Source organism: Streptomyces sp. NPDC050636, assembly GCF_040654775.1.
Classification (GTDB): Bacteria; Actinomycetota; Actinomycetes; order Streptomycetales; family Streptomycetaceae; genus Streptomyces.
Window position 1 is genome coordinate 1 of the sequence record NZ_JBFAIP010000024.1, and the last position, 55954, is coordinate 55954.

At 70.4% G+C, this 55954-nt stretch carries 48 protein-coding genes, 1 other RNA gene and 3 pseudogenes (1 of these 52 cut by a window edge); 27 read left to right on the forward strand and 25 right to left on the reverse strand.

The genetic code is table 11. The features are described 5' to 3' along the window. Positions 1–110: 110 nt before the first annotated feature. Together AB0I10_RS19420 and rnpB are read right to left on the reverse strand one after the other, a co-directional pair. Positions 111–764, reverse strand: coding sequence for a short chain dehydrogenase (locus tag AB0I10_RS19420; RefSeq protein ID WP_363153814.1), 654 nt, complete (start codon positions 762–764; stop codon positions 111–113). 12 nt (positions 765–776) lie between these two features. Next, positions 777–1187: RNase P RNA component class A (gene rnpB / locus AB0I10_RS19425), an RNA gene on the reverse strand. 109 nt (positions 1188–1296) lie between these two features. On the opposite strand from rnpB, the gene AB0I10_RS19430 reads away from it, so the two are divergent. Then, positions 1297–2109, forward strand: coding sequence for a MerR family transcriptional regulator (locus AB0I10_RS19430; RefSeq protein ID WP_363153726.1), 813 nt, complete (start codon positions 1297–1299; stop codon positions 2107–2109). After that, positions 2106–2840 carry a hypothetical protein gene (locus tag AB0I10_RS19435; RefSeq protein WP_363153727.1) on the forward strand — a complete coding sequence of 245 codons (735 nt, stop codon included), beginning with the start codon at positions 2106–2108 and terminating at the stop codon, positions 2838–2840. The genes AB0I10_RS19430 and AB0I10_RS19435 overlap by 4 nt, the downstream gene beginning before the upstream one ends. Here AB0I10_RS19435 and AB0I10_RS19440 read toward each other — a convergent pair. After that, entirely contained in the window at positions 2827–4314 is a 1488-nt protein-coding gene (locus AB0I10_RS19440) for an RNB domain-containing ribonuclease (protein WP_363153728.1), read from the reverse strand. The two genes, AB0I10_RS19435 and AB0I10_RS19440, sit on opposite strands and share 14 nt — an antisense overlap. Positions 4315–4547: 233 nt before the next feature. Between AB0I10_RS19440 and yaaA the strand changes: the two genes are divergently transcribed. Beyond that, the gene (gene yaaA / locus AB0I10_RS19445; protein WP_363153729.1) at positions 4548–5345 is read left to right on the forward strand and encodes a peroxide stress protein YaaA; all 798 of its coding nucleotides are present in this window, start codon (positions 4548–4550) and stop codon (positions 5343–5345) included. A gap of 145 nt (positions 5346–5490) precedes the next feature. Next, positions 5491–6150 (forward strand): bifunctional 4-hydroxy-2-oxoglutarate aldolase/2-dehydro-3-deoxy-phosphogluconate aldolase, encoded by a 660-nt coding sequence (eda, locus tag AB0I10_RS19450; RefSeq protein WP_363153730.1) that lies wholly within the window; start codon positions 5491–5493, stop codon positions 6148–6150. 77 nt (positions 6151–6227) lie between these two features. On the opposite strand, the gene AB0I10_RS19455 is transcribed toward eda, so the two are convergent. From AB0I10_RS19455 to AB0I10_RS19465, 3 genes are read right to left on the reverse strand one after another with little or no spacing between them, the layout of a single operon-like run. Further along, entirely contained in the window at positions 6228–7427 is a 1200-nt protein-coding gene (locus tag AB0I10_RS19455) for a bifunctional RNase H/acid phosphatase (protein ID WP_363153731.1), read from the reverse strand. A gap of 3 nt (positions 7428–7430) precedes the next feature. Continuing rightward, positions 7431–8174, reverse strand: coding sequence for a C4-type zinc ribbon domain-containing protein (locus AB0I10_RS19460; RefSeq protein WP_363153815.1), 744 nt, complete (start codon positions 8172–8174; stop codon positions 7431–7433). After that, complete coding sequence (locus tag AB0I10_RS19465) at positions 8171–9055, reverse strand: Nif3-like dinuclear metal center hexameric protein (RefSeq protein ID WP_363153732.1); 885 nt, start codon at positions 9053–9055, stop codon at positions 8171–8173. Before AB0I10_RS19465 ends, AB0I10_RS19460 begins: the two co-directional genes overlap by 4 nt. Positions 9056–9305: 250 nt before the next feature. Here AB0I10_RS19465 and AB0I10_RS19470 point away from each other — a divergent pair, with 250 nt between their 5' ends. Both AB0I10_RS19470 and AB0I10_RS19475 read left to right on the forward strand, forming a co-directional pair. Further along, positions 9306–10727: a hypothetical protein gene (locus tag AB0I10_RS19470; RefSeq protein WP_363153734.1), complete on the forward strand. Its 1422-nt coding sequence runs from the start codon at positions 9306–9308 to the stop codon at positions 10725–10727. Between the two features lie 158 nt (positions 10728–10885). Then, positions 10886–11059, forward strand: coding sequence for a hypothetical protein (locus AB0I10_RS19475; protein ID WP_363153735.1), 174 nt, complete (start codon positions 10886–10888; stop codon positions 11057–11059). Positions 11060–11231: 172 nt separating this feature from the next. Here AB0I10_RS19475 and AB0I10_RS19480 read toward each other — a convergent pair whose 3' ends face one another. The 3 genes from AB0I10_RS19480 to AB0I10_RS19490 all read right to left on the reverse strand — a co-directional run bounded on the left by AB0I10_RS19480 (position 11232) and on the right by AB0I10_RS19490 (position 14348). Then, the gene (locus AB0I10_RS19480) at positions 11232–12197 is read right to left on the reverse strand and encodes a 3-oxoacyl-ACP reductase (RefSeq protein WP_363153736.1); all 966 of its coding nucleotides are present in this window, start codon (positions 12195–12197) and stop codon (positions 11232–11234) included. 73 nt (positions 12198–12270) lie between these two features. Next, on the reverse strand, positions 12271–13347 hold the full coding sequence (locus tag AB0I10_RS19485; RefSeq protein ID WP_363153737.1) for a Zn-dependent alcohol dehydrogenase: 1077 nt from the start codon (positions 13345–13347) through the stop codon (positions 12271–12273). A gap of 104 nt (positions 13348–13451) precedes the next feature. Further along, complete coding sequence (locus AB0I10_RS19490; protein WP_363153738.1) at positions 13452–14348, reverse strand: MaoC/PaaZ C-terminal domain-containing protein; 897 nt, start codon at positions 14346–14348, stop codon at positions 13452–13454. A gap of 435 nt (positions 14349–14783) precedes the next feature. Between AB0I10_RS19490 and AB0I10_RS19495 the strand changes: the two genes are divergently transcribed. Beyond that, the gene (locus AB0I10_RS19495; protein ID WP_363153739.1) at positions 14784–16097 is read left to right on the forward strand and encodes a sensor histidine kinase; all 1314 of its coding nucleotides are present in this window, start codon (positions 14784–14786) and stop codon (positions 16095–16097) included. A 136-nt stretch (positions 16098–16233) separates the two neighbouring features. Further along, positions 16234–16872, forward strand: coding sequence for a response regulator transcription factor (locus AB0I10_RS19500; RefSeq protein WP_363153740.1), 639 nt, complete (start codon positions 16234–16236; stop codon positions 16870–16872). Between the two features lie 31 nt (positions 16873–16903). Here AB0I10_RS19500 and AB0I10_RS19505 read toward each other — a convergent pair whose 3' ends face one another. The 3 genes from AB0I10_RS19505 to AB0I10_RS19515 form a co-directional block, all read right to left on the reverse strand. Continuing rightward, complete coding sequence (locus AB0I10_RS19505) at positions 16904–18349, reverse strand: MFS transporter (protein WP_363153741.1); 1446 nt, start codon at positions 18347–18349, stop codon at positions 16904–16906. A gap of 125 nt (positions 18350–18474) precedes the next feature. Then, positions 18475–19692 carry a lipid-transfer protein gene (locus AB0I10_RS19510; RefSeq protein ID WP_363153742.1) on the reverse strand — a complete coding sequence of 406 codons (1218 nt, stop codon included), beginning with the start codon at positions 19690–19692 and terminating at the stop codon, positions 18475–18477. 97 nt (positions 19693–19789) lie between these two features. Further along, entirely contained in the window at positions 19790–21988 is a 2199-nt protein-coding gene (locus AB0I10_RS19515) for an acyl-CoA dehydrogenase family protein (protein WP_363153743.1), read from the reverse strand. A 164-nt stretch (positions 21989–22152) separates the two neighbouring features. On the opposite strand from AB0I10_RS19515, the gene AB0I10_RS19520 reads away from it, so the two are divergent. From AB0I10_RS19520 to AB0I10_RS19550, 7 genes are all read left to right on the forward strand, one after another. Then, positions 22153–22494 carry a DUF6191 domain-containing protein gene (locus AB0I10_RS19520; protein ID WP_363153744.1) on the forward strand — a complete coding sequence of 114 codons (342 nt, stop codon included), beginning with the start codon at positions 22153–22155 and terminating at the stop codon, positions 22492–22494. After that, positions 22491–22997, forward strand: coding sequence for a DUF3995 domain-containing protein (locus AB0I10_RS19525; protein WP_363153745.1), 507 nt, complete (start codon positions 22491–22493; stop codon positions 22995–22997). The genes AB0I10_RS19520 and AB0I10_RS19525 overlap by 4 nt, the downstream gene beginning before the upstream one ends. Positions 22998–23242: 245 nt before the next feature. Then, complete coding sequence (locus tag AB0I10_RS19530) at positions 23243–23881, forward strand: hypothetical protein (RefSeq protein WP_363153747.1); 639 nt, start codon at positions 23243–23245, stop codon at positions 23879–23881. A 197-nt stretch (positions 23882–24078) separates the two neighbouring features. Further along, complete coding sequence (locus AB0I10_RS19535) at positions 24079–24723, forward strand: class I SAM-dependent methyltransferase (RefSeq protein ID WP_363153748.1); 645 nt, start codon at positions 24079–24081, stop codon at positions 24721–24723. An 18-nt stretch (positions 24724–24741) separates the two neighbouring features. Continuing rightward, positions 24742–25692, forward strand: a complete 951-nt coding sequence (locus AB0I10_RS19540; protein WP_363153749.1) for an N-acetylmuramoyl-L-alanine amidase — start codon at positions 24742–24744, stop codon at positions 25690–25692. Positions 25693–25914: 222 nt separating this feature from the next. Then, on the forward strand, positions 25915–26793 hold the full coding sequence (locus AB0I10_RS19545; protein WP_363153750.1) for a DUF5336 domain-containing protein: 879 nt from the start codon (positions 25915–25917) through the stop codon (positions 26791–26793). A 182-nt stretch (positions 26794–26975) separates the two neighbouring features. Next, positions 26976–27986 (forward strand): LLM class F420-dependent oxidoreductase, encoded by a 1011-nt coding sequence (locus AB0I10_RS19550; RefSeq protein WP_363153751.1) that lies wholly within the window; start codon positions 26976–26978, stop codon positions 27984–27986. 67 nt (positions 27987–28053) lie between these two features. Here the strand turns inward: AB0I10_RS19550 and AB0I10_RS19555 are convergent, their stop codons facing one another. The 3 genes and pseudogenes from AB0I10_RS19555 to AB0I10_RS19565 all read right to left on the reverse strand — a co-directional run bounded on the left by AB0I10_RS19555 (position 28054) and on the right by AB0I10_RS19565 (position 31590). Next, positions 28054–29124: a prenyltransferase/squalene oxidase repeat-containing protein gene (locus tag AB0I10_RS19555; protein WP_363153752.1), complete on the reverse strand. Its 1071-nt coding sequence runs from the start codon at positions 29122–29124 to the stop codon at positions 28054–28056. Between the two features lie 218 nt (positions 29125–29342). Then, positions 29343–30059 (reverse strand): annotated as a pseudogene (locus tag AB0I10_RS19560) (class I SAM-dependent methyltransferase); the annotation flags it as partial. A 142-nt stretch (positions 30060–30201) separates the two neighbouring features. Further along, a complete protein-coding gene (locus AB0I10_RS19565; protein ID WP_363153753.1) occupies positions 30202–31590 on the reverse strand; it encodes a glycosyltransferase family 4 protein in 1389 nt (462 codons plus the stop codon). A gap of 250 nt (positions 31591–31840) precedes the next feature. Here AB0I10_RS19565 and AB0I10_RS19570 point away from each other — a divergent pair, with 250 nt between their 5' ends. After that, positions 31841–32497 carry a TetR family transcriptional regulator gene (locus tag AB0I10_RS19570; RefSeq protein WP_363153754.1) on the forward strand — a complete coding sequence of 219 codons (657 nt, stop codon included), beginning with the start codon at positions 31841–31843 and terminating at the stop codon, positions 32495–32497. A 154-nt stretch (positions 32498–32651) separates the two neighbouring features. On the opposite strand, the gene AB0I10_RS19575 is transcribed toward AB0I10_RS19570, so the two are convergent. Together AB0I10_RS19575 and AB0I10_RS19580 are read right to left on the reverse strand one after the other, a co-directional pair. Then, positions 32652–32885, reverse strand: a complete 234-nt coding sequence (locus tag AB0I10_RS19575) for a ferredoxin (protein ID WP_363153755.1) — start codon at positions 32883–32885, stop codon at positions 32652–32654. Then, on the reverse strand, positions 32885–34372 hold the full coding sequence (locus AB0I10_RS19580; RefSeq protein ID WP_363153756.1) for an aldehyde dehydrogenase: 1488 nt from the start codon (positions 34370–34372) through the stop codon (positions 32885–32887). The genes AB0I10_RS19575 and AB0I10_RS19580 overlap by 1 nt, the downstream gene beginning before the upstream one ends. A 342-nt stretch (positions 34373–34714) precedes the next feature. Here AB0I10_RS19580 and AB0I10_RS19585 point away from each other — a divergent pair, with 342 nt between their 5' ends. The 6 genes from AB0I10_RS19585 (at position 34715) to AB0I10_RS19610 (ending at position 42225) form a co-directional block, all read left to right on the forward strand. Continuing rightward, positions 34715–35884 carry an MBL fold metallo-hydrolase gene (locus tag AB0I10_RS19585; RefSeq protein ID WP_363153757.1) on the forward strand — a complete coding sequence of 390 codons (1170 nt, stop codon included), beginning with the start codon at positions 34715–34717 and terminating at the stop codon, positions 35882–35884. A gap of 501 nt (positions 35885–36385) precedes the next feature. Beyond that, positions 36386–37711, forward strand: a complete 1326-nt coding sequence (locus tag AB0I10_RS19590) for a prenyltransferase/squalene oxidase repeat-containing protein (RefSeq protein ID WP_363153758.1) — start codon at positions 36386–36388, stop codon at positions 37709–37711. After that, positions 37711–38430, forward strand: a complete 720-nt coding sequence (locus AB0I10_RS19595) for an SCO2322 family protein (RefSeq protein WP_363153759.1) — start codon at positions 37711–37713, stop codon at positions 38428–38430. The genes AB0I10_RS19590 and AB0I10_RS19595 overlap by 1 nt, the downstream gene beginning before the upstream one ends. After that, complete coding sequence (locus tag AB0I10_RS19600) at positions 38427–39710, forward strand: energy-coupling factor transporter transmembrane component T (protein ID WP_363153760.1); 1284 nt, start codon at positions 38427–38429, stop codon at positions 39708–39710. Before AB0I10_RS19595 ends, AB0I10_RS19600 begins: the two co-directional genes overlap by 4 nt. Beyond that, complete coding sequence (locus AB0I10_RS19605) at positions 39707–41347, forward strand: ATP-binding cassette domain-containing protein (protein WP_363153761.1); 1641 nt, start codon at positions 39707–39709, stop codon at positions 41345–41347. Before AB0I10_RS19600 ends, AB0I10_RS19605 begins: the two co-directional genes overlap by 4 nt. Beyond that, the gene (locus AB0I10_RS19610; RefSeq protein ID WP_363153763.1) at positions 41344–42225 is read left to right on the forward strand and encodes an ECF transporter S component; all 882 of its coding nucleotides are present in this window, start codon (positions 41344–41346) and stop codon (positions 42223–42225) included. Before AB0I10_RS19605 ends, AB0I10_RS19610 begins: the two co-directional genes overlap by 4 nt. A 236-nt stretch (positions 42226–42461) precedes the next feature. Here AB0I10_RS19610 and AB0I10_RS19615 read toward each other — a convergent pair whose 3' ends face one another. Beyond that, positions 42462–43694 carry an alpha/beta hydrolase gene (locus tag AB0I10_RS19615; protein WP_363153764.1) on the reverse strand — a complete coding sequence of 411 codons (1233 nt, stop codon included), beginning with the start codon at positions 43692–43694 and terminating at the stop codon, positions 42462–42464. A gap of 176 nt (positions 43695–43870) precedes the next feature. Continuing rightward, entirely contained in the window at positions 43871–45040 is a 1170-nt protein-coding gene (locus AB0I10_RS19620; RefSeq protein WP_363153765.1) for a steroid 3-ketoacyl-CoA thiolase, read from the reverse strand. Positions 45041–45389: 349 nt separating this feature from the next. On the opposite strand from AB0I10_RS19620, the gene AB0I10_RS19625 reads away from it, so the two are divergent. After that, positions 45390–46622 carry a cytochrome P450 gene (locus AB0I10_RS19625; RefSeq protein WP_363153766.1) on the forward strand — a complete coding sequence of 411 codons (1233 nt, stop codon included), beginning with the start codon at positions 45390–45392 and terminating at the stop codon, positions 46620–46622. A 34-nt stretch (positions 46623–46656) separates the two neighbouring features. On the opposite strand, the gene AB0I10_RS19630 is transcribed toward AB0I10_RS19625, so the two are convergent. Together AB0I10_RS19630 and ctaD are read right to left on the reverse strand one after the other, a co-directional pair. Next, entirely contained in the window at positions 46657–47007 is a 351-nt protein-coding gene (locus AB0I10_RS19630) for a hypothetical protein (protein ID WP_363153767.1), read from the reverse strand. Then, positions 47004–48620: pseudogene (gene ctaD / locus AB0I10_RS19635) on the reverse strand (cytochrome c oxidase subunit I); the annotation flags it as partial. The pseudogene ctaD and the gene AB0I10_RS19630, both read right to left, overlap by 4 nt. A gap of 105 nt (positions 48621–48725) precedes the next feature. Between ctaD and AB0I10_RS19640 the strand changes: the two are divergent. Both AB0I10_RS19640 and AB0I10_RS19645 read left to right on the forward strand, forming a co-directional pair. Further along, a complete protein-coding gene (locus AB0I10_RS19640) occupies positions 48726–49265 on the forward strand; it encodes a sigma-70 family RNA polymerase sigma factor (protein ID WP_363153768.1) in 540 nt (179 codons plus the stop codon). Continuing rightward, positions 49258–50268 (forward strand): CU044_5270 family protein, encoded by a 1011-nt coding sequence (locus AB0I10_RS19645; RefSeq protein WP_363153769.1) that lies wholly within the window; start codon positions 49258–49260, stop codon positions 50266–50268. Before AB0I10_RS19640 ends, AB0I10_RS19645 begins: the two co-directional genes overlap by 8 nt. Here the strand turns inward: AB0I10_RS19645 and AB0I10_RS19650 are convergent. Then, positions 50247–50465, reverse strand: a complete 219-nt coding sequence (locus tag AB0I10_RS19650) for a DUF397 domain-containing protein (RefSeq protein ID WP_363153770.1) — start codon at positions 50463–50465, stop codon at positions 50247–50249. The genes AB0I10_RS19645 and AB0I10_RS19650 overlap by 22 nt on opposite strands. Then, positions 50425–51104 (reverse strand): annotated as a pseudogene (locus AB0I10_RS19655) (helix-turn-helix transcriptional regulator). The gene AB0I10_RS19650 and the pseudogene AB0I10_RS19655 overlap by 41 nt, the downstream one beginning before the upstream one ends. Before the next feature lie 435 nt (positions 51105–51539). On the opposite strand from AB0I10_RS19655, the gene proP reads away from it, so the two are divergent. Then, the gene (gene proP / locus AB0I10_RS19660) at positions 51540–52997 is read left to right on the forward strand and encodes a glycine betaine/L-proline transporter ProP (RefSeq protein ID WP_363153816.1); all 1458 of its coding nucleotides are present in this window, start codon (positions 51540–51542) and stop codon (positions 52995–52997) included. A 66-nt stretch (positions 52998–53063) separates the two neighbouring features. On the opposite strand, the gene AB0I10_RS19665 is transcribed toward proP, so the two are convergent. Next, complete coding sequence (locus AB0I10_RS19665) at positions 53064–55016, reverse strand: PQQ-binding-like beta-propeller repeat protein (protein ID WP_363153817.1); 1953 nt, start codon at positions 55014–55016, stop codon at positions 53064–53066. A 2-nt stretch (positions 55017–55018) separates the two neighbouring features. Beyond that, positions 55019–55396, reverse strand: coding sequence for a hypothetical protein (locus tag AB0I10_RS19670; protein WP_363153771.1), 378 nt, complete (start codon positions 55394–55396; stop codon positions 55019–55021). A gap of 250 nt (positions 55397–55646) precedes the next feature. On the opposite strand from AB0I10_RS19670, the gene AB0I10_RS19675 reads away from it, so the two are divergent. After that, a protein-coding gene (locus AB0I10_RS19675) for a DUF2330 domain-containing protein (protein WP_363153818.1) crosses the window boundary here: on the forward strand, positions 55647–55954 show its beginning. 814 nt of this gene lie beyond the right edge of the window; 308 of the gene's 1122 nt are visible here — the first part of the coding sequence; the start codon lies at positions 55647–55649; the stop codon falls past the right edge of the window.

Here is a 55954-nt window from a genome sequence, read left to right on the forward strand (position 1 = left end):
GTGCGGTGCAGTCCTAGACAGCTCCACCACACCGGAGGTCTTCGCCATGATCAAGCCCGGCAAGTGTCAACAACGCTCGTGATCAATACACCTAGCCCGCAGGGCATCAGTCATGGACGAATGATCTGGCCTTGGGCAGTGCCTTCCACGGCCGTCACATACGCTCGGGCGACCTCGGAGACAGGCGTGCCGCCGGCCCCGTCCGCACCCATGGCTTCCAGGGTCTCCCTGATCCAACCCGGGCTGATGAGATTGATGCGCAGCCTCCGCGGCAACTCTTCGGCCGCGTTGCGGACGAAGCCTTCCAGGCCGGTGTTGATGAGTGCCCCCAACGAGCCGCCGGCCAGTGGCGCGGCGAAGGTTCCTCCGGTCAGCGTGAGGGAACCTCCGTCCCGCAGATGGCGCACGGCTCGCTGAGCCAGCGCGACCTGGCCCAGCAGCTTGCCGCGAATGCCGGCAGCGATTTCGTCATCCGCCGTCGACTCCAAATCGATCAGCGGGCCACTGGCGGCACAGCACACCACCGCGTCGAGGTCCGGCACTTCACCGAAGAGTGCGTCCAGAGAGGACGGGTCTTCCAGATCCACCTTCACCGGTCCGCGGCGTGCCGCCGTGACCACTTGATGTGCGTCTTCCAACGCATGGGCGACGGCGCCGCCGACCGTTCCTGTCGCCCCGATGACGAGAATCTTCATGCCGCGATCCTGACAGGCGGCGACACGGGAGGAAGCGTCCGTGGCCGGAAGCGCGCCCTCACGGGTCAGGGGCGCAGGCGGCGGACGAGTCGGCCTGTACGCCGGGTTCTGTCACCCCCGGTCCTTGCGGGCCGAGGGGAGACGGCCATCCATCTAGGGCTGCCGTTGCCGACAGCCTCGTGCGGTCTACCCGCGGACTCGGGCGGGCAGCCCTCGATCGTCCGCGCAGAGCCACCCCTCTTGCGAGAGGACGGCTCCTCTTGACCTTGCTCCGGGTGGGGTTTACCTAGCCCTCCGAGTCACCTCGGAGGCTGGTGGTCTCTTACACCACCGTTTCACCCTTACCTGGGCCTCGCGGCCCCGGCGGTCTGTTTTCTGTGGCACTGTCCCGCGGGTCACCCCGGGTGGGCGTTACCCACCACCCTGCCCTGTGGAGCCCGGACGTTCCTCGGGGAGACCAGAAGATCTCCACGCGGCCGCCCGGCCGGCTCGTCCGCCGTGCCGACCATGCTACCTGTACGGATGCGGCCCCGGCGCAGGCCGCCCGCCTCCGGGACGTCAGGGTTGACCTTGCCGCGACGTCAACGTTTCTACTGGCCGCATGAGGATCGGAGAGCTGGCCGCACTGGCCGGGGTGAGCACACGGGCCGTACGTCACTACCACCACCTGGGGCTGCTGCCGGAGCCGGAGCGGCGGGCCAACGGCTACCGGGAGTACGGGCTGCGCGACGCGGTGGCGCTCGCGCGGGTGCGGCGGCTGACGGAGCTGGGGCTTGGGCTGGAGGAAGTGAAGGACGTACTGGCCGACGATGCGGGGCGGGAGCTCCGGGACGTGCTCGTGGAGCTGGACGCGGATCTTGCGCGGCAGGAGGAGGCGATCCGGGCCCGGCGTGCCCGGCTGGCCGCGCTGCTGCGGCAGGCCGAGGAGCACGGCGGGCTGCCGGCCGAGGGCCCCGTGTCCCAGGAACTGGCTGCGCTCTTCGGGGAGATGGCCCGGACCGCGGCGGCCCGGACCGGCCCCGAGCCGGCGATGGCCGCCAAGGAGCGGGAGGTGCTGGCGCTGATCGAGACGATGGGCCCGCCGGAAGCGGGGCAGCGGATGTCGGCCCTGCTCGGGCAGGTGGCCTCGGGGCCGGAGGCGATGACGCGGGTCTACGAGGTGTATGAGCTGCTGGACGAGCTGGTGCAGGCCCAGCCCGACGATCCGCGGGTGGCGTACGCCGCGCGGGCGCTCTCGGACTGCCTGCCGGATGCGGTGGCCACCGAGATCGGCGCACAGGCGCGGGAGTTCGCGTCCTGGGAGGCCGGGGAGGACCCGGGCGGGTTCACAGCGGCCTACTTCGCGGCCTTCGCGCCCGCGCAGGCCGAGGCGGTACGCCAGGCGATCCGGCTGATCGTGGAGCGGGCGCGATGAGCCGGGCGGCTCCGGGCCTGGCCGGGCGCCTGCGGCGGCTGGGCAGCCATGAGGGGCGCTGGCTGGTGAGCCTGGTGTGGTGGGTGGCGCGGCGGCGGATCGGGGTCGCGGCGGGCGACCGGCCTTTCGGGTACGCGGCGGCACAGGCGGCGATCGTGTACGGGCTGACGTTCGTGTGCGTGGTGGAGACGGTCGGGCTCGCGGTGCTGCTCACGGAGCATCCGGTGACGCATCTGGTGATGCTGGTCATCGATGTCTACACGGTGCTGATGATGCTGGGGATGCAGGCGGCGGCGGTCACCCGGCCGCATGTGCTGGGGGCGGACACCCTGCTGTTGCGTGACGGCGCCCGGATGGAGGTGCGGATACCCCTGGAACGGATCGCCTCCGTGCGCTACGACCTGCGCTTCACCAAGACGGAGAAGAAGAAGGAGAGCAAGGGAGTGGAGAGCAACGGGGAGGAGAGCAACGGGGAGGAGGGCAACGGGGTGGCGAGCATGGGCGTGGATCTTGTTGAGTTGGCGGTGGCCGGGCAGACCTCCGTAACCGTCGAGTTGAGCGAACCGGTCACGGCCGTACGGCTGTTGGGGCGGCGGTCGGCGGTGCGTACGGTGCGGTTCCATGCCGATGACGCGCGGGGCGCGGTGGCCGCCGTACGGGAGGCGGTGGAGGCGACGGGGGCGGCGGCGCCTCCGGCAGCCGGCGGGCAGGCGGCCTTCACACGGGGATGAAACGCACCGCCGCCCGGCCCGGGTCCGCCTCCGTGAGGCGGACCCGCACGTAGTGGCCGAGCGGCAGCGGCGGGCCCTCGGGAGTGGTGTCGATGTGGCCGATCACCACCGGGTCGTAGAGCTGGACGGTTCCCTTGGTGGGATCGCGCTCGTCGAGGTCGACGACCAGGGCGTGGTCGAAGGTCTCGCCGACCCGGTCACGCAGCAGGGCCGCCTCCACCAGGTCGACGCAGCCCCGCTCGACCTGGTTGGCGCGCCGGGTGCCGGTCTCCATGTCGGCGGGGAGGCCGGGCAGGGCGGTGCGGACCCACTCGGGCGGGGCGGTACCGGCCGAGGCGGCCAGGCACAGCTCGGAGGTGTAGCGGTCGACGAGCCGCCGCAGCGGGGCGGTGGCGTGCGCGTACGGGGCGGCGACGGCGGCGTGCTGCGCCTGGGAGGCCGTCGGCGGGGTGCCGTCGAAGGCGGTGTAGCCGACGCCGCGCAGCAGGGTGGTGCACTCCTGGAGGAAGGCGGCGTGGGTGGCGCGCTGCGGGTCGAGGCTGCGGATGAGCTTGTCGTACGAGGTGTGGTGCGGCCAGTCGACGCCGAGCGCGCGGGCGGTCAGCTTCAGCCGGGCGACCGAGCCGTCCGGGGCGGTCGGCAGCGTACGGAGGATGCCGGTGCCGGAGGCGAGCATCAGGTTGGCCGCGGCCATCCCGGTCAGGAGGGAGATCTGGGCGTTCCAGCCCTCGGCGGGGAGCGGGGCACGGTGGACGAGGGTGTAGCGGCCGTTGTGCTCGACGATCTCCTGCTGGGGGACGTTGAGGGAGATCGCGCCCCTGGCGGCCTCCAGTTCCTGGCGGAGCAGGCCGATCTCGCGGAGCAGGACGAGCGGCTCCTCGGCCGTCTTGTCGTCGATGATCCGTTGGACGCCCGCGTAGTCGAGTCCGGCGCGGGAGCGGACCAGGGCCCGGCGTACGGAGGTGCCGTCCAGGGCTCCGTACTCGTCGAGGTCGAGCTGCCACAGGACGGCCGGGCGGTCCTGGTCGGGCAGCAGGCTGGCGGCGCCCTCGCTCAGCGCGGGCGGATGCAGCGGAACCCGCTCGTCGGGGAAGTAGAGGGTCGTCACGCGGTGGTGTGCCTCGGCGTCCAGGGCGCCGCCCGGTGTCATGAAGGAGGCGATGTCGGCGATGGCGTAGTGGACGCGGAAGCCCCCGCCGTTCCGCCGGGACAGGAACATCGCCTGGTCGAGGTCGCGCGAGCCGGGCGGGTCGATGGTGAAGAGGGGGAGGTCGGTGGCGTCTTCGAGGGTGTGCTCGGTCGCCACCGCGCCGTCGCCGGCGGGGATCCGCGGGGCGCGGGCGGCGCTGTCCGCCTCTGCCTGCACGGAGGGCGGGAAGTGGTCCGGGATCTCCAGCTGTCCGCGCAGCTCACGCAGCGCGGCGCGCAGCGGGGCCTCGGCTGCGTCGGTCACATGCATATGGCGACGGGGCATGAGACCGAGCGTATGGCGGCCGGGCGCTCCCGGCGCGGTGTGCGGGGCCGGGTTGATCAAGAGGAGTGTCCAGGCCGCGGCCGTGAGCGGGCGAATCGTGGAGAGGTGCGCGGGTGAGTGCGAGGCCGAGGGGAGCGGGGTTGCGGCATGAGCGGGTTCTCCGGCGGCTTGTCGCAGGCCATACGCTTTCCCGGGGCCGCACCCCCGCTCGTACCGCCGTGAAGGAGAACACCGTGCTTGTGCTGTTGCCGCCGTCCGAAGGGAAGGCCGCGGGAGGTACCGGGGTGCCGCTGGACGCGGGCGCGCTGTCGCTGCCGGGGCTGGCCGCCCCTCGCGCGGCGGTGCTGGAGGAACTCGTCGAGCTGTGTGCCGCGGACGAGGCCAAGGCGCAGGAAGTGCTGGGGCTCAGCGACGGCCTCAGGGGCGAGATCGCCAAGAACGCGGGGCTGCTCACCGCCGGGACGCGTCCGGCCGGGGAGATCTACACCGGGGTGCTCTACGACGCCCTCGGGCTCGCGTCCCTGGACGCGGCGGCGCGGCGGCTGGCCGAGCGGTCGCTGCTGGTGTTCTCGGGGCTGTGGGGCGCCGTACGGATCGGGGACCGGATTCCGTCCTACCGCTGCTCGATGGGTGTGAAGCTGCCGGGGCTGGGTGCGCTGGGTGCGTACTGGCGGGCGCCGATGGCCGAGGTGATGCCGGAGGCGGCCGGTGCGGGGCTGGTGCTGGATCTGCGGTCGGCGGCCTATGCGACGGCGTGGAAGCCCAAGGGTGAGGTCGCGGGGCGTACGGCCACGGTGCGGGTACTCCAGTCGAAGACGGTGGACGGTGTCGAGAAGCGGTCGGTGGTCAGCCACTTCAACAAGGCGACCAAGGGCCGGCTGGTCCGGGACCTGCTGACCGCGCGGCTCGACCCGGCCGGCCCTGCGGAGCTGGTGGACGCGCTGCGCGGGCTGGGTTACGCGGTGGAGGCGCAGGCTCCGGCGAAGGGCGGCAAGGCGTGGGCGATCGATGTGATCGTGACGGAGCTGTAGGCCTTTCCGACCCTGACCCATCGGTCAGGCCCTGGGCCGGACGGCTCCGGTGGTCGATGTCGGTGTGACGGAGCGGCGAGCCAGCCGGGTTGGTTGTTGCGACATGCGCAACGATCGTTGCGGGGAGTGGGTCGGTGGGCGCACTATGGGCGGCGTGACTAGCGCCGCCTCCTTCCCCGTGCCCGCCGCCCCCTCGGTGCTCCGGCACGCCCGCGTCATCCCGGTCGTCGTACTGCACGACGCGACGGACGCCGTCCCGCTCGCCCGTGCGCTCGTCGCGGGCGGGCTGCCCGCGATCGAGGTGACACTGCGGACGCCCGCCGCGCTGGACGCGATCCGGGCGATCGCCGACGAGGTCCCGGACGCGGTCATCGGCGCCGGCACCCTGCTCACCCCCGAACATGTCGCCGCGGCCGGTGCGGTCGGCGCGCAGTTCCTGGTGAGCCCCGGCTGGTCGCCGCGGCTGCTGCACGCGATGCGGGACTCCGGCATCCCGTTCCTGCCGGGCGTCTCGACGGCCTCGGAGGTGGTGACCCTGCTGGACGAGGGCATCACCGAGATGAAGTTCTTCCCCGCCGAGGCCGCGGGCGGCACCGCCTATCTCACCTCGCTGGCCGCACCCCTGCCGCAGGCCCGGTTCTGCCCGACCGGCGGCATCGGCCTGGCGTCGGCACCGTCGTATCTGGCACTGCCGAACGTGCCCTGCGTCGGCGGTACGTGGATGCTCCCGGCCGATGCGCTGGCCGCGAAGGACTGGGACCGGGTACGCGAACTCGCCCAGGAGGCCGCGGCGTTGGGCGTCTGACGGAACGATCCCCCGACAGCACGAAGGCCCGGCGCATCCACCGATGCGCCGGGCCCCTCCCGTACGGGATGCGTGCGCTACCGAAGGTGAGACGTGTCGTTCAGCAGCCGCAGCGACGCGTTCCCGTCGGCGTAGTACGCGACCGCCGACAGGGACGCCGCGGAGAGCTCCATACGGAACAGCGACTCCGGCGGGGCGCCCAGCGCCAGCCGGACCAGGGTCTTGATCGGCGTCACATGGGTGACGACCAGCACGGTCCTGCCCGCGTACCGGGCGATGAGCTTGTCACGGGCGACCGCGACCCGTCGGGCGACCGACGCGAAGGACTCGCCGCCGCCGGTCGGTGCCACCTTGGCGGAGCCGAGCCAGGCGTTGAGGTCGTCGGGGAACCGCTCGCGCACCTCGGCGAAGGTCAGGCCCTCCCAGGCGCCGAAGTCGGCCTCGCGCAGCCCGTCGTCGGTGCGGACCTCCAGGCCGAGCCGGGCCGCGGCGACCTCGGCGGTCTGGCGGCAGCGCAGCAGCGGCGAGCTGACAATGGCCTGGACGGTGCCGCGGGCGGCCAGCGCGGCGGCGGCCGCCTCGGCCTGGCGGCGTCCGGCGGCGGAAAGTTCCGGGTCGCTGCCGCTGGTGCCGCCGCTGCCGGAGAAGCGCTTCTCGGGCGTCAGCGCGGTCTCACCGTGCCGCAGCAGCACGAAGGTCGCGGGCACGCCGAGGTCGGGAGCTCCCCAGCCGACCGGCGGGGCGGCGGCCGTCGCGGCAGCCTCGGCGGCCTCGTCGGCGGCCTGTGCGGCGGCACTCCGGGCAGGCGCCGCGGCGGTGGCGGTGGCCAGCGCCGCACGCGAGTCGCGCGGCTCCCACTGCTTGCCCTTCTTGCCCGCATCCATCGCCTCGTTGGCGAGCCGGTCGGCGTGCTTGTTCTTCTCCCGGGGGATCCACTCGTAGGTGACCTGAGCGGGCGGGAAGACCGTCCTGGCCTCGGCGGCCAGCGGCTTCATGTCCGGGTGCTTGATCTTCCAACGGCCCGACATCTGCTCGACGACGAGCTTGGAGTCCATCCGCACATGGATGCGCGCCTCGGGATCCAGCGCGTACGCGGCCCGCAGCCCGGCCAGCAGGCCCTTGTACTCGGCGACGTTGTTGGTCGCGGTGCCGATGAACTCGGCGGCCTCGGCCAGCGCCTCGCCCGTCACCGGGTCGAGGACGACCGCACCGTAGCCGGCCGGGCCCGGGTTGCCCCGGGAGCCGCCGTCCGCCTCGACGATGAACTTCCGCGCCATGGCCTACAGACCCGAGTCGGGCGTACGGACCAGGATGCGGGTGCAGTTCTCGCATCGGACGACGGTGTCGGCGGCGGCCGCCCGCACATCGTTGAGCTCGGTGATGTTCAGCTCCAGCCGGCAGCCCTCGCAGCGGCGCTGGAAGAGGCGGGCCGCGCCGACGCCGCCCTCCCTGACGCGGATCTTGTCGTAGAGCTTGAGGAGATCGGCCGGGATGTCGGCGACGGTCAGCGCGCGCTCCTTGGTGGCCGTGGCGGCCTCGGCGTCGATCTCGGCGAAGGCGGCGTCCCGGCGCGCGACGGCGTCGTCGACCTTGGCCTGGATCGAGGAGACCCGCTCGCCGAGCTCGGCGGCCCGCTCCTGGGCGGCCTCGCGGCGCTCCATGACCTCCAGGACGATGTCCTCCAGGTCGCCCTGGCGCTTGGCGAGCGAGGTCAGTTCGCGCTGGAGGTTCTCCAGGTCCTTGGGGGAGGTGACGGCGCCGGAGTCCAGGCGCTTCTGGTCGCGGGCGGCGCGCTGGCGCACCTGGTCCACGTCCTGCTCCGCCTTGGTCTGCTCGCGGGCGGTGTCGCTCTCCTCGGTCTGCGCGGCGACGAGCAGGTCGCGCTGCTGGGTGAGGTCGGCCTCCAGGGTCTGCAGCTCGGCGAGCTCGGGCAGGTTCTTGCGCTTGTGCGCGAGCTGGGTGAGCCGGACGTCGAGTGCCTGGACGTCGAGGAGGCGGATCTGGTCGGCGGGCGCGGCGTTCAGCGGGGGGCTCCTGATGGGTGCGTTTTTCCGGGGGGACTGGTGAGCTGGGCGGACGCCGCGTGGGCGGTCCAGGGGTCGGTGACCGTACGGGAGACATGCGTGCGCAGTCCCCAGCCGTGCCGGTCGGAGACCGCGTCGAGCTGGGCCGCGGCCTGCTCGCACCACGGCCATTCGGTGGCCCAGTGGGCGGCGTCGAGCAGCGCCAGCGGGCCGTTCTGGGTGTTCTGAGTGGCCTCGGAGGCCGGGTGGTGGCGCAGGTCGGCGGTGAGGAACGCGTCCACGCCGGCCGCCCGTACGTCATCGAAGAGGCTGTCTCCGGAGCCGCCGGAGACGGCGACGGTGCGGATCTCGCGGTCCGGGTCGCCGGCCGCCCGGATGCCCTGGGCGGTGGCCGGCAGCCGCGCGGCGGCGTATGCGGCGAAGTCGGCCAGGGTCATCGGGTGCGCCAGCTCGCACACCCGGCCCAGGCCACGGCGGCCTGCCGGGTCGCTCGCGTCCGGCACCAGCGGGCCGAGAATCCGCAGGTCCAGGGCGCCGGCCAGGGCGTCCGAGACACCGGGGTCGGCGGTGTCGGCGTTGGTGTGCGCGACATGCAGCGCGATGTCGTGCTTGATCAGCGTGTGCACGACCTTGCCCTTGAAGGTCGAGGCGGCGACCGTCGTCGTTCCGCGCAGATAGAGCGGATGGTGGGTGACGAGGAGGTCGGCGCCGAGCTTGACGGCCTCGTCGACGATCTCCTGGACCGGGTCGACGGCGAACAGCACACGGCGGACCTCGGCGTCGGGGTCTCCGCAGACCGTGCCGACGGCGTCCCACTGTTCGGCCCGCTCGGGGGGCCAGAGAGCGTCGAGCGCGGCGAGGACTTCAGACAGTGCGGGCACGGGTGGAAGGTTACCTCTCACGGGTGCCCCGACGACCAGTCACGGTCGCCGTTGGTACCGGCCGCCGGCCGGCGGGGAGGCCACGCGGGTCGCGGCGGACGACGTCGGCCGGGTGGCGCCAGCACAACCGGCCGGGCGGGCACCGGCAAACCCGGCAACCGCCACCCTTATGCGTGAAGTGCGGGAACTCGCGTTGATCGGCCGGAAGTGCGAAAACTAGCTTCGGTCCCTGACTGGAGGTGAGCACTCGATGACGATCTGTGCCACTGAGGAGGACCGGGCGCTCGACAGCCCCTACCGATCGGCGCTGACGATCGCCGCCGACGGCTCGTACGGCGCCCGGCTCACCCGGGACGACGCAGGCGCCGAGAGCTGGTTCCCGGAGCGCTGGACGGTCGGCGGCCCCGAGCCGTACGCCGTACCGCTGCCGGGCAGCCAGCCGGAGGAGCCGGACAGCGAACTGCTGCCGCTCGCGGACGGCCGGGTGCTGATCCTGCGCCGGGTCGCCGACCACTTCGCGCTCGCGCTGCTCTACCCGACGGGCCCGCGGACCGGCGAACTCCCGCTCGGCACCGTGGCAGCGCCCGAGCTGACCCTGCTGCCGCCCGCTCCGGGCGGGGTGCTCGGCTACGCCTTGGCGCGCGGCGAGCACAGCACCGCGCTGTGGCTGGTGCACGGCGGCGCGTGCGGCCCGGAGCGGGTCGCCACGGTGCCGGGGCGCTGTACGGGCGGTGCCTGGCTGGACCGTGACGGCCGACTGCTGGCCCTGGACCGGGAGTTGGACGGCCGGACGAAGACCGTGGTGGTCGATCTGGAGCGGGGCGGCGAGGCCAGCCCGCTGCTGCAGATCACGGAGGAGAGCAACGACCGTCTGCTGCTGGCCGATCCGGACAGCGGGCTGCTGATCGTGCGGTCGGACGCTCCCGGGCACGACCGGCTGGGCTGGGGCGTACTCGGCAGCAGCCTGCCGGTGCGGTTCCCGGAGTGCCTGCGGGCGGGAACCTTGATGAATACCGCGGACACGGCAGACGCAGTGGTGACGCCGTTCGCCGTGCAGCCGGGGCAGATGCTGATGCCGGAAAGCTGTGCGGTGGCGTTCCGGATCGATGCGGCGAGCGGCGGTACGTGGCTGGGCGTATGGCGGCCCTCGGGGCGGCAGTTGCGGCAGCTGTCGGTTCCGGAGGGATGGCTGGCGGGGGCCGGGCTGTGGACGACGGGCGGTGAACTGATGCTGCCGTACGCGACGGAGGCGGTGCCGTGCGGAGTGGCGCGGATGGCCATACCTCTGGGGCGGGCGGAAGCCGAGGATGCGGGGAATGCGGAGGATGCAGGGGTTGGCGGCGGGTTGCACAGCGGGGGCAGTGGTCGGGTGCGTGTTGAGGTACGTGCCCGGGTGGGTGATGAGCTCCGCCTTGGGGCGAGTGACGCGCCCCGTTCCCGAACGGATGATGAGCTCCGTCCCGAAGTGAGCAATGAGCTCCGTCCCGAAGTGGGCAATGGGCTCCGCCCCGAGGTGAGCGGCGGGATTGTCCCGGCTTTCGAGGATCCCGACAACCGCTCCACATCATCCGCACATCCGAAGGCCGCGGCGAAAGAACCGCACAGAGCCCCCTCGAATCCCCAAATGTGCAGGCCAGTGCCCCTGCAACAGGCCCCCCTGGCGGCCCGGTAGGCGCGGGGGAGCATGTTTTCCCGCCCCGCTAGAATTTTCGGGCGGGGGATACGCAGCCGGTTGACCCGGTCACCGACAGTGCTGCCGGTTATCCGGGCAGCAGCTGGGGACGTCCCGACGCGTACAGCTGTAAGCGATCTGACGGAGTGACTCTTTCCATGTCCGAAGCCCGAACCGACACGACCGAAGCGAGCCTCCGGGAGGCATCCGCCCAGGCCGCCGGGGCGGCAAGCCCCGGCAGGCACCGTGGCCCGGCCGCCACGGAGGAGGCCAAGGTCACCGCCAACGGGCGGCACCGCCGGGAGAAGCAGGCCCAGGGCGTATTCGGCTAGCCCCTGACCCATCGGACAGGCCCTGGCCGAGTGAGTCCTATGTCCGGCGGACCTCCGCCGGACTGACCGGACCGACGCGAACGGCCGTGGCCGCCGCACCGCTCACCGCGGTCGGCGGCCACGGCCGTTCGGGCGTTGCGCCCCGGGGCGGACGGCCGGACGCCGGCAGACGTCAGCCGTGTTTGAGGCTCAGCACCTCGGCCGCCGCAAAGGTCTCGTTCGGCGGCCGCTCCGCGTAATAGGGCGTCAACAGGTCATCCAGCTCCTCGTAGCTGAACGACTCCTTCGCGGTGTCGAACTTGGCGGCGATCCGGGGGCGTTCGGCGATCGCGACCATGCCGCCGTGCACGACCAGCAGCTGGCCGTTGACGTTCGCCGCGGCGGGCGAGGCCAGATAGCCGACGAGCGGCGAGACATGCTCGGGCGCGAGCTGGTCGAGCTCCCCTTCCTCCGGCGCTCCGCCCCCCTGACTTGCCGGAATGGCCGCGAAGACGTCCTCGGTCATACGGGTGCGGGCGCGCGGGCAGATCGCGTTGGCGGTCACGCCGTATTTGGCCAGCGCCAGTGCCGTGGAGGTGGTGAGGCCGACGATGCCGCCCTTGGCCGCCGCGTAGTTGGGCTGGCCCGCCGAGCCGGCGAGGAACGCCTCGGAGGAGGTGTTGACGATCCGGCCGTAGACCGGGCCGCCGGCCGCCTTGGAGCGTGTGCGCCAGTGGGCCGCAGCGAAGTGGGTGGTGTTGAAGTGGCCCTTGAGGTGGACGCGGATCACCGAGTCCCACTCGCCCTCGCTCATCGAGAAGACCATCCGGTCGCGCAGGATGCCCGCGTTGTTGACCAGGATGTCGAGCTGTCCGTAGGTGTCGACGGCCCGTTGGACCAGGGCGCGGGCCTGCGCGAAGTCGGCGACGTCCCCGAGGTCTGCGACGGCCCGGCCGCCCGCCGCGCGGATCTCGGCGGCGACCTCCTCGGCGGGCGCGGCGGACGCCTCGCCGCTGCCGTCCCGACCGGGCTGCCCGAAGTCGTTGACGACCACGGCGGCGCCCAGCCGGGCCAGTTCCATGGCCTCGGCGCGGCCCAGGCCACGCCCGGCACCGGTGACGATCGCGGTCAGGCCCTCAAGTGGCCGTGCCTGTGCCATTCCTGTCCTCTCGGGTCGCAAGGGGTAGGTGGTGCGAGTGGGGCGTACCGCGGCAGGCGCGGGGCGCGTGCGTCTAGATCTCGATGCAGGTACGCAGCGAGGTGCCGGTGCGCATCTGGTCGAGGGCCTCGTTGATCTCGGCGAGCTGGACGCGGTGGGTGATCAGGCCTTCGAGGTCGATCCGGCCGGCCCGCCACAGGGCGATGGCCCGCTCGTAGGAGCGCAGCACGTCCCCGCCGCCGTACAGGGACGGCAGAATGCGCTTCTCGTCGAAGAACAGCTCGAACATGTTGACCTGGAAGTGGTCGTCCAGCGCGCCCGCGCCGACGACGCAGAGGGTGCCGCCGCGCCGGGTCGTCTCGTAGGCGACCCGGGCGGTGGCGGACTTGCCCACGACCTCGAAGACGTAGTCGAAGCCCTCCCCCGCGGTGATCCGGGCCTTGGCGTCGGCGAGTCCCTCCGGGTCGACCGCCTCGGTGGCGCCGAAGCGGAGCGCGGCCTCCCGGCGGGCGGCCACCGGGTCGACGGCGACGATCTGGGCCGCGCCGCAGGCCCGGGCGCCCTGGATGGTGGAGATACCGACGCCGCCGCAGCCGATCACCGCGACCGAGGAACCGGCCGCCACCTGGGCGGTGTTGAAGGCCGCGCCGAGTCCGGTGGTGACGCCGCAGCCGATGAGCGCGGCGATCTCGAAGGGCACGTCGTCCGGAATCGGGACCGCGCAGTTGGCGGTGACGACGACCTCCTCGGCGAAGGTGCCGGTCCCGGCGAAGCCGAAGACGTCCCCACCGGGGCGCTTGAAGTTGGGCGTGCCGGCGTTCATGAAGCCGGCCAGGCACAGATGGGTCTGGCCGCGCTTGCAGGACGGACAGCTGCCGCAGGCGGGCAGCCAGCACATCAGCACCCGGTCGCCCTGCTTGAGTCCGGTGACGCCGTCGCCGACGTCCAGGATCTCGCCGGCGCCCTCGTGCCCGGGGACGAAGGGCGCCGGCTGCGGCAGCACCCCGCTCATCGCGGAGAGGTCGGAGTGGCACAGCCCGGTGGCCCGGACCCGCATCCTGACCTTGCCGGGCCCGAAGCCCACCGCCTCGACGTCGTCGAGGACTTCGAGCTTGTCCTGTCCTGTCTCGTGCTGTACGGCTGCGCGCACGGTGCGGCTCCTCTCGTACGTACGGACGTGTGCGGGGCGCTGTCGTGGTGTGTGTCGGTCGTGGCGTGTGTCGGTCGTGCGGGTCCCTGAGTGGCTTCGGCGGGTCAGCTGTGCTCGATGACGGTGTCGGCGAGGACCGGCGCGTCGTCCCGGTCCGCCGCGGTGACGGAGACCTGGATGCGGCCCGGCTCGGGCGCGTCGCGCCACACGCGGACCCGTAGCGTCTCGCCGGGAAAGACGACGCCGGCGAAGCGGGTGGTGTACGAGCGGACCCGGGAGACGTCGCCGCCCAGCGCCGTGTCGACGACGGCCTTGAGCGTGACGCCGTACGAGCAGAGGCCGTGCAGGATCGGCCGGTCGAAGCCGGCCAGCTTGGCGAATTCCGGGTCGGCGTGCAGCGGGTTCCAGTCGCCGGAGAGGCGGTAGAGCAGCGCCTGGTCCTCGCGGATGAGGCGTTCGGTGGTGAGGTCCGGGGCGCGACCGGGGAGTTCGAGGCGGGCGGACGGGCCGCGGTCGCCACCGAAGCCGCCCTCTCCGCGGACGAAGATCTGGGTGTCGCAGGTCCACAACGGTCCGTCGTCGTCGCCGACTTCGGAGCGCAGCACGATGACGGCCGCGTTGGCTTTGGTGTGCCCCTTGTCGTAGACGGCGGGGACGGTGGAGGTCTGGGTGGCGTGGCCGCGTACCGGGATGGCGCGGTGGACGGTGACGGTCTGGCCGCCGTGCAGGACGGCGGCGAGGTCGACGTCGATGCCGGGGGCGGACAGCCCGCCGGCGAGCGCCATACCGCCGCCCGCGACGGTCGCGAAGCTGGGCAGCACGTGCAGCGCGCTCTCCAGGGTGTAGCGCAGCTCGTCGGGGTCGGTCGCGGGGTGTGGCTTCTCTGGTGTGCCGGCGCCGGCTCCGATACCGAGGTGGTAGAGCTGGACGTCCTTGTGGTCCCAGGCGAGTTCGGTGGTCCGCGGCTCGGCGGAGGTGGCCTTGGCGGCGTCGATGGGCATGGGGCGGTTCGCTCCTTCACCACGGTGTGAAGACCCCGGCCCGGCCGTCCGCACCGTCGGCCGTGCCGGGGTCGTTTCTGGTCGGCACGGCCGCGCCCGTCAGCGCACCTCGCCTCGTCGGCACCTCGTCGGCGCCTCGTCAGGGCACTTCTGCACTTCTAGAACGCGTTCTAGCCGATGGCTCTCATGTATAGCCGATCCGGAAGGGAGCGGGAAGAGTCCTGACGGACTGTCAGATATGCGCCACCGGGAGGGCCGCATTCCGGCCGCCCACACATGACATTTGTCAGCGGGTATTGCACACATTCGCACCTGCCGAGGGGTGACTACGCTCTGTAACGTCGTAGACATGAAGGCGACGGGCAGGGCGGGCACTCCGCGGACGGCGAGGGCGACGGGGCCTGCGGGCGACAGGCCCGGCAGGTGTGATCGACGATGGTGAGAACGGGGGAAGCGACCGTGCGGCAGACACGACGGCGGACACAGCAGCACGAACAGGGCGAGGGCGAGGACGAGAGCGCGGGCACGAAGAGGGCGAGCGAGAGCGAGGGGGCCGTCGACGGTGCGGGAGTCACCGGCACCAAGCGTTGCCAGCCGAAGAAAGCGGGCAAGGAACCGGACAAGGGGCCGGGCCGGTACGCGTTCCTGCCCTGGCTGCTGATGGGCCTGGGCGCGTTCTCCAACATCATCCAGGGCAAGTCGGGCAATCCCTGGCTGGCCGGCGCCTGCCTCCTCACCTTCAACTCCCTCTACATCAGCGTCGTCTTCACCTCCTTCAACCCCCGGCTGCGCGACTCCCGTCACCCGCTCTACGCCCTGGCCGCGCTGACCGCCGTCACCTATGCCATCGCGCTCGGTTTCGGCGGCAACTGGTTCCTGTTCTTCCCTCTGCTGTCACTGGCGTCCGGCACGGTGCGGATACTGCGCGGCAAGAAGCTCGCCGTTTGGCTGATCACGCTCAGCGGCTCGGCCGGCTTTCTGGCCGGCTGGCGGGACGACGACCCATGGGGCTCGTTCGGTATCGGGTACGGCACGTTCCTCTCCGGGATGGTGACGTCCACCGTCCTCAGCCTCTTCGACACCATCCAGGAGCTGAACACCACCCGCCAGGAGCTGGCGCGTTCTGCGGTGGAGAAGGAACGGCTGCGGTTCTCCCGCGATCTGCACGACCTGCTGGGGCACACCCTGTCCGTGGTGGTGGTCAAGGCCGAGGCGGTCCGCCGGCTGGCGCCGCGCAATCTGGACGCGGCGCTCGCCCAGGCCGCCGATATCGAGGCGGTCGGCCGACAGGCGCTGACCGAGATCCGCGAGGCGGTCAGCGGCTACCGCGAGGGCAGTCTGGCCACCGAGCTCGACCACGCCCGTTCGGTGCTGGAGGCGGCCGCCATCGAACCGGTCATACGCCAGTCCGGTCCGCCGTTCCCCCCGCAGGCGGCGGCGCTGCTCGGCTGGGTGGTCCGCGAGGGCGTCACCAACACCGTCCGGCACAGCGGCGCCACCCGGTGCGAGATCGACGTGCACGCCGGCAACGACCGCGTACGCCTGACGATCACGGACGACGGCCGCGGCCTCGCAGCCGACCCCTCGGCCCCGGCGGGCGGCAGCGGCCTGAAAGGTCTGACCGAGCGGCTGGCCTCGGCCGGCGGCACCCTGCACAGCGGCACCGACGGCCGCCGCGGCTTCCGCATCAAGGCCGAACTACCGGTAGATACAGGCGAGTTGACGGATGCCGAGGAGGCGATCAGGTGACCAGGCGAGCCAGCGGTTCAAGATCATTGGCCGAGGAGGGCAGCAGTTGCCGGTCGGCCGACCACCGGCCCCCATGGCTTCACTCGACAGCCCGAGCAGCGCATAGGCGGATCTCTCTGCTGCGTAGGCTGGCCGTATGACCGAGTCCCCCGGCACACCACCCGCACGATGCACACGAGTCCTCCTCGCCGAGGACCAGGGAATGATGCGGGGCGCGCTCGCGCTACTGCTCGGCCTGGAGGAGGACATGGAGGTCGTGGCGCAGGTCCCGGCGGGCGATCAGATCGTTGCCGCCGCGTTGGAGGCCCGGCCCGACATCGCGCTGCTGGACATCGAACTGCCCGGCCGCAGCGGCCTGGACGCCGCGGCCGATCTGCGCGATCAGCTGCCGGAGTGCAAGGTGCTGATCGTGACGACGTTCGGCCGGCCCGGCTATCTGCGGCGCGCGATGGAGGCCGGGGCGTCCGGGTTCCTGGTGAAGGACGGCCCGGTGGAGGATCTGGCGACGGCGATCCGGCGGGTGCTGGCCGGGGAGCGGGTCATCGATCCGGCGCTGGCCGCGGCGGCGCTGAGCGCCGGACCCAATCCGCTCACCCAGCGCGAGCGCGACGCGCTGACCGCGGCCGTGGATGGTGCGACGGTCGCCGATATCGCCGGCAAGCTGCATCTCTCCCAGGCCACCGTGCGCAACTACCTCTCGGCGGCCATCGGCAAGACCGGCACCCGTAACCGTATGGAGGCGGTACGGGCGGCTCGCCGCAACGGCTGGCTGTGAGCGGGCGGCCGCATGGACTGCCCCGGCTCGTTCAGTCGTTGGTGGTGCCTGTCTGCCTCCGGGGCAGTGCGATGACCATCAGCAGGATGCTGCCCAGCAGCACCGCCGAGCCGACCTGGAACGCCAGGCCGTAGCCGCCGGCCAGTGCCGCCGGGCCATGGCCGTTCCCGATGCGGGATGTGGCGACGGTGGAGAGGACCGACAGGCCCAGTGCGCCGCCCATCTGGCGCGAGGTGTTGATCAGGCCCGAGACAAGGCCCTGGTCGGCGGGGTCGGCGCCGGATGTGGCGATGGAGGCGACCGGCGTCGCGGTCAGTCCCGCGCCGAGCGCCATCAGGATGCCGGGGCCCAGGAGCGTGCCGAGGTAGGTCCCGTCGGCGCCCATGGCGCCCTGCCAGACCATGCCGCACGCGGAGATCACAGCGCCCGCCACGGCCAGGGTCTTGGCGCCCAGACGCTTCATCAGCCGGGGTGCGATCTTCGAGCCCAGGACGATGGTGAGGGAGTGCGGGATGAAGGAGAGACCGGCCTGGAGCGGGCTGTAGGACAGGACGTTCTGCATGTAGAGGGACAGGAAGTACCACATGGAGAACATCGCGGCGCCGGCCAGCACCATCGCCGCGTTCGCCGACGAGACCGAGCGCAGCCGGAAGAGGCCCAGCGGCATCAACGGGGCCTTGGCACGCGCCTCGACGGCGATGAAGGCCGCGACGACGACGAGCCCGGCGCCCAGCGGCAGCAGCGCGGACGCCGACGTCCAGCCGTGCGTCTCGGTCTGCACGATGCCGTACGCCACCAGGCCGAGGCCACCGGTCACCAGCAGCGCGCCGGGGACGTCCAGGCGGCGGCCCGCGCCCTGCCGGCTCTCGGTGAGCCACAGCACCGCGCCGGCCAGGACCAGTGCCCCGACGGGCACATTGATCAGCAGCACCCAGCGCCACGACAGACACTGCGTGAGCACCCCGCCGACCAGACCGCCCACCGCGCCGCCGCCCGCACCGACCGCCGTCCAGGTGGCGATGGCGCGGGTGCGGGCCGGGCCGGCCGGGAACGACGTCGTCAGGATCGTGAGGGTGGCCGGGGAGAGCACCGCCGCGCCGACGCCCTGGATCGTGCGGGCCGCGATCAGCTGCCAGGGCTCCTGCGCGAGCCCGCCGCCCAGGCTCGCGACGGTGAAGAGCGCCAGGCCGAGGACGAAGATCCGCTTACGGCCGAAGAGATCGGCGGCCCGGCCACCGAGCAGCATGAAACCGGCGAAGGTGATGACATACGCGTTGACGATCCACTGCAGGCCCAGTTCGCTGAGGCCGAGGCCAGACCGTACGGCGGGCAGCGCCACGTTCACGACGGAGACGTCGAGGACGACGAGGAACTGCCCGGCGCAGACCACCAGCATCACCAACCAGGCCGGTGCGCGCTTCCGTCGCGAGTCTTCTGACAGCGTCGTGGGGGTGGCTATCGGGGGCATGCGGGACATGCTCGCATTCGTCGCCTGCACCCGGCATCGGGAAATCGGTGCAGTTACCTCCTGACCGGAGACCTAGGTCAGGAGGCGTAGAGCGCAGCACTCTCCCTTACGCAGCACTCTCCTTACGCAGTCCCTCACCTGCGCAGCACCGTCACCACCGCCGCGCCCCCCAGCCCGATGTTGTGGGCCAGTCCGACGCGTGCCCCCGCCACCTGGCGCTCTCCCGCCTCGCCCCGTAGCTGCCATACCAGTTCGGCGGTCTGGGCGAGGCCGGTCGCGCCGAGGGGATGGCCCTTGGAGATCAGGCCGCCGGACGGGTTGACCACCCAGCGTCCGCCGTACGTCGTGCCGCCGTCGGCGGCCAGTTTTCCCGACTCGCCGTCCGCGCACATCCCCAGCGCCTCGTACGTCAGCAGCTCATTGACCGAGAAGCAGTCGTGCAGCTCGACGACGTCGACGTCCTCGATGCCGAGGCCGCTCGCCGCGTAGACCCGCTGCGCCGCCGCCCGGGACATCGGCTTGCCGACGACATCGATGCAGGAGCCGGACGCGAAGCTGTCCTCGGTGTCCGTCGTCATGGCCTGCGCGGCGATCTCCACCGCCCGGTCCGCCAGCCCGTGTTCGCGGACGAACCGCTCGGAGGCGATGACGGCCGCGGCCGAACCGTCGGAGGTCGGCGAGCACTGGAGTTTGGTCAGCGGCCGGTGGATGGTCTTGGCGGCGAGGATCTCCTCGACCGTGTAGACGTCCTGGAACTGGGCGTACGGGTTGTGCGCGGAGTGCCGGTGGTTCTTGGCGCCGACCGCGGCGAGCTGTTCCGCCGTGGTGCCGTAGCGGTCCATGTGCTCGCGGGCCGCGTTGCCGAAGATCTGCGCGGTGGGCGGGGTCATCTCGTAACCGTGAGCGGCCGCCATGACGCCGTAGTGGCGGGCGACGGGAGACGTGGCGCCCCCGACATCAGTGGCTCCGCCACGGGCCCCGCCGTCCGCACCGCCGCCCAGTGCCCCCCGCTTCATCTTCTCGAAGCCGAGCGCCAGCACGCAGTCGTTGATGCCCGCCTCGACGAACTGACGCGCCATCATCAACGCGGTCGAGCCGGTCGCGCAGTTGTTGTTGACGTTGTAGACGGGGATGCCGGTCAGGCCCAGTTCGTACGTGGCGCGCTGGCCCGCCGTCGACGCCTGGTAGCAGTAGCCGACCGGCACCTGCTCGACCACCTCGTAGCCGATCCCCGCGTCGGCGAGCGCATTGCCGCCCGCCTCCTTCGCCATGTCCCAGTACTGCCAGTCACGGGTTTCGGGCTTCTCGAACTTGGTCATCCCGACGCCGACTATGTACGCCTTGCCAGCCATACGCATCCTCCTGGAGAGTCACCGGGAAAGCCGGACGGGTCATCGCACGGGTACCGCACGGACATCGCACGGGTCATCCGGCGGGTCGTCGGACGGATCAGATGAGGGGGCGGGGCTCCGGGTCGCGCGGCAGGCCCAGCAGCCGTTCCGCGACGACGTTCAGCTGTACCTGTGTGGTCCCGCCGGCGATGGTCAGACAGCGCGACATCAGGAAGCCGTGCAGGGCCCGCTCGCCGGCGCCCTCGCGGACCGCCCCGGCCGGGCCGAGCAGCTCCAGCGCCAGCTCGGCGACCTTCTGCTGGTGCGCGGTCTGCACCAGCTTGCGGATGCTGGCGCCGGCGCCCGGCTCCAGGCCCGAGACCTGCTGGAGCGTGGTGCGCAGCCCGATGCAGCCCAGGGCATGCGCCTCGGCGGCCAGCGCGCCCACCCTCGCCCGCACCGATCCGTCCAGCTCCGCCGAGCGGTCGATGAGCGCCTGCAGACCGGTGTCGAAGGTCAGCTGGTCGGCCATGTGGACGCGTTCGTTGTCGAGGGTGGTACGGGCGACCTTCCAGCCGTTGTCGACCTCGCCGACGACCGCGTCGGACGGCAGCAGCACATCGTCGAAGTAGACCTCGTTGAAGAGCGCGTCGCCGGTGATCTCCTTCAGTGGGCGGATGTCGATCCCCGGGGTCTTCATGTCGACGAGGAAGAAGGTCAGCCCTTGGTGCTTGGGCGCGTCCGGGTCGGTGCGGGCGAGCAGGATGCCGTGGCTCGACCACTGGGCGGCCGACGTCCACACCTTCTGCCCGTTGATGCGCCAGCCGCCGTCCCCGCCGTCGACCCGCTCGGCGCGGGTCCGCAGCGACGCCAGGTCCGACCCGGCCTCCGGCTCCGAGAACAGCTGGCACCACAGCAGGTCGCCGCGCAGCGACGGCAGCAGATAGCGCTCCTTCTGCGCCTCGGTGCCGTAGGCGATGAGCGAGGGGACCACCCAGGTGGCGATGCCCAGATCGCTGATCTTCACGTCGGCGGCCGCCAACTCCTCGTGAATCGCGAGCTGTTGGACGGGTCCCGCGCCGAGCCCGTACGGCTTCGGCAGGTGCGGGGCCGCATAGCCGGTGGGTGCCAGCTCGCGGCGTACGGCCGCCGGGTCCAGGCCGCGTACGCCGTCGATGGCGGTACGGGCCTGCTCGCGGTAGCCGGCCGCCTCGGCGGGGAGTTCGAGCCGCAGCTCACGGCGAGCGCCGTCGGCGCAGTGACGGGCGGCCCGCAGCCGGTGGCTGTCGCCGCCGCCGAGCAGCTGGCGGGCGACGGTCGCCCGGCGCAGGTGGAGGTGGGCGTCGTGCTCCCAGGTGAAGCCGATGCCGCCGAGGATCTGGATGCAGTCCTTGGCGCAGGTGAACGCGGCGTCCAGGGCGGTCGCGGTGGCCAGCGACGCGACCAGACCACGCACTTCGGGCGGCTCGCCCAGCGCCCGTGCCGCGTCCCAGACCAGGGCGCAGGCCTGTTCGCAGCGTACGAGCATGTCGGCGCAGAGGTGTTTGACCGCCTGGAACTGGCCGATCGGGCGGCCGAACTGTTCGCGTACCGCGGCGTATTCGGCGGCGGTGTGCAGCGCCCAGGCCGCGGTGCCGCAGCCCTCGGCGGCGAACAGCACCCCGGCGACATCACGGACGAGGCCGCTGTCGAGGGTCAGCAGCCGCTCGGCGGGCACCGGCACACCGTCGGCGCGGACCTCGGCGGTCGGCCGGGTCGGGTCGGCGCTGTCCTGGACGCGTACGGAGAGCGTCGCGGCGTCGACCGCGAGCCAGATGGTGCCGGTGCCCGTATCCGTCTGCGCGGCCAGCACGATCAGGTCCGCGTCGCCACCGTCCAGGACGGGCGGTGCGGTGCCGTCCAGGACATAGCCGTCCGGTCCCGCAACGGCGGTGAGGGAGCCGGTGCCGAGGGCGACGGCGGCGATCCGCTCACCGGCCGCCAGTGCCGCCACGAGGGAGCGGGGGCCGCCGCCTCGGTGCAGCAGTTCGGCGGCGAGGGCTGTCGGGAGGTACGGGCCGGGGAGCGCGGCGCGGCCCATCTCTTCCAGGACGACGGCGAGGTCCAGCAGTTCGCCGCCGCCTCCGCCGTCGGCCTCGGGAAGGTGGAGGCCGAGCAGGCCTTGGGCGGCGAGCTGGTCCCAGTACACGGGCCGGCCGCGCCGCCCCGGCTCGGCGTCGAGCAGCTTGCGCACCTCTTCGGGCGGCACGGCCCGCGCCGCCCAGCCCCGCGCCGCCTCGGCCAGGTCACGTTGCTCTTGCGTGATTCCGATCCCCATGCGGGCAGACTAGAACACGTTTCATTCTGACGGAAGGTCAGCCAGCAGGTCGGCGTCGTTCCCCCCAGTCCGCACGTCCGATGGGAACGACGCCGACCCCTCCGTCGTTTTCCGACCGTCAGCTGTGTTGAGGATGATGGGGGGCAGCTGTGGCGATGTGGGCCATGTCGTTCCCGGCGTTCGCGTGCCTACTGGTCTTGTTCGCCCTGGTGGAGAGCGCGTGGCGATGGTTCACGGGGCTGGGCATGATCCCGTGGCTACGCAGGCGCACGGGGCAGTCGTTGTCGAACACGGCCTTCGATGAATTCACGGCGGTCGTGAACGGAAACAAGACGGTAGAGCTGGAGCAGCGGCGGGTGGAGCTGCTGCGGCGGGACGACGAGAGCGACGGTGCGCCGCCCCGCTCCAGCATCGACCTGACCGAGGGCACGGCGTTCATCGTGTTGCCGCAGGAAGCGGACGGCCCGTGCGCTGACAGGCGCGATGCCCTTGAGGGCCGGCGGTGAAACGCGAACCGGAGGGAAGGGGCGCAGAACCGTCCCCGCTGTGGGGGCGTATCGCATGCTTGTGGGCGGCCGCGTTCGCCGGGTTGCACTTCTACTGGGCCGTCGGCGGTGATGTGGGGCTGAGCGTCTCCGCCGGTCCGCTGGCCACCGAGCGCCCGCTGTGGTTCGTCGTAGCCGGTTTGTGGGGTGGGGGTGCGCTCTGCCTCCTCGGCACCCTGCTGGCATGGCTGCTTGCCCGGTCCAGGCTCCGGGGCGTTCCCGCTCTGCTGGCAAGGTGGCTGGGGTGGGGCGTCAGCGCCCTCCTACTGGCCCGTGGCATCGGTATCGAGGTGCTGCTGCTGACCACAACACTCCTGGACACCTCCGTGAGCGTGGAGCAGCGGGCCTGGACGCTGGCCCTCTGGAACCCCTGGTTCATCGCCGGAGGACTGGCCTTCGGCCTCGCCACCCTTCGGTCCAGCAGGCATACCGGCGCAGAACAACCACCCGTGTCCAGACGCTGATCGCTCCGCCAGTGACTCTCCATCCCGTTGCCTCCCCACCGGCTCTGCTTCACCTTGTCGAAAACAGCGGACGACACCCCAAGCATTCGCCGGAAGTGCGGAGTTCACCTGCCCAACCGCGACGCCAGACGCGCCATGAGACCCTGCGCACGCAGCTCACCGGACTGCACCGACGCAGCTCAACCACACCGGACAGCCTTGCCCCACCTCGGGACGGGCCAACTCACGTCCGTACACTCCCGCGCATGCTTCCCGGACACTCTCCTGCCCCTGACGCCGCCATGTTCCCCTTCGGCAAGCAGCGGTTGCGGCTGACCATGAGCGGTGCCATCGCGGCCGCCGTCCTCGGCCTCGCGATGCCGCTCTCCGGGATCATCTTCAGTAATTTCGACATCGCGGCATGGATCTTCGCGGTGCTCTGGTTCCTCGCGCTCGGCGGGAGCGCCGTGTTCCTGGCGTGGGTCGGATGGGCGGACCGGCACATGTACCTGGCCTTTGACGCGACCGGCGTCTGGTGGCGGCACAAGGAGAAGGGGAAGAAGAAGGGGCACGTGGTCATACCGTGGGCCTCCCTCGAAGCGGCGGGCCTGTTCTGGTGCCACGAGGGCCCGAACAATTCGGGACACACGCTGGTGAGCCTCGAACTGTGCCCCCGTGACGGGGTAGATGAACACGACCCGGCACTGTCCCCGCTCATCGTCCACGACCAGCCCGACCTGCCGGGCGTGGCCGACCGCCGCTACCGCATCGGGATCCCGGTGTTCGCCACCCGTCACTACGGCAATCAGCTGGTCGAGGCCGCCCGCTCCCGCACCGCAGACCTTTGGTTCGGCGAGCACGAGCGGCCCACGGGCTACATCCAGGTGGCGGACCTCATCAGCTGAGGCCCGCCCCGAGCTCTCGGCTTCTCCCCCCAAGCCCTCGGCTTCGCTCGAACAGGGGGACACCCCCATGAGCAGGGGGACCCATGAGCAGGGGGGACCAAGAGCAGGGGCCCCATGAGCAGGGGGGACCCCCATCGCCCCGCCGGACACATGCGGCACCATGGGGCGCCCACCCCCGTACGACCAGGAGGAACCCAATGGCCGCGGCACCCAAGCCGGAGATACTCGCCGCCTTCGAGGCGGCCAAGGGGTTCATGCCGGCCGACGAGGGCCTCGCCCTCTACGCGGCGGCCGCCGAGGCGGGCGCGCTCGGGCTGCCGCTGGTCGAGGTCGGCACGTACTGCGGGCGCTCCACGATCCTGCTGGCCGATGCCGCGCGCGTGGCGGGCGTCACGGCCGTCACCGTCGACCACCACCGGGGCAGCGAGGAACAGCAGCCGGGCTGGGAGTACCACGATCCGACGGTCGTCGACCCCGAGGTCGGCCGGATGGACACGCTGCCCACCTTCCGCCGCACTCTGCACGCCGCTGGCCTGGAGGAGCATGTGATCGCCTTGGTGGGGCGGTCGCCGCAGGCCGCGGCGCTCTGGCGGGCGCCGGTGGGCCTGGTCTTCATCGACGGCGGGCACACCGACGAGCACGCCACCGCCGACTACGAGGGCTGGGCGCCGCATGTCGCGCCCGACGGGCTGCTGGTCATCCACGATGTGTTCGCGGATCCGGCGGACGGCGGCCAGGCCCCGTACCGTATTTACCGCAGGGCCCTGGAGTCCGGCGCCTTCACGGAGATCTCGGCGCACCGCTCGCTGCACGTCCTGCGGCGCACCGGTCCCGGCATCTGAGCGGGCTACGATCGCGACGTGTCGAACGGCAGTACTTTCCCCCCGCACCGCCGCCTGCGCGGCACCCTCGTGATCGCGCTGGTCGCCCTCGTGGCCGCCGGTGTCGCGGGCTGGCTGATCTGGCGGCCGACGAGCGGCGGCGACGGCGAGCCGCGGCGAGCGGCGCCGCCCGGGCCGAGCACGTCGGCGAGCGGCAGCAAGAGCTCCCAGGAGCCGGGGAACACAGAGACCTCAAAAAACCCAAAGGACCCCAAGGACCCCGCGAGTGGTGCCCCTCACAAGGGGAATCCGCACGGGAGCCTCAAGGGCAAGGTCGTGATGATCGACCCCGGTCACAATCCGCACAACCGCGATCACGGCCAGGAGATCGCCCGGCTGGTGGACATCGGCAACGAGCGCAAGGAGTGCGACACCACCGGCACCTCCACGAACGACGGCTATGCCGAGGCGGCCTTCACCCTGGACGTCGCCCGCCGTGCCCGCACCCTCCTCCAGGACCAGGGCGCCAAGGTCGTGTTCACCCAGGACGGCGACCGCCCGTACGGGCCGTGCGTGGACGAGCGCGCCGCCGCCGGGAACAAGGCGCACGCCGATGCCGCGGTCTCCATCCACGCCGACGGCTCGGGCACCGGAAACCGCGGCTTCCACGTCATCCTCCCCGCGCGCGTCACGGCCGGCGCGGCCGACACCTCGCCGATCGTGGCGCCCTCACGCGAGTTGGGCGAGCGGCTGGCCGGCCGGTTCGTGGCGGTGACCGGAAGTGCACCGTCCAATTACATCGGCGGCGATACGGGGTTGGACGTACGGTCCGATCTCGGCGGCCTCAACCTCTCCACGGTGCCGAAGGTGTTCATCGAGTGCGGCAATATGCGCGACGCGAAGGACGCGGCGCAATTGACGGACCCGAAGTGGCGGCAAAAGGCGGCACGTGGGATCACCGAGGGCATTGCGGACTTCTTGACGAGGTGAGCGAGGCCGCCGATCCGGGCCCGGCAGACCCACCCATCCGACCACCGATACGGCCGCGGGGAGGGCCGCGGATACGGCCGCTGAAACCCGTCGATATCAAGAAGACGGCCCGGCGGACTCGGCGATAGGTTCCCCTTTACGATGGAGGGCCTCCGCCGTGCCTCGCACCGCGCGCCAGCGACAGCGACGACCAGTTCCTCGAAACCGACAAAGGACCCTTACGTGAACATCCGCTCCCTCACTAGAGGCGACGGCGTGGTGATCGGAGCAGCGGTGTTGCTGTTCATCGCCTCGTTCCTCCCTGCAACTGGCGGCCCGGACTGCTCCGGCCCTCTGGCCAAGTACTGCGAAGCCCAGGACTACGACAGCGACAACGCCTGGGCCATTCTGTCCGTCGTCATGAGCATCTACGTGGCAGGTGTGATCGGCGCGGGGATCATCGTCATCAGCCGTGCGCTGCCGCAGCCGCGCAAGGTTGCCGGCCTCGACCTCTCCCAGCTCGGTGTCGCCCTCACCATCTTCTCGGCGTGGACGGCGTTCTGGACCATCATCGACGCCGGCAACGCCGGTGCGGGCCTGATCATCGGCCTGATCTCCACCCTGATCCTGGCCGGCGCCGCGGTGGCCACCCCGCTGGTGCCCGCGCTGAAGGTCGCCCTGGTCGGCGCCCCGAAGCCGGCCGCTTCCCCGTACGGCGCGACCCCCAACCAGGGGTACGGCTACCCCGGTGCCCAGCAGCCGTCCCAGGGGTACGGCTACCCGGGCGGCCAGCAGGGCCAGCCCGGCCAGCCCGGCTACGGCGGTCAGCCGGCTCCGGCCGGTGGCACAGCCGGTGGCGCGCAGGGCGCCGCCCCGCAGGGAGCCGCCCCGGCGGGCGCCACCCCGGCGGGTGGCACGCCCTCGGACTTCGCGCCGTTCTGGTTCGCGGTGCCCGTCGCGCGCCCGCTGTACGGCGAGGACGGTTCGCCGTCGCCGATCGCCGAACTGGCGCCCGGCACCTGGTACCTCGCGGTGGAGCAGCGCGGTCAGGCCCTGATCGCGCAGACCCAGGACGGCCGTCGCGGTGTCCTTCAGGACACCACCGGCATCCAGCGCGGCTGATACCGGATCGATCCCGGGTCCCGGACGCACAACGGTCCTTTCGCGGCCCCTCGCCCTCACGGGCGGGGGGCCGTTGCGCTGCCCGGGGCCCGGTCGTACAGTTCGCCGGGCGAGCACATCTGACACACCGTCAGCAAATGCGAACGGGGTCTGTCAGTCACCGTCTGAGAGAGGCGATCGGCATGCGACTCGGTCTGGCACTGGGCTACTGGGGCCGCGGCCCCGGCCCCCGGCACCTCGAACTCGCCCAAGAGGCCGAGCGCCTGGGCTACGACTCGGTATGGACCGCGGAGGCCTGGGGCTCGGACGCCTTCACCGCGCTCACCTGGATCGCCGCCCACACCTCCCGGATCACCCTCGGCACGGGCATCGCGCAGATGGCCGCCCGCACCCCCACCGCCACCGCGATGCACGCACTCACCCTCGACCATCTCTCCGGCGGCCGGATGATGCTCGGCCTCGGACTGTCCGGCCCGCAGGTCGTCGAGGGGTGGTACGGGCGGCCGTTCCCCAAGAGCCCGCTGACCGCGACGCGCGAATACGTCGATGTGATCCGCCAAGTACTGTGCAGGGAAGGCCCGGTGGAGGTGGACGGACTCTTCCATCCGCACCCCTATCGCGGCCCGGACGGCACCGGCCTCGGCAAGCCCCTCAAGCCCATCACCCACCCGCTGCGCGCCGAACTGCCCATCCTGCTGGGCGCGGAGGGCCCCAAGAACATCGCCCAGACGACCCGAATCGCGGACGGCTGGCTGCCGCTGTACTGGTCGCCGATGCGTACCGACGTCTACCGGCCGTCGCTGGCAGACGCCCCGGACGGCTTCCGTATCGCCCCGATGGCACGCGCCGCGGTCTGCGACGACGTCGCCGAGGGCCTGCTGCCGGTCAAGGCGATGCTGGGCTTCTACATCGGCGGGATGGGACACGCGGCCAAGAATTTCCACGCCGATCTGATGGCCCGGATGGGCTTCGAGGAGGAGGCGAGGCGGGTCCAGGAACTCTTCCTCCAGGGCCGCAGGAACGAGGCCGTGCTCGCCGTACCCGACGCCTTCGCCGACGAGATCTCCCTCGTCGGCCCGCGCGAACGGATCGCGGAACGGCTGGAGTTGTGGCGCACGGGGCCGGTCACCGACCTGCTCGTAACGGCCCCTGATCCGGAGACACTGCGGGTGCTGGCCGAGCTGAACTCCTGACACGGGAGCAGACAGACCGCCACCCGCGGGAGCGGCCCGTCCGCCACCCGCGGGAGCGGTCCGTCCGCTACGCGCAGCAGTCCGGATCGAGGCCGGTCGGCAGGCGTTCGCCGCCGAACACCGATGTCGTGGCCTCGTCGCCGCCCAGTGCCGCTACCGCCAGCAGCAGCGAACCGGCAGTCCAGGAGGTGAGTTCGCGTGGCCAGATCGCGTCGTCGTCGAAGACATAGCCGGTCCAGTACATGCCGTCCTCGGCGCGCAGATGCTGGATCCACTTGAGGATCTGCACGGCACGTTCGGACTCCCCCATCGCCCAGAGCGCGAGGGCCAGTTCGGCGCTCTCACCGCCGGTGACCCAGGGGTTGGGCAGCACACAGCGCACGCCGAGGCCGGGCACGACGAAGCTCTCCCAGTCCGCGTCGATACGGGCGGTGGCCTCCGGGCCGCGGACCGCGCCGCCCAGGACCGGGTAGTACCAGTCCATGGAATAGCGGGACTTGTCCAGGAACCGTTCGGGGTGCCGGCGTATCGCGTGGCCGAGCCGGCCGAGGGCCATTTCCCAGTCGGGTTGCGGCTCCTCGCGCTGTTCGGCGAGGGCGAGAGCGCAGCGCAGCGCCTGGTAGACGGAGGACGAGCCGGTCAGCAGCGCGTCGTTGACGGGGGTGCCGTCGTCCTCGCGCTTCCAGCCGATCTCGCCGCCGGGCTGCTGGAGCTCCAGGACGAACTCGATCGCCGCGTACACGGCGGGCCACATGCGGTCGAGGAAGGTCTCGTCGCCGGTGGACAGGAAGTGATGCCAGACGCCGACCGCGATGTAGGCGCAGAAGTTGGTCTCGCGGCCGCGGTCGGTGGGCGCCTGGGCGTCCCCGTCGGCGTAGGCCGCGTACCAGGACCCGTCCGGGTTCTGATGCCGCACCAGCCAGTCGTAGGCGGCCTCGGCGCGCTCGTGTTCACCGGCCGCGTCCAGGGCCATGGCGGCCTCGGTGTGGTCCCACGGGTCGAGGTGGTGGCCCCGGAACCACGGGATCGCGCCGTCCTCGCGCTGGGTTGCCGCGATGCCCGCGACCGTACGGGCCGCCTCTTCGGCGGTGAGCACCCCCGGCAGGACCAGCCGTTCGGTACGCCCGGGAGTCGTCACTTGGCGGCCCCGGAGGCGGACTTGGACGTCGGGTTGGCGGCCTTGGCGGCGGACCTGGTGGCGGTCTTCGTCGCCTTGGTGGCCGTCGCCTTGGTCGTCGTCGCCTTGCTCGTTGTCGTCGCCTTCGTGGCCGCCTTCCGGGTGGGCTTGGCGGCCTTGGCGGCGGGCTTCGCTGCCGTGGCGGGCTTCGAGGCGGCTTCCGTGGTGGCCGCCGTCTCCGGAAGGTGCGGCTTGGTGGCGTAGGCGACGAAGCTCTTGCCTATGACGGGGTTCAACGCCTGCTCGGCGAGCCGGGTGGCGAGCGGCTTCTTCATGATGTCCCAGACCAGCAGCTTGTGGTACGCCTTCACCGGCAGCGCGTTCTCGTTGTCCACCCCGAAGGCACATTTCAGCCACCAGTAGGGGCTGTGCAGCCCGTGCGCATGGTGCGTGCCGTACGGCTCCAGGCCGGCCTCGCGCATCTTGCCGAGCAGCTCGTCGGCGCGGTAGATGCGGATATGGCCGCCCTCGACCTCGTGGTAGGCGTCGCTGAGCGCCCAGCAGATCTTCTCCGGGCCGTAGCGCGGGACGGTGACGGCGATCCGGCCGCCGGGGCGCAGCACCCGGACCATCTCGGCGAGCACACCCTTGTCGTCCGGGATGTGCTCCATGACCTCGGAAATGATCACGACGTCGAAGCTCTCGTCCGGGAACGGAAGGGCCAGCGCATCGCCCTCCATCGCGGTGGCGGAGGCGCCCGCGGGGGCCTCGCCGGCCTCCTCCATCGCGGCGAACCACTTGGCGACCTCGCGGATCTCCTCGCCGTTCTGGTCGAGGGCGACGACCTGCGCGCCGCGCCGGTAGCACTCGAAGGCGTGCCGGCCCGCGCCACAGCCCAGGTCGAGTACGCGATCGCCCGGGGCGAGCGGGAAACGGGAAAAGTCGACGGTCAGCACGGCGTTCTGCTTTCGTCCGGCGGTTCATGGCGGTGGTGGCTGAGGGAAGGACGGCGGGTGGAGCTGAGGGGGCTCAGGGGGTGGCCGGCAGTGCACGCGGCCGGGTCCGGGGCCGGGGCCGCCGTCGGGGCCTGGCTGCGCACTAGACGCGTCCGGCGGTGCTCGGCGCGGGGGCCGTGCGCCGGGCGCGGGCGGCAGCGGCCGGGTCCGACTGGAGGGCGATGGCCTCGCGGTAGCGCTCGGCGGTGCCGATGGCGGCCTGCCGCCAGGTGAAGCGGGCGAGTACCCGCTCCCGGCCGGCTTCGCCGAGGCGGCGGCGCAGCGCGGCGTCGCCCAGGAGGCGGAGCACCCCGGCCGCGAGCGCACCCGCGTCGCCAGGTGGCACCGCGAGGCAGGTCTCGCCGTCGGTGCCCGCGACCTCGGGGATGGCGCCGCCGGTGGTGGCGAGGAGCGGGGTGCCGGTGGCCATCGCCTCGGCGGCGGGCAGCGAGAAGCCTTCGTAGAGGGAGGGGACGCAGGCGATCTCGGCGCTGCGCACCAGATCGACGAGTTCGGCGTCGCTGATGCCCTTGACGAATTCGATGGCGCCGGAGAGGCCGAGCCGCTCTATGGCTGCGGCGACCGGCCCGTCATCGGCGCGCTTGCCGACGACCACCAGATGCGCGTCGGGGTTTTCGGTGCGGACCTTGGCGAGCGCCTCGACGAGGTGGATCAGGCCCTTGAGGGGCACATCGGCGCTGGAGGTGGTGACGATCCGGCCGGGCACCTCGGCGACGGACGGGTCTGGCGAGAAGAGGTCGGTGTCGGCGCCGATGTGCACGACATGGATGCGGCCCTCGCGTACGCCGAGGTCGTCGACGATCTCCTGGCGGGAGGAGCCGGAGACGGTGAGAACGGACGGCAGGCGGCGGGCGACGCGCTTCTGCATCCGTGTGAAGCCGTACCAGCGGCGGACGGAGGCACGGCGCTTCCAGCCGTCGGCGGCTTCCAGGTCGAGCCGCCGGTCGACGGTGATGGGGTGGTGAATGGTGGTGACCAGTGGGGCGCCGAGCGCGCCGGGGCCGCCGAGCAGTCCGTAGCCGAGGGTCTGGTTGTCGTGCACGACGTCGAACTCGCCGCGGCGGGCGGCCAGGTGACGCCGGGCGCGCAGGGAGAAGGTCAGCGGCTCGGGGAAGCCGCCGGTCCACATCGTGCCGACTTCGAGGGCGTCGATCCAGTCGCGGTACTCGCCGCGCTTGGGCGTGCGGAACGGGTCGGGCTGGCGGTAGAGGTCGAGGCTGGGCAGCTCGGTCAGCATCACCCCGTCGTCGAGGACGGGATAGGGCTGGGCGCCGATCACCTCGACGGTGTGGCCGAGGCGGGCCAGTTCGCGGGAGAGGTGGCGTACATAGACGCCCTGTCCGCCGCAGAACGGGTTCCCCTTATACGTGAGCATCGCGATGCGGAGGGGCCGGTCGCCGTTCGCCGGGGCGGCGGCCGAGGGGGCCTCTGCGGGGCGAGGCGCGGCTGCCTGGACGGCCTCTGCGGTCACGCTCGGCCCCCTTCTCACTGGACTTTCGCCGGAGCGTAGCTGCTGGCGGTAATCTAGAACAAGTTTCAGAACTGATCGGTCGGCGATCGGCTACTGATCAGTTCGGGAAGCTTCGAATCTACCGGCCGAGACCGATGCGAACAGAGGCGCCCCAGGTGATTCGCGCCACCACCCGACCCCCTGCCATGCTGTGCCGATCACACGACCGGCACTCACCCCATCGCGGACGGAATGCCACGGAATGGGACACATGACTACGGAATCCAAGGCGGCCAAGCCGACGCTTCCCGCGAGTCCTCCCCTGACCGAGCGTCAGGAGGCCAGGCGCCGCCGCATCCTGCACACCAGCGCCAAGCTGGCCAGCCGTGGCGGCTTCGACGCCGTACAGATGCGAGAGGTCGCCGAGTCCTCGGGCGTCGCGCTCGGCACCCTCTACCGCTACTTCCCCTCCAAGGTGCATCTGCTGGTCGCGACCATGCAGGACCAGCTCCAGCACATGCACGAGACGCTGCGCAAGCGCCCGCCGTCGGAGGAGGACCCGGGCGCGCGCGTCGCCCAGACCCTGATGCGGGCCTTCCGCGCGCTACAGCGCGAGCCGCATCTGGCGGACGCGATGGTGCGCGCGCTGACCTTCGCCGACCGGTCGGTCAGCCCCGAGGTGGACACCGTCTCCCGGCTGACGACCGCGATCATCCTGGACGCGATGGGGCTGGACGGTCCGCCCACCCCGGAGCAGCTGTCCGCGGTCCGGGTCATCGAGCACACCTGGCACTCGGCACTGATCACCTGGCTGTCGGGGCGGGCCTCGATCGCCCAGGTGAAGATCGATATCGAGACGGTGTGCCGGCTGATCGACGTCACGGCGCCGGGGGCCGCCCCGGGAGCGGGGAGGGGCGCGGGGGGATGATGGACGGGTGACTGGGGGCTGGCGTTAACTCGCTGACGTTAACTCGCTGACGTTAACTCCAGTTCAGACGTGGGTAGTTGGCCCGCAAGGGGCCCTCCGCCCCCTTAGGGGACCACCACACCCACCCCCTACGGGACTCCCCCGCCCCCGCCCCTCACTCCTCCGGCGGGAACACCACCTCACCGCTCCCGGCGACCGTGATGCTGATCGCCTCCACGGGGCACCCCTCTGCCGCCGCCAGCACACTCTCCGCCGAGTCCGCCTCCGGTTCGACGGGGTGCGACTGCCTGGCCGGATCCAGCCGGAAGCCGTCCGGTGCCGCGCCGACGCACATCCCGGAGCCGATGCATACGCTCCGGTCCACCTCCACCCGCCACCGGTCCCCCATCAGGCACCCGCCGGCAGATGGATCATCTTGTGCTCCAGATACTCACCGAAGCCCTCGGGCCCGAACTCCCGCCCCACCCCGGAGTTCTTGTAGCCGCCGAACGGGCCGAGCATGTCGATGCTGAACGTGTTCACCGAGTACGTGCCGGTACGCACCTGCCGTGCGATGTCGACACCGTGATCGACGTCGGCCGTCCACACCGAGCCGGACAGCCCGTACTCCGAGTCGTTGGCGATCCGTACCGCCTCCGCCTCGTCGTCGTACGGCAGCAGACAGATGACCGGGCCGAAGATCTCCTCACGCGCGATCCGCATGGAGTTGGCGACCTCGCCGAAGAGAGTCGGCTCGACGTACCAGCCCGTCGGCTGTCCCTTCGGCCTGCCGCCGCCGGCCAGCACCTTGGCGCCTTCCTTCTGCCCCAGCGCGATGTAGTCGAGAGACCGCTGCTGCTGGCGGCGGGCGACGAGCGGGCCCAGCTCGGTGGCCGGATCCAGCGGGTCGCCGACGGTGAGCGCATTGGCCGCCACGGCGAACCGTTCGGCGATCTCGTCGTAGCGGGCGCGCGGCGCGAGAATCCGCGTCTGGGCCACACAGGCCTGGCCGTTGATCATCCAGGCGAACGGCACAATGCCGGCCACCGCCGCGTCCAGATCCGCATCCGGCAGGATCACCGCCGCGGACTTGCCGCCGAGTTCGAGGGTGACGCGGCTGAGATTGCGGGCCGCGACCTCCATGACCCGCTTGCCCGCCGCCACCGAGCCGGTGAACGACACCTTGTCCACGCCCGGGTGCCCGACCAGGTACTCGCTCACCTCCCGGTCCGCGGGCAGGATCGACAGCACGCCTTCGGGCAGCCCGGCCTCGGTCGCGATCTCTGCGAGCAGATACGCGTCCAGCGGGGTCTCCGGCGACACCTTCAGCACCACCGAGCAGCCGGCCAGCAGCGCGGGCGCGAGCTTGGCGGCGGCGGTGAACTGCGGGACGTTCCACGGCACGACGGCCGCGACCACCCCGACCGGTTCGCGCCGTATCAGCAGCGGCCCCAGGATTCCGGCGCGCCGCTCCTCGAACGGACTGCCATCTTCCGGGGGACGACCCCCGTGGCCCCCGAAACCGCGGGCGACGGTGAGCGCCGCGTCCCACACCAGCATCGCGGCCAGCGACTGCACCATCACACCGGAGGTGTACGGGGTGCCGTTCTCGGAGCTGATGACCTTGGCGATCTCTTCGCTGCGTACCGCGAAGGCGTCCTTGATACGGGTCACCACCGCGATCCGGTCCGCCAGCGGGGCGTTCGCCCAGACCCCGGAGTCGAAGGACGTACGGGCGGCGGCCACCGCGCGGTCGACGTCGGCCCGCGAGGCGTGCGGGACGCGGCCGATGACCTGTTCGGTGTGCGGTGAGACGACCTCGATCGTGTCGCTGCCGGCCGGATCGACCAACTCACCGCCTATGTAGAGCTTTCCGTGCTCGACGAGGTCGCTCATGGCTGCCGCCTCCCGACGGTTCCGGACGGTTCCTGATGTTTCCGGACGGTTCCTGATGTTTCCGGACGGTTCCTGATGGCTCTCGACGGTCCTTGATGGTTCCGATTCTCCGATTCAGGCTTTCGGCTTTCCTTCTGACGTTGCGTCAGAATCACGCACCCACCAGGAACTGATACCAGTTCTAGTTGGAGGAGTCCACGGTGCCGACCGAAAGCCAACCCCCCTACCTGGCGGGCCACTTCGGCCCGCATTGGAACGCGTTCTAGTTATAGTGGGTCGGGTGCGTCGAGTGGAGGTTGGCTGCACGCACTGGCGTGTACGCCGCATCGAGAGGGGACCGGGATGTCAGAGGCCGGGGCGCCACAGGTGATCGACCACCGGGGCGGGGTATGGAGCATCGCCGTGCCCATCCCTGACAACCCGCTCGGGCACACCCTCGTCCACCTTCTGGAAACCGATCGCGGCCCGGTACTCATCGACACCGGCTGGGACGACCCGGACTCCTGGGACGCCCTCGTCGCGGGCGTCGACGCCTGCGGCTTCGCCCTCACCGACCTGCACGGTGTACTGATCACCCACCACCACCCCGACCATCACGGCCTCTCGGCCAAGGTCCGGGAGGCGTCCGGCGCCTGGATCGCGATGCACGCCGCCGATACGGCCGTGGTCCGCCGCACCCGCGAGGCCGAGCCGGGCCGGTGGCTGGACTTCCTGATCGCCAAGCTGGCGACGGCCGGGGCTCCGGACGACCACCTGGCGCCGCTGCGGAAGGCGCGCGCCACGGGGGGCGGGCGGTCACTGCCCGGACGGCGTGCCGCACTGCCCGACCGCGAGATCGGCCCCGGCGAGCTGCTCGATCTGCCGGGGCGGCGGCTGCGCGCCGTCTGGACGCCGGGGCACACGCCGGGGCATGTGTGCCTGCATCTGGAGGAGGAGCATCCGGGGAAGGCCGGCAACCCCGCCGGGCGTAACTCCCCTGGCGTCGGCCGGCTTGAGGCCCGGACCTCGGCGGTCGACCGGCCTGAGGCCCTGACCTCCGGCTTCGGCCGGCTCTTCTCCGGTGATCATCTGCTGCCCGGGATCACCCCGCACATCGGGCTGTACGAGGACCCGGACGACGATGGGGGTCCCCCCTGCTCATGGGAGGGCTTGGCGGAGGTCACCGACCCGCTGGGCGACTACCTCGACTCCCTGGAGCGGATCGGCCGGCTCGCCCCCGCCGAGGTGCTGCCCGCCCATCAGTACGCGTTCACCGATGCGGCCGCCCGCGTGCAGGAGCTCATCGCTCACCATGAAGAGCGGCTCTCCGGGCTGAGAGCACTGCTCAGCGATCCGCTCACCCCGTGGCAGCTCGCCGTATCCATGGAGTGGAACCGCCCCTGGGAACAGATCCCCTACGGGTCCCGGAACATCGCCGTCTCGGAGGCCGAGGCCCATCTCCGCCGCCTGGTGAAACTCGGCCATGCCGAGCTGGTTCCGGGGTCCGACCCGGCGATGTACCGGGCGGTGTGAGGCGGCGGCGAGGTGAGAGGGAAGCCACGGGAGCCATGGGAACCCCGGGCAGCCAAGCCGCTCCTCGGAGGCAGGCGCAGGAGACGCCCACCCGCACCGTACGTGCGAGCGAGGCCCCGCCGGGTGCCGGTTAAGGTGTGCGGGACAACTTCATTTGTGCCCGATCGGGGGAAGCCGGTGAAAATCCGGCGCTGACCCTCCCCCAAGCTCTCGGCTTCGCTCGAGCCCGGGGGCACCCCCATCCGTGAGGACGGCCCGTCCGCCCACCGCGACCACACCGCGGCGCGCGCAGCCGTGCGAGCCGGAGCGCCCGGTGGGGCACAACCAAGGCTCCCGCCGCCGGACCCGCCCGTATCCACGGACGGCCGGTGCGCGGCACCGTCGAGGTATACGGAGCAGAGCCCGGTGCCACCGCGTACGATCCGGCGATCGCCGCGCGGGTGGTCGGCCGAGCGCGGCTGCGTACTCCCGCCGCGACCCGACCCGAGAGGCACCGACCCGATGGCCCGCATGGCTTCCATGGCTCCCCAGGCCCCCCTGACGCACTCCGTCGCCTTCCTGGCGCGCCGCGCCGCCATGGCGCTGACGGCCACGGCAGTGCTGGGCCTGGCCACCGCCCCCGCCGCGTTCGCCGACTCGCCCTCGCCCAAGCCGACCGCCAAGAAGCTGCCCGACGGGCTCTACGGCACCAAGGACCCGCAGTACGACGGTGTCTGGCGGCAGTCGCTCGCGCTGCTCGCGCAGCGCACGGTGGGTGTGCGGCCCGCGGCGTCGGCCGTCGACTGGCTCGCCGGGCAGCAGTGCGCCGACGGCTCGTTCGGCGCCTTCCGTGCCGATCCGGCCACGGCCTGCGACACCAAGACGATGCGGGATACGAACCAGACGGGCGCCGCGGTGCAGGCACTGGCCGCGCTCGGCGGGCACGACGACGCCGTGAAGAAGGCCGTGACCTGGCTGAAGTCCGTACAGAACGACGACGGCGGCTGGAGCTCGATGCCCGGCTCGCCGAGCGACGCCAACTCCACCGCGGTGGTGATCGGCGCGCTCGCCGCGACGGGCGAGAAGCCGGAGGCGGTGACGTCGAAGAAGGGCGGCAAGACCCCTTACGAAGGGCTGCTCACCTTCCAGCTCGGCTGCGACGCCAAGGAGGGGGAGCGTGGCGCGTTCGCCTTCCAGCCCCAGAAGGGCGTGCTCGCCCCGAACGCGGATGCCACCGCGGCGGCCTCGACCGGCGCGCTGGGCAAGGGCTTTGCCATCGAGCCCGCCGGCAAGAAAGCCGATGCGCCTGTCAAGCCGCTGAGCTGCAAGGACGGCAAGAACGGCACGGCTGAGCCGGCGCAGGCCGCGGACGGCGGCGCCGCCTACCTCGTCGCGCAGCTCGACAAGAACGGTCAGCATCTGCCGTCCGCGATGCCGGGTGCGGAGAAGCAGCCCGACGTCGGCAACACCGCGGACGCCGTCCTCGCGCTGGCCGCCGGCTCGCACGGCGCCGCCGCGCAGAAGCCCCTGAAGTGGCTGGAGAAGAACTCCGCGGACTGGGCCAAGCAGAACGGCCCGGCCGCGTATGCCCAGTTGGTGCTCGCCGCGCATGCCACCGGCACCGACCCGCGCTCCTTCGGGGGCACGGACCTGGTGGCCGCGCTCAACGAGACCGGCCCCAAGCCGGCCGGCGTTGCCGAGCCGTCCGCGACGCCGAAGAAGGACGCCGAGGAGGGTGAGGAGGGTAAGGGCGGCATCGGTCTGTGGTGGATCATCGGTGTCGGGCTCGCGATCGGCGCCGGCATCGGCTTCCTGCTGAGCAGCCGCAACAAGAAGAACCAGCTCTGATGCGACGCATCAAGATCGTCGGTGCTCTGCTGCTGGTCGGCACGGCCGCGGGTACGGTCACCGGTCTGACCGCCGCGCCCGCGCAGGCGCAGGAGTACCGCTACTGGTCCTTCTGGGACGGCAAGGGGGACAAGGGCGACGGCAACGGCTCGTGGGCGTATGCCAGCGAAGGGCCGGGCACCATGCGGCCCGCCGACGGCGCCGTCGAGGGGTTCCGGTTCACCGTCAGCGCCGACTCCGCCGCGGCCGGCAAACCGCGCGCGGCCGCCGACTTCGACGCGATCTGCCATGACACGCCCGCCAAGGACGGCACCAAGCGGATCGGCGTCGTCGTCGACTTCGGCACCGCGGCGGACGCGCCCGACGGCGAGACACCGCCGAAGACCCGGACGGAGTGCGCCCAGGTGCCCGAGGATGCGTCGGCGGGCGATGCGCTGGCCAAGGTCGCCCAGCGACTGCGCTACGACTCCAACGCGCTGCTGTGCGGGATCGCGGGCTATCCGAAGGCGGGGTGCGCGGATGAGGTGAGCGGGCCGGGGGGCTCGGCTTCCTCGTCCTCCTCGTCCTCCTCGCCCGCGGATGGGTCGTCCCGGTCCGGGAAGCCGGCGGCCGATGACGGGGGCGACGGCGGTCCGTCGGCCGGACTGTTCGGCGGCATCGCGGCCGTCGTCGTACTGGGCGCGGCCGCCGTGTGGCAGGCACGCCGCCGGCGCGGATGAGCGCCCCGCAGGCGACCCGCAGCAACGCGCTGCACGCCGGCGCCTGGTGGCTGTGGGCGCTCGGGCTGGCCGCCGCGGCCTCCCGTACGACCAATCCGCTGCTGCTCGGGCTGCTGATCGGCGTCGCCGGCTATGTCGTCGCGGCCCGTCGTACGGACGCACCGTGGGCCCGCTCGTACGGCGCGTTCGTCAAGCTCGGACTGGTCGTGATCGCCATCCGCCTCGTCTTCGCCTTCGTCCTCGGCTCGCCGATCCCTGGGACGCACACCCTCGTCACGCTCCCCGAAGTCCCGCTCCCTGATTGGGCGAAGGGCGTCCGGATCGGCGGCCGGGTCACCGCGGAGGGCATGGTCTTCGCTCTCTACGACGGCCTGAAGCTGGCGACCCTGCTCATCTGCGTCGGTGCCGCCAACGCGCTCGCCAGCCCCGCCCGGTTGCTGAAGTCCCTGCCCGGCGCGCTGTACGAGGCGGGTGTAGCGGTCGTCGTCGCCATGACCTTCGCGCCGAACCTGGTCGCCGACGTACAGCGGCTGCGCGCTGCCCGGCGGCTGCGCGGCCGCCCCGACCGAGGGTTCAAGGCTCTGCTCCAAGTGGGACTGCCGGTGCTGGAGGGCGCGCTGGAGCGTTCGGTCGCGCTGGCGGCGGCGATGGACGCGCGCGGCTACGGCCGTACCGCCCAAGTGCCGCCCGCCGTACGGCACACCACCTCCGTTCTCACCCTCGGCGGGCTGCTCGGCGTCTGCGCCGGGACGTACGGGCTGCTGGGCGACACGGGAGGCGGCTACGGGCTGCCGCTGCTGCTCGGCGGGCTGGCCGCCGCGCTCGCCGGACTGTGGCTCGGCGGCCGGCGCTCCGTACGCAGCCGCTACCGGCCCGAACGGTGGGGCGCGCGTGCCTGGCTGGTCTCCGGCTCCGGCATCGCTGTCGCCGCCCTGATGATCTGGGCGAACGACTACGCGCCCGCGGCCCTGCATCCGCCCGCGGTTCCCCTCACCACCCCGGCCCTCCCCCTCTGGCCGGCCGCCTCCGTCCTCCTCGGCCTGCTGCCGGCGGTTGTCGCGCCGCGCCCGCCGGACGGGGGAGGTGGGGCGCGCCCTACCCGCAGGCACACCTCCGATCCCGTCCGTCCCGACCATTCCCACCACTCCCAACACGCCCAACATGCCCAACATGCCCATCACTCCCACCACCCCCGTCGTCCGCTCTCTCCCCACCCTCCCCGCTCACCGCTCTCTCCCCTCCCTCCGCTCGATCCGCGCAACAAGGAGTCCAACCAGTGATCCGGTTCGAGCAGGTCTCGGTCACCTATGGGGACGCCTCCGCGCCCGCCGTCCAGGGAATCGACCTGACCGTTCCCGAGGGGGAGTTGTGTCTCCTCGTCGGCCCGTCCGGCGTCGGCAAGTCGACCGTGCTCAACGCCGTCTGCGGGCTCGTACCGCACTTCACCGGGGGCACCCTGCGTGGCCGGGTCACCGTCGACGACCGCGACACCCGCACCCACAAGCCGCGTGAACTGGCCGATGTCGTCGGCACCGTGGGCCAGGACCCGCTGTCCCACTTCGTCACCGACACCGTCGAGGACGAACTCGCCTACGGCATGGAGTCGCTCGGCCTCGCCCCGGAGGTGATGCGCCGCCGCGTCGAGGAAACCCTGGATCTGCTGGGCCTGGCCGATCTGCGCGACCGCGCCATCACCACGCTCTCCGGCGGCCAGATGCAGCGGGTGGCGATCGGCTCGGTCCTCACCACGCACCCGAAGGTCCTGGTCCTGGACGAGCCGACGTCGGCGCTGGATCCGGCCGCCGCCGAGGAGGTGCTGTCGGTGCTTCAGCGGCTGGTGCACGACCTGGGGACGACGGTCCTGATGGCCGAACACCGTCTGGAGCGGGTGGTCCAGTACGCGGACCAGGTGATCCTGCTGCCGTCTCCTGGCGCCGCCCCGCTCATGGGCGACCCCTCCGAGATCATGGCCGTCTCCCCGGTCCACCCCCCGGTCGTCGCCCTCGGCCGGCTCGCCCATTGGTCGCCGCTCCCCCTCTCCGTACGCGACGCCCGCCGCAAGGCCGCGCCGCTCCGCACCCGCCTGCAGGGACTCACTCCTGCGGCACCGGTCGCGAGTACTCCGTCCCCCTCCCCGTCCCACTCCCCATCCCCCTCCCCGTCTGCGGCGGTATCGGGGCTCGATATCCGCCGGGGCCGTACCGACGCCCTCCACGGGGTGAACCTCACCGTCCACCCTGGCGAGACCATCGCGCTGATGGGCCGCAACGGCGCAGGCAAGTCCACCCTCCTCACCACACTCGTCGGCATGCACGAGCCGTCCTCCGGGACGGTCCGTGTCGGCGGCGTCACCCCGCACCGCACCAGTCCCCGCACCCTCCTGCGGCATGTGGGCCTCGTCCCCCAGGAACCACGAGACCTCCTCTACGCGGACACCGTCGCCGACGAATGCACCGCCGCCGACCAGGACGCGGACGCCCCCGCCGGCAGCTGCCGGGATCTCGTCAGCCGGCTGCTGCCCGACGTCCCGGACTCCGTCCACCCCCGCGATCTGTCCGAGGGTCAACGCCTCGCCCTCGCACTGGCGGTCGTCCTGACCGCCCGCCCACCGCTGCTTCTCCTCGACGAGCCCACCCGTGGCCTGGACTATGCCGCCAAGGCCCGGCTGATCGACATACTGCGCGGGCTGGCCGCCGAGGGGCACGCCATCATCCTGGCCACACACGACGTGGAACTGGCCGCCGAACTGGCCCATCGCGTCGTCATCCTGGCGGACGGCGAGATCGTCGCCGACGGCCCCACCAACGAGGTGGTCGTCTCCTCCCCCGCCTTCGCGCCCCAGGTCGCCAAAGTCCTCGCGCCGCTGCCCTGGCTGACCGTCCCCCAGGTCGCCCGAGCCCTGGAGCCGACGGCATGACGTCGGACCGCCGGGATGCCGAGCCCGTCCCCTCCGCTCGCCGTCAAGCCCGTGCCGTACGCCTCGGGCCCCGCTCCATCGCCGCGCTGGCGCTCATCTCGGCCATCGGCGTGATGGCTTTCGGATGGCCGCTGCTCGCCGACTCCACCTCCGGGCTCGCGCACTCCAAAGACGCGCCGTGGCTCTTCGCCGCGCTGCTGCCGATGCTGCTCGCCGTCGTCGTGGCGACCATCGCGGACACCGGCCTGGACGCGAAAGCCATCGCCATGCTCGGCGTACTGGCCGCGGCGGGCGCTGCCATGCGCCCGCTCGGCGCGGGCACCGCCGGCATCGAGCCGATGTTCTTCCTGATGGTGCTGGCGGGCCGGGTCCTGGGCCCTGGATTCGGCTTCGTCCTGGGGTCCGTGGCGATGTTCGCGTCGGCGCTGCTGACGGGTGGCGTAGGCCCCTGGATGCCATTCCAGATGCTGACGATGGGTTGGGTGTCGATGGGCGCGGGCTTCCTCCCGGGCCCCGACCGGCTGCGCGGCCGCCGCGAACTGGTCATGCTCTCCGTCTACGGAGCCGTCGCGGCCGTCGTCTACGGACTCATCATGAACCTCCAGGGCTGGCCCTACATCGCCGGTATGACGTCGGGCGTCTCCTTCGTCCCCGGCGACCCGCTCAACGAAAACCTCACACGCTATATCGCCTACTGCCTCGCCACCTCCCTCGGCTGGGACCTCCCCCGAGCCATCGTCACCGTGATCCTGACCTGCACACTGGGCGGCACCGTCCTCAAGGCGCTGCGCCGGGCCACCCGCAGAGCCGCCTTCGACACCCCCGTTTCCTTCGCCCCCGCCCCCACTTCCGGACACCGGACCCGGCAGACCTCCTGACTGCCGAGGCCGGGGAGGCCTGTGGGGTGTGGCCTATGGCGTGTGGCCTGTGACCTATGGCGTGTGGCCTGTGGTCTGTGGTCTGTGGATGCCAAGGCCTCCGGAGTACATATGTGCGGTGAGCCTGGTGAGGAGCCCGGCATACGGAGTGGTTGATGTCCGCGGTGTCGGGCTTGTTGTCTGCCGGGCTTCCTCTTGCCTCTGGCTTCGGTGCTACTGCGCTCTCCGGTATCCGCTCAGCGGGCGACCGGGAGAGCGCGGGCTATGGACGGTGCCGAGCGGAAGAACGAGGTGCTGTGGTCGGCGTCGGCGCCCTGGTCGACGACCTTGGGGGCGGCGCCGTGGTCTGCCAACTCACGGGCGCAGCTCTGGGTGTTGGCTATCGGGACGTCCCGGTCGCCGGTGGCGGTGTAGAGGGTGATCATTACGCCACGGTCCGGGGTCCAGTCGCAGGTGCGGTCGTTGGCGCGGAGTGCCTCCAGCAGGGCGCCGGACGGGTGTTGGAGCTTCTTGTACCAGGTGTCGGTCAGCAGGTCTTCCAGGCGGTCGGGCAGCTTGCCGGCTATGTCTTCCGCCGGGTGGTCACCGTCGAAGAGGTCCTCCACACGGTCCGCGTAGGGAGCGCGGAATACCTCGCCCGGGTGGTCGTAGAGCGGGTGCAGGCGATTCTGGGCAGTCAGGAAGAAAGAGATGTAGAAGACGGCGGACTGGGGGTCCACTCGCCCGTCGAACATGCCGGGGAGTTCGCTGCCGTCAAGGCCGAACGGGCCACCTACCGGTGCCAGCGCGCCGAGGCGGAATCGCGGATCGGCGCCGCGGTCCAGCTCGCGGGCGAGCGCCATGGCGACCTGTCCGCCCTGCGAGAAGCCGGTGATGGAGACCTTGCGGTCGAGGGCGGTGCCCAGCTCGGGGGCCGCGGAGCGGGCGGCGCGGAGCATGTCGAGTGAAGCGGAGGCCGAGGAGCGGGCGTCCATGTACGGGTGGCGGCCGGGGCCTGTGCCGAGGCCGAGGTAGTCGGGAGCAATGGCGGCGCGGCCGGCCGAGGCGTACAGCGACGACACCGCTCGGTCGGGGCCTTCCGCGACGGAGGGGGCGTAACCGCGGTAGGCGAGGGTGCCGTGGGCGTGGACGACGGGTGGAAGGTGATGGCTGTTGCTTATGGGGAGTGCCAGGAGGCCTGATGCCGTTGTGGGGTGGCCGTCGGGGGTGATGGTGCGGTAGGTCAGCCGGTAGGCCGCGACGCCATGCCGTGCGGTGCCGGCTTCCAGGCCCGACTTCTCGGCCTGGGCGATGACCTCGGCGCGGGTCTGCCTGCCGAGGGGGGTGATGGCGAGCAGCGTGCCGCGCCCGTGCTCGGCCCGTGTGCCGTCGGCGGCTGCCGTCTTCGTCGTCGCGCCGCTGTTCTGGCCGGTGGCCAGGGCCGGGGTTGTCGTAAGGGCTGCGAGCAGGATGGCGGCGCTGGCGGCCAAGCCACGCAATACGCGTCGATTACCACCCGATGCGGGTGCAACCCGCTGAGTTCTGGTCATGTCGTCGACGGTACGTGGATCTTGTGCCGTGCGGTATGTGGTTTTCCCCCCAACTCTCCTGTGGATTGCCACAGGTTGGGTGGAGTGGGAGGAAAGGCGGGGCGGGAGGTGGCGGGCTATAGGCGCTGGATGATCGTGGCCGTTGCCAGCGCTCCGCCCGCGCACATCGTGATCAGGGCGAATTCCTTGTCCCTGCGCTCAAGTTCGTGCAGTGCGGTGGTGATCAGGCGGGCGCCGGTGGCACCGACCGGGTGGCCCAGGGCGATGGCGCCGCCGTTCACGTTCACCTTCTCCAGGTCCTGTTCGAAGACCTGCGCCCAGGAGAGGACGACGGATGCGAAGGCTTCGTTGATCTCGACGATGTCGATGTCCTTCAAGGACATGCCGGCCTTGCCCAGCACGGCGCGGGTCGCGTCGATCGGGCCGTCGAGGTGGAAGTGCGGATCGGCGCCGACCAGTGCCTGGGCCACGATGCGGGCCCGCGGCTTGAGTTTGAGGGCGCGGGCCATCCGCTTGGAGGCCCACAGCAGTGCGCTGGCGCCGTCGGAGATCTGCGAGGAGTTGCCCGCGGTGTGGACGGCGGTCGGCATGACGGGCTTGAGGCCGCCGAGTGCCTCCATGGTGGTGTCGCGCAGCCCCTCGTCACGGTCGACCAGCCGCCACATGCCCTGGCCGGCCGCCTGTTCCTCCTCGGTGGTGGGGACCTGTACGGCGAACGTCTCCCGTTTGAAGCGTTCCTCGGCCCAGGCGGCGGCCGCCCGCTCCTGGGAGATCAGTCCGAGCGAGTCGACGTTCTCGCGGGTCAGGCCCCGGTTGCGGGCGATGCGTTCCGCCGCCTCGAACTGGTTGGGCAGGTCGACGTTCCACTCGTCGGGCCAGGGCTTGCCGGGGCCGTGTTTGGAGCCGCTGCCCAGCGGCACCCGGGACATCGCCTCGACGCCGCAGCCGATGCCGATATCGATGACACCGCCCGCGATCATGTTGGCGACCATGTGGTTGGCCTGCTGGGAGGACCCGCACTGGCAGTCCACGGTGGTCGCCGCGGTCTCGTAGGGGAGGCCCATGGTGAGCCAGGCGTTGCGTGCGGGGTTCATGGACTGTTCGCCGGCGTGGGTGACGGTGCCGCCGACGATCTGTTCCACACAGTCGGGCTGAATGCCCGTACGGGCGAGGAGTTCGCGGTACGTCTCGCCCAGGAGGTAGGCGGGGTGGAGGTTGGCGAGCGCGCCTCCGCGCTTGCCGATGGGGGTGCGTACGGCTTCGACGATGACGGGTTCCGCGGCCATGACTGACTCGTCCTCTCCTCGCGTCCGCGGGCGTCCCGGCACCCACGGAAGAGAACTAGTACGCGTTCTAGTTCTGCGAAACAGTCTTATGAGCCGCCCCCTGGGGGCGCAAGGGGCGTGCAGCACCTTGTCCGGCTCGTGGTGCCTACTTGGCCGACCGCCAACACCCCTCCCCCTGCGGACGCTTCGCGCCCCTTGTGCGCAACAGGTACCGCCGCGACCCTTGCCACTTATAGAACTCGTTACTACCTTCACCGCGACCCACATCTGATGAACCGTCAGAACGTCAGACATCAGCCGGTCGCGCACGACAGCCGGCTGCCAGACCGGATCGGACCGGGAGTCGCCGATGCCATGCCCCGCGTTGCCCGAAGGGTTCGACTTCACCGACCCCGACGTCTACCAAACCCGCGTCCCGCTCCCGGAGTTCGCCCAGCTGCGGCAGACCGCGCCCGTGTGGTGGAACGCCCAGCCGCACGGCATCGCCGGCTTCGACGACGACGGCTACTGGGTCGTCACCCGCCATGAGGACGTCAAGGAGGTGTCCACCAAGCCGGAAACCTTCTCCGCGAACCTCAACACGTCGATCATCCGCTTCAACGCGTCCATGACCCGCGACCAGATCGACGTACAGAAGCTGATCATGCTGAACATGGATCCGCCGGAGCACACCCGGGTCCGCCAGATCGTGCAGCGCGGATTCACCCCGCGCTCCATCCGGGCCCTGGAGAACGCGCTGCGCCACCGGGCGGCGCGGATCGTCACCGAGGCGCGACAGAAGGACTCCGGGGACTTCGTCACGGACATCGCCTGCGAGCTGCCTCTCCAGGCGATCGCCGAACTCATCGGCATCCCCCAGGACGACCGGGCCCGCATCTTCGACTGGTCGAACAAGATGATCGCGTACGACGATCCCGAACTGGCCATCACCGAAGAGGTCGGCACCAACGCGGCCATGGAGCTGATCTCGTACGCGATGAACCTCGCCGCGGCGCGCAAGGAATGTCCGGCCAAGGACATCGTCAGCCAGTTGGTGGCGGCGGAGGACGAAGGGAATCTCGGCTCCGACGAATTCGGTTTCTTTGTCCTGCTGTTGGCGGTGGCCGGCAACGAGACGACGCGTAATGCCATTACGCATGGGATGCATGCATTTCTGACGCATCCCGAGCAGTGGGAGCTCTACAAGCGTGAGCGCCCCGCGACGGCGGCCGAGGAGATTGTGCGGTGGGCGACGCCGGTGGTCGCGTTCCAGCGCACCGCCACCCAGGACACCGAACTGGGCGGCGCGAAGATCAAGCAGGGGCAGCGCGTCGGGATCTTCTACTCCTCGGCCAACAACGACCCCGAGGTGTTCGACCACCCCGAGGTCTTCGACATCACCCGTGATCCCAATCCCCATCTGGGATTTGGTGGCGGCGGACCGCACTTCTGCCTCGGTAAATCCCTTGCGGTCCTGGAAATCAACCTGATCTTCAACGCCATCGCGGACGCCATACCCGATATCTCCCTGGCGGGCGGCCCGCGCCGGCTCCGCTCCGCCTGGCTCAACGGCGTCAAGGAGCTTCGGGTTCAGTACGGTTGATGACCGGGCATCCCGAAAATGCGGCAGAACCGGATCACTGGCGCAGGGTGAGGGCGGTGGTGGCCACGGCGACCAGTACCGCCGCGGCCACCATGCCACTCAGGCAGGCGGTGACGAGTCGTCGCCGCAGTGACCGGTAGACGGCTTCGTATTCGGCGCGCAGGGCGGCGCTTCGTACCGCGATGCGTTCCAGGTAGGCGCGCGACGTTTCCCGTTGGTCCTGGCAATAGTGGACTTCCACTTCGCTGCGCTGGGTTTCGGTGAGCCATGGCAGACGAGTGCAGAAGGCGTCCGCCCGGGTACGCGCCCGGTCCTTCTCCGCCTCCAAGAGCAGATAGCCCTCGATCGCGTTCACGGCTTCGTCCATCCGGATTTTCTCGGTCATGCGGGCGCCCCGATCTCGGTTTCGTGTACGGGCTCGATTTCGTGCGCGATCTCCAGGTGATGCAGGTCGAACGCCGGGGATTCGGAACGGATTCGGGGCAGGGCAAGGAAGTTGTGGCGCGGTGGCGGGCAGGACGTCGCCCACTCCAGCGAGCGGCCGTAACCCCACGGGTCGTCGGACTCGACGCGCGCACCGTACTTCGCCGTCTTCCAGACGTTGTAGAGGAAGGGAAGGACGGAGAGACCCAGGAGGAAGGAGAAGATGGTGGAGAGGGTGTTGAGGGCGGTGAATCCATCGGCGGCCAGGTAATCGGGGATACGGCGCAGCATGCCCTGGGCACCAAGCCAGTGCTGGACGAGGAACGTGCCGTGGAAGCCGATGAACATGGTCCAGAACGTGATTTTGCCGAGCCGTTCGTCCAGCATCTTGCCGGTGAACTTCGGCCACCAGAAGTGGAAGCCGGAGAACATGGCGAAGACGACGGTGCCGAAGATGACGTAGTGGAAGTGCGCCACGACGAAGTACGAATCGGAGACGTGGAAGTCCATCGGCGGCGACGCCAGGATGACGCCGGTCAGACCGCCGAAGGTGAAGGTGATGAGGAAACCGACCGCCCACAGCATCGGCGTTTCGAAGGACAGGGAGCCCTTCCACATCGTGCCGATCCAGTTGAAGAACTTCACACCGGTCGGCACCGCGATCAGGAATGTCATGAAGGAGAAGAAGGGCAGGAGTACACCGCCCGTCACATACATGTGGTGTGCCCAGACGGTGACCGAAAGTCCGGCGATGGATACCGTCGCCGCGATCAGGCCGATGTAGCCGAACATCGGCTTCCGGGAGAACACCGGGATGACCTCGGAGATGATTCCGAAGAAGGGAAGCGCGATGATGTAGACCTCTGGGTGGCCGAAGAACCAGAAGAGGTGCTGCCAGAGCAGTGCTCCGCCGTTGGCCGCGTCGAAGATGTGCGCGCCGAATTTACGGTCCGCTTCGAGGGCGAAGAGCGCGGCGGCCAGGACAGGGAAGGCGAGCAGGACCAGCACACCGGTCAAGAGCACGTTCCACGTGAAGATCGGCATCCGGAACATCGTCATGCCAGGCGCGCGCATGCAGATGATCGTCGTGATGAAGTTGACCGAACCGAGAATTGTGCCGAATCCGGAGAGTGCCAGACCCATGATCCACATGTCGGCGCCGATACCGGGGGAATGTACGGAGTCGGAGAGCGGGGCGTAGGCGAACCAGCCGAAGTCCGCCGCACCTTGGGGTGTGAGGAAACCGCCCACAGCGATCAGTGAGCCGAAGAGATAGAGCCAATACGCGAACATGTTCAGCCGCGGGAACGCCACGTCCGGCGCGCCGATCTGCAGCGGCATGATCCAGTTCGCGAATCCGGCGAACAGCGGCGTCGCGAACATCAGCAGCATGATCGTGCCGTGCATGGTGAATGCCTGGTTGAACTGCTCGTTCGAGATGAGCTGATGGCCGGGGCGGGCCAGTTCGGCGCGCATCAGGAGCGCCATCAGGCCGCCGACGCAGAAGAAGCCGAATGCGGTGACGAGATACAGCGTGCCGATCGTTTTGTGGTCGGTGGTGGTGAGCCACTTCACGGGAGTGTGCTTCGTGCGCTTCATGTGCGGTAGGTGTCCGGAGGCCCGGAAATATTCACCGGGACCGGGTGTGAAGATCGGGGCCATGCCGGACACCTACGGTTCATGAGCACGGACGACGCCTTCGCCGATGCCTACCGCGCGCACTACTGGGCGGTCAGCCGCTTTGTGGCGCGGCGGCTGGACGGGCAGGCACATGAGGTCGAGGAAGTGGTGGCGGAGGTCTTCTCCATAGCCTGGAGACGCCGCGCCGACCTGCCCGACGCACCGCTGCCCTGGCTCTACGGAGTGGCCCGGAACTGCCTGGCCAATACGGTCCGGGGGCTCGGCCGTTACCGGCGGCTGCTACACCGGCTCGGCAATCACGAGACCGCGCACCGCCGGCAGACCGTCGACAGCCCGGACACGGAGCGGCCCGGCTCCTGGGTGCACGAGGCGCTGACCCGCCTCTCCCCCGCCGACCAGGAGGTGCTCCGGCTGACGGCCTGGGAGGAGCTGACCATCGACGAGCTGGCGGTGACCTTGGGCTGCGGGCAGAGCGCGGCGGCCATGCGGCTGCACCGGGCCCGCGCCCGGCTCCGTACACAGATCGACCGGATGCAGATGACCGTGTCCGCACGAGCAGGAGGCGACGGCAATGAATGACGAACTGGATCTGCTGCGCGCGGCCAATCCGGTACGGGCCGACGCAGGCCCCTGGCGGGACCGTCCGCTGGACACCCACGCCGAACGCGGCCTCAACCGTCTGCTGCACAGCAAGCGCACACGGCGGGCTCGGCGCCGCCTCGTGCTGCGCGCCGAAGCCGCGGTACTCGCGCTCGTCGCCGTGCTCGCGTTCGCCTTCTCCGGCGCCGGCGCCAGCCCGGCCGCCGCCGCGCCCGCCGCGCTCGTGCTGCGCACCAACACCCCGTCCGTAACGCTGAACGAGCTTGCGCGCAGGGCGGAGGCGAGGGCGAAAGGGGCGGGTGCACACACTGGCCCTCGCCGGGGCAGCCATCTGCAGAGCTGGTACATGACCATGGAGGCGGGCCCGGATGCCGCGCCGCCCGTTACCGTGCCCGAGGAGCGCATCACCCGTTGGCGGGCGGATGGCAGCGGCTCGGAGCTGGTGGTGGCCACCGACCCCCGGCACCCGGGGCGCCCCGTGATCCATGACGCCGACGGTCGCTGGCGCACCGTCAACGACGGCAAGATCCTGCACCGTAAGAACTATCCGGCGGGCTCGGGCGCACAACACGGCGGCCTCGCGTCCCGTACGAAGCCACCGACCGACCCCGAAGCGCTGCGCGAACACCTCACGACGCTCTACGGGGGCGCCGACGCCAAGACGCCTCAACTACTGCTGGCACTCTCCACGTTGCGGCAGGAGTGGACACCGGGTCCGCGCGAGGCAGCCGCCATTGTCCGGATGCTGGCGGACATGGGCGGGCTGCACCCTGCGGGCACGGTGACGGACCGGCTCGGGCGCCGCGGGCAGGCGTATGTGTACGACGGCCCGGACGGCTCGATGGACGCCACCCGCCAGATGGTGATCTTCGACCCCGCTACCGGCCAACTCCTGGGCAGTGAGATCACGTTCACGAAGGACCTCCCCGACTTCAAGATCAAGTCGGGGGAGGTGCTGTCCTACGAGGCGTGGATGCGGTGAACGCCGTTGGCGACCGCCGCGACAAAGGCCGAAAAGGCGGCCGGGGGGAAGGTGAGGGCGGGCCCCTCGGGGTTCTTGGAGTCGCGGATGGCGATGGTGGTGGGGAGGGTGGCTATTTCGACGCAGTCGCCCCCCTTGTCGCCGCTATAACTGGACTTACGCCAGCGAGCCTGGTTCAGGTCGGGTTTGCTCCCCATAGCGTTCCTCCATTAGGCGCCGGATCAGCTCCGCCGAGCCCTCCAGGGACAGGGCAGCCGCTTGGAGGTGATCGTAACGGAGCGAACAGCCCCTGACTTCAACAGGATTGGCGGTCGCGTGACCCGACTCGTAGTCCTCGGCATAGACGATGGCCGGGTCACTGTCGAAGCGGTAGAGGTTAAACGCGCCTTGGGCTCCGGCATGAGCTCCGGCGTTGAATGGCAACACCTGCACGTTTACGCGAGGGTTGTTGTAGAGGCTCAACAAGTGAGCCAGTTGGTCTCGCATAACCTCCCTACCACCGACCTCTTGGCACAGCGCCGCTTCACTCAGGACCACCCACAGAAGCGGCCCCTCCTCGCCATCCAGAATCCGCTGGCGAGCCATTCGAGCAGCTACTTGGCGTTCCAGATCCTTCGCGTCCAGCACACCGAGAACCGCTCGCGCATAGCCTTCGATCTGCAACAGACCATGGACGAGGTGGGTATGGAAGACGGAGATCTCCTCGAAGGGGAGTAGCTGATGATCGCGGCCAGCGCGCGCTGCGTCAGCCCCGCACGCTCGCGATGGCGACGTAGTTCGTACCCGTAGTAATCGAGCGGTGATGCACTGGGATCGAGGACATTGGCTTTCGGCACAGGCGTTCCCTTCACTCAACTCGTCCAACACCGGGCCGGGTTGGATTCCAGTCGCACCGGTCGTAGCTCAGAGTAGTCAGTCCGTCGCACCCTTGAGGCATGAATGGATAACTCTGCGTGATTTCGAGTGGCGGGACCTGTCCGGATACCGGATCCTTGAGGGACGCGACGATCCATCGGCGCGGCGGTGCACGTATGCCGCCGCGCCGTTTTTCTGCCGTGCGGCGCGTCACAGGGCCTCTCGGTTGCAGTTGATCACCGCGAGATGGATCACAGACCAAAGTCCCGCCCAGCGTCCCCTCAGGGGGCGTTTTCCCAGCTGGAGCGGGTATGCGGGCGACTGCGCGGTCATCCGCGCACTGTCCGTGATGACCTGGTCTGCCCCTATGGTCGACCTTTGCCCCCGTGTCAGTCCTGGCAATGGCGGGCGATGTCATGCAGTCGTCCAAGAGAGCGCAGGCGAGCGAACACGTGCCGACGCAGTCCCCCGTAGCACCCGACCCGACCCGTCTGGAAAAGCACACATCCAGTGAGGTCGGTGAGATCGGCGAGACCGGTGAGGTCACCGTCGTCGATCCCGCGATGGTCAAGCGTGCGGTGTCGGCGGCCGCGCTCGGCAATGCGATGGAGTGGTTCGACTTCGGCGTCTACAGCTATCTCGCGGTCACCCTCGGCCATGTCTTTTTCCCGTCCGGGAATCCGACCGCGCAGTTGCTGTCGACGTTCGGAGCGTTCGCGGCGGCATTTCTCGTACGGCCCATCGGCGGCATGGTCTTCGGCCCGCTCGGTGACCGGATCGGCCGGCAGAAGGTCCTGGCGATCACCATGATCATGATGGCGGTGGGCACCTTCGCGATCGGTCTGATCCCGTCCTACGCCTCCATCGGTGTCGGCGCGCCGATTCTGCTGCTCGTCGCCCGGCTCGTGCAGGGCTTCTCCACCGGTGGGGAATATGGCGGAGCCTCCACCTTCATCGCCGAGTACGCGCCCGACAAGAAGCGCGGATTCCTTGGCAGCTGGCTGGAGTTCGGCACGCTGGTCGGTTATGTCGGCGGTGCGGGTCTGGTCACTCTGATGACCGCGGCGCTGTCGGCGGACGATCTCCACTCGTGGGGCTGGCGCATTCCGTTCCTGATTGCGGGGCCGATGGGCATCATCGGTCTCTACCTGCGGATGCGGCTTGAAGAGACCCCGGCGTTCGCGCAGTTGGAGAAGGAAGCGCGGACGAAGGAGAAGGTACGCCGCGAGGCCGAGAAGCGGATCGGTATTCGCGAGATGGTCTTCGGTCAGTGGCGGGCGATGCTGCTGTGCATCGGGCTCGTTCTGGTCTTCAACGTCACCGACTACATGCTGCTGTCGTACATGCCGAGCTATCTGACGTCGGAGCTGAAGTACGACGAGACGGACGCGCTGATGGTCGTGCTCGCGGTGATGGTCCTGATGATGTGCGTCCAGCCGTTCGCGGGGCGGCTCAGCGACCGGTTCGGGCGTCGGCCCGTTATCGCCACGGGGTGTGTGGGCTTCCTGGTGCTTTCCGTGCCCGCGCTGCTGCTGATCCGGCAGGGGTCGCTGTTCGCGATCGCGCTGGGTATGGGGGCGCTGGGGCTGCTGCTGGTGTGCTTCACGTCGTCGATGCCGTCCGCGCTGCCCGCGCTTTTCCCGACGAAGGTGCGATACGGCTCACTGTCGATCGGCTTCAATATCTCGGTGTCGCTGTTCGGTGGTACGACTCCGTTGGTTGTTACCGCTCTTATCGGCGCTACTGGTGACCGGATGATGCCCGCGTACTACATGATGGCGGCGGCCGTTATCGGTGGGATCGCCGTACTGCTGATGTCGGAGAGCGCACGGAAGCCGCTGCCCGGATCGCCGCCCGCGGTGGAGAAGAGCTAGTCGAAAAGAGCTGGTCGAGAAGAACTCGTTGAGAACAGCTGGTCGAGAAGAGCTCGTTGAGAGGAACTAACCGCTGCCGGCGGCAGTGACCGCGTACAGGTTGCTGTCGCCGCTGCCGACGTACACCACCCCATCGACCACCGTCGGCGACGAATTCACACCCCTTTTGGTCAGGCGCCTCCAGTGTTCGTTTCCGCTGGCGGCGTCGACCGCATACAGGTTGGCGTCATCACTACCGACGTACACCACCCCATCGGCCACCGCCGGTGACGATGACACCGCGCCCTTGGTGGTGTACCGCCACCGAAGTTTCCCGGCGGCTGCGTCAACCGCATACAGGTTGGCGTCGTAGCTGCCGAAGTACACCATGCCGCCGGACACCGTCGGCGACGCCACCTCGCCCTTGGTGGTGTAGTGCCACCGATGTTTTCCGGTAATGGTGTCGATCGCATACAGGGTGTGGTCGTCACTGCCGACGTACACCACTCCGCCGAACACCGTCGGGGACGAATAAACCCCTGAGCCGCCATCACTGGACCGGTAATTCCATAACGCCTTTCTGCTGGTGATGTCGATTGCGTACAGCCCGCCGTCGTCGCTGCTGACGTACATCACTCCGTCAGCAACCGTCGGCGACGAGGAATAACTGGCGAGGACGATGTTGTACTGCCACCGAAGTTTCCCGGTGGCGGCGTCGATCCCATACAGGTTGGCGTTGTTGCTGCCGAAATACACCATTCCGTCGGCCACCGTCGGCGACGAGTCGATGTCTCCTTCGTAGTGCCACCGATACTTTCCGGTAGCGGCATCGATCGCATACAGATTGTTGACCTCGCCGCTGAAGTACACGACTCCGTCGGCGACCGTCGGCGACGAATACACCGGCTCCTTGATCGTGTAGCGCCACCGATGTTCTCCGGTAACGGCGTCGATGGCGTACAGGTTGTTATCGGTGCTGCCGACGTACACCACACCGTCTGCCACCGTCGGCGACGAAATCACCGAGCCATGGGTGGAGTACTGCCATCTCAGCGTGCCGGGCGAAGGAAGACGCTGGTCCCCTTGCAGCAGGATGCCTGACGCGGCCGCGGCTCCGAGGCGCAGCGCGTGACGACGGGTGAGGGGATCGATCGCACGGAGGGACATCGGAAGGGGAATCCGGCTTCCGTACCCCGCGGCAGCGGCAACCGGCGGGGAGGCGGAAACCGGCGGGAGGGCGGAAACCGGAGTGGTCGCCGGCACAGCCTCGGACTGCTGCAAGTCGGCGGGCGGAATCCAGTGGATGTTGCGCGCGATGAGAATGCGGCCCTCGACACTGTCCATTCTCTTCGGCCGTTGCTGCGGCATCTCGTCGACGACCTTGTCGTAGACGTAGCTGTACAGCTCGTCGAGGGTGATGTTCCCGTCGTCGTCGAGGTCGGCGCTGCCGTCCCGGAGCCCCTGCACGAGATGACGGGTGAAGACCGATTGTGCGGCCCGGCCGCGGAGCTTGTCGCCTTCGAAGGAGTACTGAGTGGCATCGGACGCCGTCAGCACGGTCCGTCCGCGGCCCTGGAAGCGCTCCAGGGCGTGCACGTCGCCGGTGGCGGCCTTGGCCAGGCGGCCGGCGGGGAAGGCGCCGCTGTAGCAGCAGTCGAGGATCAGCACCTTCTGCCGGGACATGCAGCTGCTCATGGCCTGGTCGACCAGCTCCGCGGGCAGCGAGGTGAATGCCAGGTTGTCGCGGCGCGTGTTGGTCATCGCAAGGTGGAGCCGGCCCTCGTCGTCCTTGAGGCCGTGGCCGGTGAAGTACAGCAGGGTGAGGTCGTCGCGCCGCCGGTCACGGTAGAGATCACCGATGGCCTCGCCCACTTCGTAGTGCGGCTTATTGACCAGTTGGGTGACCTCGAACCCCGCAATCTGCGGGTCCCGGAGCACATCTGCGAGTGCCTCCGCATCGTGCGCCGGTGCGGTCAGTCTCCGCAGTCCCGCGTCCTGGTACGCGTATGTCGCAATCAGCAGGGCCAGGCGACGCCCCACGGTCAACTGCCGGTCCCGTGACGTTGGACGAACGCGTCGATCAGCTGCCTGCGCTCGTCGGCGGTCGCCTGCTCCAGTTCGAGAGTGTCATCGTCGATGGTCACCGAGATGCGATGTCGGGCGGACTGCCGGCCGAGCCAGTCGCCCAACAGCGCGATGAGCTGGGTGAACACGCCGCCTGACGCGCTCAGCGCCACCACGATCGCGCCGAACGCAATCGCGTCACCGCTCTTCGCCCCCTCAGGAGCCGGGGCGCCGGGCAGGGGCCGAACGGACTCGACGTCCAGCTCGGCGATCTCCGCCCGCAACCGGCGCGTCAGCCGCTCGCTCTCCTCCGCGTCCCACTCGCCCTCGGACCCGACAACCACTAACGCGTCCATCGCACCCCCGTCGCGGCGGTTGCTACCCGCCCACGTCGCTTGACATGTCCACCGGCAGGATATGACCGGACGACGGAAGACGACCGTGAGTCCGACAAACCCAGCAGCCCGATGAACGCCGTTGCGCACACCGCGTGGCCGACGAAGACCGGAACCGTACGCGCCGTTCCATCCGTCTGTGACCGTGCTGATCGCGTTGGTCGGCAGAGAACGAACGGGGACGAGGATGGGCCTGGCTGGCGTGGCTGACATGGCTGGCATGGATACGGCGCGCGGCGGAGGAGTGGGACGGCGGCGAGCCCTTGTGGTCGTGCTGCTGTTGCTGGCGGTACAGCTCGTGTCGCTGGCCAGGCCGGCGTACGCGTGCGGGTGCGGGGCGATGGTGGTCGACGAGAAGACCACGCTGTCGGTGAACCGTGAGACCTCGGCGGTGCGTTGGGACGGCAAGCATGAGCAGATCGTGATGAGCCTGACGGTGGACGGCACCGCCCCGGACGCCGCGTGGATCATGCCGGTGCCGCACCGCGCCAAGGTGGAGCTGGGCGACTCCGACCTCTT

Excerpts from the sequence above, each read along its gene's own strand:
- AB0I10_RS19430 (WP_363153726.1), top strand. The coding sequence starts at position 1,297 with ATGAGGATCGGAGAGCTGGCCGCACTGGCCGGGGTGAGCACACGGGCC.
- AB0I10_RS19435 (WP_363153727.1), top strand. The coding sequence starts at position 2,106 with ATGAGCCGGGCGGCTCCGGGCCTGGCCGGGCGCCTGCGGCGGCTGGGC.
- AB0I10_RS19440 (WP_363153728.1), bottom strand. The coding sequence starts at position 4,314 with ATGCCCCGTCGCCATATGCATGTGACCGACGCAGCCGAGGCCCCGCTG.
- eda (WP_363153730.1), top strand. The coding sequence starts at position 5,491 with ATGGGCGGCGTGACTAGCGCCGCCTCCTTCCCCGTGCCCGCCGCCCCC.
- AB0I10_RS19455 (WP_363153731.1), bottom strand. The coding sequence starts at position 7,427 with ATGGCGCGGAAGTTCATCGTCGAGGCGGACGGCGGCTCCCGGGGCAAC.
- AB0I10_RS19470 (WP_363153734.1), top strand. The coding sequence starts at position 9,306 with ATGACGATCTGTGCCACTGAGGAGGACCGGGCGCTCGACAGCCCCTAC.
- AB0I10_RS19475 (WP_363153735.1), top strand. The coding sequence starts at position 10,886 with ATGTCCGAAGCCCGAACCGACACGACCGAAGCGAGCCTCCGGGAGGCA.
- AB0I10_RS19480 (WP_363153736.1), bottom strand. The coding sequence starts at position 12,197 with ATGGCACAGGCACGGCCACTTGAGGGCCTGACCGCGATCGTCACCGGT.
- AB0I10_RS19490 (WP_363153738.1), bottom strand. The coding sequence starts at position 14,348 with ATGCCCATCGACGCCGCCAAGGCCACCTCCGCCGAGCCGCGGACCACC.
- AB0I10_RS19495 (WP_363153739.1), top strand. The coding sequence starts at position 14,784 with ATGGTGAGAACGGGGGAAGCGACCGTGCGGCAGACACGACGGCGGACA.
- AB0I10_RS19500 (WP_363153740.1), top strand. The coding sequence starts at position 16,234 with ATGACCGAGTCCCCCGGCACACCACCCGCACGATGCACACGAGTCCTC.
- AB0I10_RS19505 (WP_363153741.1), bottom strand. The coding sequence starts at position 18,349 with ATGTCCCGCATGCCCCCGATAGCCACCCCCACGACGCTGTCAGAAGAC.
- AB0I10_RS19510 (WP_363153742.1), bottom strand. The coding sequence starts at position 19,692 with ATGGCTGGCAAGGCGTACATAGTCGGCGTCGGGATGACCAAGTTCGAG.
- AB0I10_RS19515 (WP_363153743.1), bottom strand. The coding sequence starts at position 21,988 with ATGGGGATCGGAATCACGCAAGAGCAACGTGACCTGGCCGAGGCGGCG.
- AB0I10_RS19520 (WP_363153744.1), top strand. The coding sequence starts at position 22,153 with ATGTCGTTCCCGGCGTTCGCGTGCCTACTGGTCTTGTTCGCCCTGGTG.
- AB0I10_RS19530 (WP_363153747.1), top strand. The coding sequence starts at position 23,243 with ATGCTTCCCGGACACTCTCCTGCCCCTGACGCCGCCATGTTCCCCTTC.
- AB0I10_RS19535 (WP_363153748.1), top strand. The coding sequence starts at position 24,079 with ATGGCCGCGGCACCCAAGCCGGAGATACTCGCCGCCTTCGAGGCGGCC.
- AB0I10_RS19550 (WP_363153751.1), top strand. The coding sequence starts at position 26,976 with ATGCGACTCGGTCTGGCACTGGGCTACTGGGGCCGCGGCCCCGGCCCC.
- AB0I10_RS19570 (WP_363153754.1), top strand. The coding sequence starts at position 31,841 with ATGACTACGGAATCCAAGGCGGCCAAGCCGACGCTTCCCGCGAGTCCT.
- AB0I10_RS19575 (WP_363153755.1), bottom strand. The coding sequence starts at position 32,885 with ATGGGGGACCGGTGGCGGGTGGAGGTGGACCGGAGCGTATGCATCGGC.
- AB0I10_RS19580 (WP_363153756.1), bottom strand. The coding sequence starts at position 34,372 with ATGAGCGACCTCGTCGAGCACGGAAAGCTCTACATAGGCGGTGAGTTG.
- AB0I10_RS19585 (WP_363153757.1), top strand. The coding sequence starts at position 34,715 with ATGTCAGAGGCCGGGGCGCCACAGGTGATCGACCACCGGGGCGGGGTA.
- AB0I10_RS19590 (WP_363153758.1), top strand. The coding sequence starts at position 36,386 with ATGGCCCGCATGGCTTCCATGGCTCCCCAGGCCCCCCTGACGCACTCC.
- AB0I10_RS19595 (WP_363153759.1), top strand. The coding sequence starts at position 37,711 with ATGCGACGCATCAAGATCGTCGGTGCTCTGCTGCTGGTCGGCACGGCC.
- AB0I10_RS19600 (WP_363153760.1), top strand. The coding sequence starts at position 38,427 with ATGAGCGCCCCGCAGGCGACCCGCAGCAACGCGCTGCACGCCGGCGCC.
- AB0I10_RS19610 (WP_363153763.1), top strand. The coding sequence starts at position 41,344 with ATGACGTCGGACCGCCGGGATGCCGAGCCCGTCCCCTCCGCTCGCCGT.
- AB0I10_RS19620 (WP_363153765.1), bottom strand. The coding sequence starts at position 45,040 with ATGGCCGCGGAACCCGTCATCGTCGAAGCCGTACGCACCCCCATCGGC.
- AB0I10_RS19625 (WP_363153766.1), top strand. The coding sequence starts at position 45,390 with ATGCCATGCCCCGCGTTGCCCGAAGGGTTCGACTTCACCGACCCCGAC.
- AB0I10_RS19630 (WP_363153767.1), bottom strand. The coding sequence starts at position 47,007 with ATGACCGAGAAAATCCGGATGGACGAAGCCGTGAACGCGATCGAGGGC.
- AB0I10_RS19640 (WP_363153768.1), top strand. The coding sequence starts at position 48,726 with ATGAGCACGGACGACGCCTTCGCCGATGCCTACCGCGCGCACTACTGG.
- AB0I10_RS19645 (WP_363153769.1), top strand. The coding sequence starts at position 49,258 with ATGAATGACGAACTGGATCTGCTGCGCGCGGCCAATCCGGTACGGGCC.
- AB0I10_RS19650 (WP_363153770.1), bottom strand. The coding sequence starts at position 50,465 with ATGGGGAGCAAACCCGACCTGAACCAGGCTCGCTGGCGTAAGTCCAGT.
- proP (WP_363153816.1), top strand. The coding sequence starts at position 51,540 with ATGCAGTCGTCCAAGAGAGCGCAGGCGAGCGAACACGTGCCGACGCAG.
- AB0I10_RS19670 (WP_363153771.1), bottom strand. The coding sequence starts at position 55,396 with ATGGACGCGTTAGTGGTTGTCGGGTCCGAGGGCGAGTGGGACGCGGAG.